The organism is Pseudomonas sp. GW822-FHT02G04 (genome assembly GCF_058802085.1).
Window position 1 is genome coordinate 54,611 of record NZ_JBXANU010000014.1, and the last position, 57,671, is coordinate 112,281.

Annotated in this window: 44 protein-coding genes (2 of these 44 running past the window's edge); 7 read left to right on the forward strand and 37 right to left on the reverse strand. The window is 53.9% G+C overall.

The window, feature by feature from the left end; genetic code table 11:
• Positions 1-233: the start of a polysaccharide biosynthesis protein gene (locus tag AC1RO5_RS18205; RefSeq protein WP_493176720.1), read on the reverse strand. It extends 1,762 nt beyond the left edge of the window; the window shows 233 of its 1,995 coding nt (coding positions 1-233); it begins with the start codon at positions 231-233; the stop codon falls past the left edge of the window.
• A gap of 497 nt (positions 234-730) precedes the next feature.
• On the opposite strand from AC1RO5_RS18205, the gene AC1RO5_RS18210 reads away from it, so the two are divergent.
• A complete protein-coding gene (locus tag AC1RO5_RS18210) occupies positions 731-1,921 on the forward strand; it encodes an acyltransferase family protein (protein WP_493176721.1) in 1,191 nt (396 codons plus the stop codon).
• Between the two features lie 362 nt (positions 1,922-2,283).
• Here AC1RO5_RS18210 and rffA read toward each other — a convergent pair whose 3' ends face one another.
• The 32 genes from rffA to mtnA form a co-directional block, all read right to left on the reverse strand.
• Positions 2,284-3,435, reverse strand: coding sequence for a dTDP-4-amino-4,6-dideoxygalactose transaminase (rffA, locus tag AC1RO5_RS18215; protein ID WP_493176722.1), 1,152 nt, complete (start codon positions 3,433-3,435; stop codon positions 2,284-2,286).
• 122 nt (positions 3,436-3,557) lie between these two features.
• Positions 3,558-4,118, reverse strand: a complete 561-nt coding sequence (locus AC1RO5_RS18220) for an acyltransferase (RefSeq protein ID WP_493176724.1) — start codon at positions 4,116-4,118, stop codon at positions 3,558-3,560.
• Between the two features lie 3 nt (positions 4,119-4,121).
• A complete protein-coding gene (locus tag AC1RO5_RS18225; protein ID WP_493176726.1) occupies positions 4,122-4,502 on the reverse strand; it encodes a GtrA family protein in 381 nt (126 codons plus the stop codon).
• 196 nt (positions 4,503-4,698) lie between these two features.
• On the reverse strand, positions 4,699-5,400 hold the full coding sequence (locus AC1RO5_RS18230; RefSeq protein ID WP_493176728.1) for a WbqC family protein: 702 nt from the start codon (positions 5,398-5,400) through the stop codon (positions 4,699-4,701).
• Positions 5,397-6,410 carry a hypothetical protein gene (locus AC1RO5_RS18235; RefSeq protein ID WP_493176729.1) on the reverse strand — a complete coding sequence of 338 codons (1,014 nt, stop codon included), beginning with the start codon at positions 6,408-6,410 and terminating at the stop codon, positions 5,397-5,399. Before AC1RO5_RS18235 ends, AC1RO5_RS18230 begins: the two co-directional genes overlap by 4 nt.
• Positions 6,400-7,167 carry a methionyl-tRNA formyltransferase gene (locus AC1RO5_RS18240; protein WP_493176730.1) on the reverse strand — a complete coding sequence of 256 codons (768 nt, stop codon included), beginning with the start codon at positions 7,165-7,167 and terminating at the stop codon, positions 6,400-6,402. The genes AC1RO5_RS18235 and AC1RO5_RS18240 overlap by 11 nt, the downstream gene beginning before the upstream one ends.
• Before the next feature lie 104 nt (positions 7,168-7,271).
• Positions 7,272-8,255, reverse strand: a complete 984-nt coding sequence (locus tag AC1RO5_RS18245) for a glycosyltransferase family 2 protein (RefSeq protein ID WP_493176732.1) — start codon at positions 8,253-8,255, stop codon at positions 7,272-7,274.
• Positions 8,256-9,017: 762 nt separating this feature from the next.
• Entirely contained in the window at positions 9,018-10,592 is a 1,575-nt protein-coding gene (locus AC1RO5_RS18250; RefSeq protein ID WP_493176734.1) for a hypothetical protein, read from the reverse strand.
• A 108-nt stretch (positions 10,593-10,700) separates the two neighbouring features.
• The gene (locus AC1RO5_RS18255) at positions 10,701-11,804 is read right to left on the reverse strand and encodes a glycosyltransferase family protein (protein ID WP_493176735.1); all 1,104 of its coding nucleotides are present in this window, start codon (positions 11,802-11,804) and stop codon (positions 10,701-10,703) included.
• Entirely contained in the window at positions 11,804-12,904 is a 1,101-nt protein-coding gene (wecB, locus tag AC1RO5_RS18260) for a non-hydrolyzing UDP-N-acetylglucosamine 2-epimerase (RefSeq protein ID WP_493176736.1), read from the reverse strand. Before wecB ends, AC1RO5_RS18255 begins: the two co-directional genes overlap by 1 nt.
• 23 nt (positions 12,905-12,927) lie before the next feature.
• Entirely contained in the window at positions 12,928-13,983 is a 1,056-nt protein-coding gene (locus tag AC1RO5_RS18265) for a glycosyltransferase family protein (protein ID WP_493176737.1), read from the reverse strand.
• A 207-nt stretch (positions 13,984-14,190) separates the two neighbouring features.
• A complete protein-coding gene (locus tag AC1RO5_RS18270) occupies positions 14,191-17,991 on the reverse strand; it encodes a glycosyltransferase (RefSeq protein WP_493176738.1) in 3,801 nt (1,266 codons plus the stop codon).
• Positions 17,984-20,353, reverse strand: a complete 2,370-nt coding sequence (locus AC1RO5_RS18275) for a methyltransferase domain-containing protein (RefSeq protein ID WP_493176740.1) — start codon at positions 20,351-20,353, stop codon at positions 17,984-17,986. The genes AC1RO5_RS18270 and AC1RO5_RS18275 overlap by 8 nt, the downstream gene beginning before the upstream one ends.
• A 2-nt stretch (positions 20,354-20,355) precedes the next feature.
• Positions 20,356-21,786, reverse strand: a complete 1,431-nt coding sequence (locus AC1RO5_RS18280) for an ABC transporter ATP-binding protein (protein WP_493176741.1) — start codon at positions 21,784-21,786, stop codon at positions 20,356-20,358.
• A complete protein-coding gene (locus tag AC1RO5_RS18285; RefSeq protein ID WP_493176743.1) occupies positions 21,776-22,603 on the reverse strand; it encodes an ABC transporter permease in 828 nt (275 codons plus the stop codon). Before AC1RO5_RS18285 ends, AC1RO5_RS18280 begins: the two co-directional genes overlap by 11 nt.
• A 319-nt stretch (positions 22,604-22,922) precedes the next feature.
• Entirely contained in the window at positions 22,923-23,936 is a 1,014-nt protein-coding gene (locus tag AC1RO5_RS18290; protein WP_493176744.1) for an MraY family glycosyltransferase, read from the reverse strand.
• Complete coding sequence (locus AC1RO5_RS18295; RefSeq protein ID WP_493176745.1) at positions 23,933-24,895, reverse strand: UDP-glucose 4-epimerase family protein; 963 nt, start codon at positions 24,893-24,895, stop codon at positions 23,933-23,935. Before AC1RO5_RS18295 ends, AC1RO5_RS18290 begins: the two co-directional genes overlap by 4 nt.
• On the reverse strand, positions 24,892-25,815 hold the full coding sequence (locus AC1RO5_RS18300; RefSeq protein ID WP_493176747.1) for a glycosyltransferase: 924 nt from the start codon (positions 25,813-25,815) through the stop codon (positions 24,892-24,894). The genes AC1RO5_RS18295 and AC1RO5_RS18300 overlap by 4 nt, the downstream gene beginning before the upstream one ends.
• Positions 25,816-25,868: 53 nt before the next feature.
• Complete coding sequence (gene rfbA, locus AC1RO5_RS18305) at positions 25,869-26,759, reverse strand: glucose-1-phosphate thymidylyltransferase RfbA (RefSeq protein WP_493176748.1); 891 nt, start codon at positions 26,757-26,759, stop codon at positions 25,869-25,871.
• Positions 26,756-27,649 carry a dTDP-4-dehydrorhamnose reductase gene (gene rfbD / locus AC1RO5_RS18310; protein ID WP_493176749.1) on the reverse strand — a complete coding sequence of 298 codons (894 nt, stop codon included), beginning with the start codon at positions 27,647-27,649 and terminating at the stop codon, positions 26,756-26,758. Before rfbD ends, rfbA begins: the two co-directional genes overlap by 4 nt.
• Positions 27,646-28,722: a dTDP-glucose 4,6-dehydratase gene (gene rfbB, locus AC1RO5_RS18315; RefSeq protein ID WP_493176751.1), complete on the reverse strand. Its 1,077-nt coding sequence runs from the start codon at positions 28,720-28,722 to the stop codon at positions 27,646-27,648. The genes rfbD and rfbB overlap by 4 nt, the downstream gene beginning before the upstream one ends.
• A gap of 227 nt (positions 28,723-28,949) precedes the next feature.
• Positions 28,950-29,189 carry a LapA family protein gene (locus AC1RO5_RS18320; protein WP_493176753.1) on the reverse strand — a complete coding sequence of 80 codons (240 nt, stop codon included), beginning with the start codon at positions 29,187-29,189 and terminating at the stop codon, positions 28,950-28,952.
• 27 nt (positions 29,190-29,216) lie between these two features.
• Positions 29,217-29,513, reverse strand: a complete 297-nt coding sequence (gene ihfB / locus AC1RO5_RS18325) for an integration host factor subunit beta (RefSeq protein ID WP_003369729.1) — start codon at positions 29,511-29,513, stop codon at positions 29,217-29,219.
• Positions 29,514-29,663: 150 nt separating this feature from the next.
• Positions 29,664-29,942, reverse strand: coding sequence for a hypothetical protein (locus tag AC1RO5_RS18330; RefSeq protein WP_493176755.1), 279 nt, complete (start codon positions 29,940-29,942; stop codon positions 29,664-29,666).
• Positions 29,943-30,161: 219 nt separating this feature from the next.
• On the reverse strand, positions 30,162-31,856 hold the full coding sequence (rpsA, locus tag AC1RO5_RS18335) for a 30S ribosomal protein S1 (protein ID WP_007939922.1): 1,695 nt from the start codon (positions 31,854-31,856) through the stop codon (positions 30,162-30,164).
• A 119-nt stretch (positions 31,857-31,975) separates the two neighbouring features.
• Positions 31,976-32,665, reverse strand: coding sequence for a (d)CMP kinase (gene cmk, locus AC1RO5_RS18340; protein ID WP_007939921.1), 690 nt, complete (start codon positions 32,663-32,665; stop codon positions 31,976-31,978).
• Complete coding sequence (locus AC1RO5_RS18345; RefSeq protein WP_493176830.1) at positions 32,662-34,869, reverse strand: bifunctional prephenate dehydrogenase/3-phosphoshikimate 1-carboxyvinyltransferase; 2,208 nt, start codon at positions 34,867-34,869, stop codon at positions 32,662-32,664. Before AC1RO5_RS18345 ends, cmk begins: the two co-directional genes overlap by 4 nt.
• Positions 34,870-34,897: 28 nt before the next feature.
• On the reverse strand, positions 34,898-36,010 hold the full coding sequence (hisC, locus tag AC1RO5_RS18350; protein ID WP_493176757.1) for a histidinol-phosphate transaminase: 1,113 nt from the start codon (positions 36,008-36,010) through the stop codon (positions 34,898-34,900).
• Positions 36,011-36,022: 12 nt separating this feature from the next.
• On the reverse strand, positions 36,023-37,117 hold the full coding sequence (pheA, locus tag AC1RO5_RS18355; protein WP_007939916.1) for a prephenate dehydratase: 1,095 nt from the start codon (positions 37,115-37,117) through the stop codon (positions 36,023-36,025).
• The gene (serC, locus tag AC1RO5_RS18360) at positions 37,117-38,202 is read right to left on the reverse strand and encodes a 3-phosphoserine/phosphohydroxythreonine transaminase (protein ID WP_019650495.1); all 1,086 of its coding nucleotides are present in this window, start codon (positions 38,200-38,202) and stop codon (positions 37,117-37,119) included. Before serC ends, pheA begins: the two co-directional genes overlap by 1 nt.
• A 219-nt stretch (positions 38,203-38,421) precedes the next feature.
• Positions 38,422-41,091: a DNA gyrase subunit A gene (gene gyrA, locus AC1RO5_RS18365; RefSeq protein WP_493176759.1), complete on the reverse strand. Its 2,670-nt coding sequence runs from the start codon at positions 41,089-41,091 to the stop codon at positions 38,422-38,424.
• 450 nt (positions 41,092-41,541) lie between these two features.
• Positions 41,542-42,618 (reverse strand): S-methyl-5-thioribose-1-phosphate isomerase, encoded by a 1,077-nt coding sequence (mtnA, locus tag AC1RO5_RS18370; protein ID WP_493176761.1) that lies wholly within the window; start codon positions 42,616-42,618, stop codon positions 41,542-41,544.
• 108 nt (positions 42,619-42,726) lie between these two features.
• Here mtnA and AC1RO5_RS18375 point away from each other — a divergent pair, with 108 nt between their 5' ends.
• The 5 genes from AC1RO5_RS18375 to AC1RO5_RS18395 all read left to right on the forward strand — a co-directional run bounded on the left by AC1RO5_RS18375 (position 42,727) and on the right by AC1RO5_RS18395 (position 47,731).
• Positions 42,727-44,061, forward strand: coding sequence for a TRZ/ATZ family hydrolase (locus AC1RO5_RS18375; protein WP_493176763.1), 1,335 nt, complete (start codon positions 42,727-42,729; stop codon positions 44,059-44,061).
• A gap of 71 nt (positions 44,062-44,132) precedes the next feature.
• Positions 44,133-44,831 carry a bifunctional 2-polyprenyl-6-hydroxyphenol methylase/3-demethylubiquinol 3-O-methyltransferase UbiG gene (ubiG, locus tag AC1RO5_RS18380; RefSeq protein WP_019650491.1) on the forward strand — a complete coding sequence of 233 codons (699 nt, stop codon included), beginning with the start codon at positions 44,133-44,135 and terminating at the stop codon, positions 44,829-44,831.
• 4 nt (positions 44,832-44,835) lie between these two features.
• On the forward strand, positions 44,836-45,507 hold the full coding sequence (mupP, locus tag AC1RO5_RS18385; protein WP_007939908.1) for an N-acetylmuramic acid 6-phosphate phosphatase MupP: 672 nt from the start codon (positions 44,836-44,838) through the stop codon (positions 45,505-45,507).
• A gap of 181 nt (positions 45,508-45,688) precedes the next feature.
• Positions 45,689-46,429, forward strand: a complete 741-nt coding sequence (locus AC1RO5_RS18390; protein ID WP_007939907.1) for a YciK family oxidoreductase — start codon at positions 45,689-45,691, stop codon at positions 46,427-46,429.
• A 375-nt stretch (positions 46,430-46,804) separates the two neighbouring features.
• Entirely contained in the window at positions 46,805-47,731 is a 927-nt protein-coding gene (locus AC1RO5_RS18395; RefSeq protein ID WP_493176765.1) for a GGDEF domain-containing protein, read from the forward strand.
• Between the two features lie 109 nt (positions 47,732-47,840).
• On the opposite strand, the gene AC1RO5_RS18400 is transcribed toward AC1RO5_RS18395, so the two are convergent.
• Together AC1RO5_RS18400 and AC1RO5_RS18405 are read right to left on the reverse strand one after the other, a co-directional pair.
• Complete coding sequence (locus AC1RO5_RS18400) at positions 47,841-48,602, reverse strand: iron-containing redox enzyme family protein (RefSeq protein ID WP_493176767.1); 762 nt, start codon at positions 48,600-48,602, stop codon at positions 47,841-47,843.
• Positions 48,603-48,679: 77 nt separating this feature from the next.
• Positions 48,680-51,139: an EAL domain-containing protein gene (locus AC1RO5_RS18405; RefSeq protein WP_493176768.1), complete on the reverse strand. Its 2,460-nt coding sequence runs from the start codon at positions 51,137-51,139 to the stop codon at positions 48,680-48,682.
• Between the two features lie 218 nt (positions 51,140-51,357).
• Between AC1RO5_RS18405 and AC1RO5_RS18410 the strand changes: the two genes are divergently transcribed.
• A complete protein-coding gene (locus AC1RO5_RS18410) occupies positions 51,358-55,533 on the forward strand; it encodes a hypothetical protein (RefSeq protein ID WP_493176770.1) in 4,176 nt (1,391 codons plus the stop codon).
• A 1-nt stretch (position 55,534) separates the two neighbouring features.
• Here the strand turns inward: AC1RO5_RS18410 and AC1RO5_RS18415 are convergent, their stop codons facing one another.
• Both AC1RO5_RS18415 and AC1RO5_RS18420 read right to left on the reverse strand, forming a co-directional pair.
• Positions 55,535-57,352 (reverse strand): ABC transporter ATP-binding protein, encoded by a 1,818-nt coding sequence (locus tag AC1RO5_RS18415; RefSeq protein ID WP_493176771.1) that lies wholly within the window; start codon positions 57,350-57,352, stop codon positions 55,535-55,537.
• A protein-coding gene (locus AC1RO5_RS18420) for a DsbA family protein (RefSeq protein WP_493176831.1) crosses the window boundary here: on the reverse strand, positions 57,345-57,671 show its 3' portion. 276 nt of this gene lie beyond the right edge of the window; 327 of the gene's 603 nt are visible here — the last part of the coding sequence; its start codon lies off the right edge, out of view; its stop codon occupies positions 57,345-57,347. The genes AC1RO5_RS18415 and AC1RO5_RS18420 overlap by 8 nt, the downstream gene beginning before the upstream one ends.

The window sequence follows — 57,671 nt, forward strand, 5'->3', positions numbered from 1 at the left end:
CGCATGACGGCACGGTACATGCCAAAGCGGATGAAGAGCGGGATGGCTACAACCGGCGCGCTGAGGAATAGCCAGAAATGGGCCCTCAAAGGGTTGTACATATCGTCCACGCCAAGGCGAACGATGAAGGCAAGCCATAGCGAGACCCATACCAAAAAGATATCCGTGGCGATTTGTATCAATCGCTTCTGCCGACGAGGCAGATTCAGCAAAATGGTGCGTAATTTATCCATAAGTCTCAACCGATGAGGTTTGATCCCGCTCAAAGACCTGTAGCTGCAATGAGAAACAAACGGGAATCGTTCCCAAAAACTATCGAAATATTAAATTAACGCTGGACATACCTGGTCTCCAACGTACTTTCTCTAAACCTACAGGCCTTAGCAGGGCGTAAATATAAGCTATCAACGCCACAACTGCACTGTCAGCGCTCTCCACCACTCATTCTATGGCGTCCCCCTTTATGTCCGGTGCTGTGCTCCTTTATCCCTGAAGCCAGCGACTCGGGATGCTTCTTAACGCCAAAGTCGGATGCACCACGGCTGTGGGCCTCTGAAAGAGATAGGGAGGTTGGCCGCATGCCAGGCTTACGTCAGAGAAGTGAATCGTTGATCGGCCTGATTAGGGCCACCCCTGATTCTGCAAGCCTGGCAGGTTCTCGCTCCTAAATAGTGCTTGCCGATGTGCTCAAGTGCTCTTCTGCTCTTCTGCTCTTGTGAGATAGGCTCCTATGGACTGGAACCATAGCCTATCATCGGGATCTATTGGTGTCGGTAGCGGCGACAAAACCATCAGATACCAAGTGAGAATAGCAGTGAAAGAAAGGAATTTGAGCGTTGACGTTTTACGCGGCATAGGGATACTTCTAGTTGTCTCTGGGCATGCAAGTAGCGGCTCTTCGCTATATGTTTTTGCACCGTATTCCTTTCATATGCCTTTGTTCTTTTTTATTTCCGGTCTTTTTTTCTCGGACAGCAAGATTGATGGTGCTCTCTCTACTGTAGTTAAAAACACCAAATCACTTCTTTTGTATTCTACGGCATTTTATATATTCTATGCCTGCATTTGCTGGATTATAACCAATCTTGGATTCATCGCTTTTGCTCAACCTTTCAGCCTGGAGTTAATATTCATCAATCAATTTACAACTAGTGGAGCGTATAGCTTCACAGCCGCCTACTGGTTTATACCTTGTTTGTTTTTTGTAAAACTCTATTTTTCATTGATTCATGCGCGATTGGCCTCTCTGATAAAGAGCAGAAGAGAAGGTTTGGTGTCAATTTCGTTTCTTGCGGCATACATGGCAACTGCATTTGCGGCTGTGGCTTACAGCGTAGATATGTACGAACAAAATGACGTCCAGCTGGACAAGATCATTTATTATCGCTTTGCATTCGCCTTGTTCTTTTTTTATCTTGGCTCCATTGTTGCAAAATATAATATCCAGCGATTCTTAAGCAATATTTTTGTTCTGGCTGCGCTTTATACAGCTCAACAGCAACTATGGGCATCTGCGGGGAATTTAGATTTCTGGATGCAGGTTTCCAAATACCAAGCCACGTATCTTCCGGTTATCAGCAGTGTTCTGGCGATAGCTTTTTTTTACGGATTATCTGATATCGCGGCCAGAAATAAATCATTTAGCGTGGTGCTCGGATACATTGGAAAAAATTCATTACCTATAGTGCTGCACCACATATTCGGTTTTTTCCTAATCAATGCGTCGCTCTGCGCCTTCGGCGTTATAAAGCCATCTGATGTAATCAGTCAGTTCTATCAGTTTGATACTGTTCACACTTGGCCGCTTTATATTATTAGTGGCGTTTTGTTTTCGCTGATTTTTGACAGGTATACAGTCCAACCATTGATGAACGCCTTCAAGAATATGGAATTGCTGAGCACACTCAAACGGCCGCAATAAAATGTGAGCCCTGACTCCTAACGTTGGCCAGGGCTCGCTCTACTGTAAGCGATCCACGAACCCCACATTTTAAGAATCGGGTTTGATGATTACCTTGGCAACTCTGGCGTGCAGCTCCATGGCAGCAGAAGGGCAGCGAGGCCATCGATGGATTTTCGGAAATCGAGGAGTTTGGGGTAGAGATAGATTTTTTCGACTTTTGCGTCGGGACGCATCATGAGGTGCTGGCTCCAGAACGGAATCGGGAGCACAGCATCGGGGATCAAGTCGTGACTTTGAATGTGGGGCTTATTATGGAGCACTTACGACGCGACGGATTAACCCGCAGTCACAATTCCAGGCATTGAGCACCGCGAACTCCTCTATACAGGTCGATCAATAACCGCGTCAGTCAGGACATCTATAATTCGGTCTTGCTGGCCCGGTGTAAGTCCGACCCAAAGAGGTAAGCGCAAAAGACACTCAGACAGAGTATCGGTAACATTCATAGAGCCATGAACTCTGCCGTAGCGTTGTCCGGCAGGTGACGAGTGAAGTGGAATATAATGAAATACGGCAAAAATTTCATTCTGTTTTAATACATTCAAAACAGCTTGCCTATCAATTTCAGGTGCCAATAATACATAATACATATGCGCATTATGCTGACAATCATCAGGCACTATGGGACGACGCAATAGCCCCTTCTCTTCGAGAGGAAGCAAGGCTGCATGGTAATAATCCCAAGCCGCCAAACGACGATTAGTAATGGCCTGTGCTTCTTCTAGCTGAGCCCAAAGAAATGCAGCGATCAATTCCCCTGGCAAAAAAGACGAACCAACTTCCTGCCATGTATACTTATCGACTTCACCTCGAAAGAAACGACTTCGATTAGTGCCTTTCTCACGAATAATTTCGGCTCTAAGCGAAAGCTGCGGATCATTCACCAGAAGTGCCCCCCCCTCCCCTGAAATCACATTTTTCGTCTCATGGAAACTAAATGCACCAAGGTCGCCTATACTTCCCAGCGCGCGGCCCTTATAGGTTGACATCACCCCCTGCGCAGCATCTTCCACAACTTTAAGGTTATGTTCTCTAGCGATATGCATAATCGTGTCCATATCACAGGCCACTCCAGCATAGTGAACTGGAATAATGGCTTTGGTTCGAGGAGTAATAGCCGCTTCGATCAGTTTTTCATCCAGATTTAAGGTATCCTTACGAATATCCACAAATACTGGGACCGCGCCTCGTAATACAAAAGCATTTGCTGTCGATACGAAGGTATAGGAAGGTAAAATTACTTCATCACCTGGCTGAATATCCAGTAACAGTGCGGCCATTTCGAGCGCCGCCGTACAAGAGTGAGTAAGAAGCGCGGTATCACAACCTGTACTTTCTTCAATCCAGTGATGGCAGCGTTTAGTGAAAGCCCCATCACCGGCTAACATGTTCTCAAATTTTGCTTCCGCAATATAATAAAGCTCTTTACCTGTCATAAATGGTCGATTGAAGAATATTTTCTCAGTACTCATTTTTACACTCCAATTTGGTAGGTATGACTTCGCGTCAACAGCCTTTTAATGTGACGATAAAACACACTCAACAGAGCTCAAAAAAACACACAAAAAGGATCAATCATTTAACATACTAAGCGTCAACTGAGAGGGTGGCGTCCTTCAATCAGCCTTTGTTTAATTACCTTTGCCGGATTGCCGACAGCGACACAATATGGAGGAATGCTTCGGGTTACCACAGAGCCTGCGCCAATAACAGCCCCCTCACCAATGATTACCCCAGGTAAAATGATGGTTTTCCCCCCAACCCATACATAGCGGCAAATCTTCACCGGCGCGGATATATCCGGAAGATCCAGCATCTTGTAATCGTGCGTGGATGAAAAAATGATCACCCCAGGCCCCAGGACCACATTATCTTCAAGCGTAATGACCCCGCCAGAGGTTTGCATCGAAGAGTAGAGTTCACAGCCCCGATTAATATCAACATTATTCCCAATCGATACGCGCCAAGGGTATCTGACAAAACAACGGTAATCGAGCAGACCACCTCTGCCAAAACGCTTGAACGCGACTTTAAAAAACAAATTCCTTATAAAATGAGGTAGAACATCAAGCAGCATCCAAAGCAGCGAGATACAATAACTAAACGTGGAGTATAAAAAAATCACAACTCGTCTACTACTAATAAGCGGCTTCATAAATTATGCCCCTACATGAACAAAGAATTTGTTCACCAAATAGAAAAATATCGAAACACATACAATCGAAACCAACTGAACCACACTCGCTGCACAATTTAAAAAATCAACGCCAATATAGAGCAGCAATATATTTAAAAAATACCCAGCAAGTAACATAAAAAAAAGCCTAAGAAAGCCAGACTGCAGCGAAACAGCACTTTCAAAAACAAGCCTTCTATTAAGAAGAAAACTTACAATACAACCAAAAAAATAGGTAATCGATGCCGATATCTTATACTCCAAACCTATTAGAAGAAAAATCAGGAAAAGGGCATATCCTGCCCCATTAACTAGCATACCAACGCCAACATATTTAAAAATCTGAAAAAAATTAATAGACACTGGCCGACACTCTTTAGTTCTCATGACAAAAACGGAGCTCTACACAATCCATCACTGCCGCTTACAACCTTAACGTCAGACTCACAGAGCGCGTCAAGCGGAATTGTATCACCCATTATTTCCCTGCGTAGTATATCTGACACTAAAAATATTCTCTTCATGAACGAAATCGTTTATCCATCCAAGCCGGTGCAAGTCAGCGGCCTGCGTCACGCCACCCCCATATATACCAAGCAGCATCGGGACCGACATTAAATAGCAAGTCCAATATTGACACCCCATGCTCAAATGGTTGAAACCGCTGGGGATATTCCGGATATCCCGTATAGTCCTTCCAGACGAGCTCAATATCTACAGCAGAAAAACATAGCGGATCAATATAATCTTTTGCTGCCGGTCCGGATATATACCTACTAGCCCCTACTTTAGTAACCAAATCCAAAAGTCTATCGAGCTTTTTTCCTGAGAGATCATAATCACGAGAATCTTTAAACTCAGTAGAAATATTGAGTATATCCTTAGAGATCATGCAAATCAGATATTGGTTTAGTTCGGACAGATTCGACCATTGTCGCCCGATATAAACATCTCTGAACAACTCCCTATACCGTGTAAAGTAAGGGGCTTTAGCATAGTTTTGCTCTATAGTTTTCCAGTGTTTTGCTTGCCAAATTGAACTTTTAATTTCCACATCACACATGAGCCGATCAGTACTTCCACCAACAGGAATGGTGAGCCATTCACTTCCCTGTAGCGTTTTTATTCTATTACGATTGCGCCAGTCGTTTTTTGTATATTGAAGGTCATCATAAAAAACAAACAGATCGGCCTCATGAATCAGATCAAAATAGCCTTTCCATGGAATATAATTTGATTGCAAGACAACGACCGTCTTCATTTAAAAAGACTTCCTGAACGCGATACTTTCAGACGACCCAACAAATCCGTCATTCTAATTGCCTTCCCAACATCAAAATAGCGATCATTAAATAAGTTTATAATATGCCGATGTATTTTTTCGGCATTTGGTGCGTGACCAGGACCAAATAGCCCCGCAAGAGACTCGTAATGACTACTGGCAAAAAGCCCCTCTCCCTTGATCGCTTCTAACACATCAATACTATTGTTAACTAGAATATTGAAACGCCAAGATTGAAATACCTCAGGGATCTGAGCTTCCTGTGCAACCCTCGCAGTATAAATAGAGTTCATGAGATACTTCATTCTCGACACGCGCCGACATTCCTGTTCGGCTAGTGATCGATAATGCTCCCAGGATATATCGGGAGTCGTCGTATCAAGCCAATCACTCTCCTTGTAGGAGAAACGCTTCCGTTCCAATAGAGACTGCTTATAGCTTATAACCAGCTCCTCCAGATCAATGGCGCAGAAAGGTAATTTAGAACTAATGTAGGGAAGATTTACATCGAGAACGCCAAATCCACCAAAGCCTAAATCGGCATATTTTGCATAACCTGTGCTATATAGCAGTGCATCGGTGTTGGGCGATAGTGAGCAACTGAAATCGGGAGGACACAAGCATCTATCATCGATAATAAGTGCACGAGGCGAAAGAGACTTTATTTTGGCAAAGATAGCAGTGGTATCAAAAATAGCGCCATAGGACCTGACATAGATGATACCTGCTGGTCGCTTGTCAGGTTTCAGCCAGCGCTGAATGATTGCATCATCATCCATGCAAAGTGTTTTCGGTGATATATCAATAAATTCAAATGAACGCTTTGCTTTATGCAACACCATAGGAACAATCGGGCAGATATTTGCAGGCAATAAAAAAGGTCCACTCTCAGGGCAAGCATTGAGAATATTGAATAACACAGTGGCTGCCCGCGGCTCGAAAATAAAGCGTGCACTCGCTGCTGTCATTGTGGACGGACTAGAGTTCAAGGTCGTGCTCCCGAGGAGAATCATCTGCTCGACGCATTGATATAAAAACCTTCTGTCCATCTACATAAAAAAAGGCAGGATAATTTTCATAGTCGCACGCACGTACTATATTGTAAAGATCACTCAATGATACGTTAGGATCAACCTCGGAGTCGGCGGGACTTCTTTTGGGAGCAACCACTTTGGTAAGAGAAGCGTCCTGTGGAATTTCTTGCACCCTCCCCGTGACGATAAGTGGAAGTAACTCACCAATGAACTCAGGCATCCGATCATAAGCTTGCGCTTTAATAGAGGCCGTAGTACTAAACCTCGAAATGGAGAACTTTAACTGATGCAAAATATCACCATCATCCAACCCTTGAGTAAGACGATGAGCAGTAATACCATGCTCCTTCTCCGCATTTATGATGACATAGGGCTCTGTGTGATAGCCCTTGTATTGCGGCAAAATGGCGGGATGAATATTGATAAGCAAACGATCCTGTAGTTGACTCAGCAGGGTCGCCCCGAAAATTCGTCGCCATCCCATTGAGATGACAACATCCGCATTGAGTCGCAAAAGAGTATTCGCGATTTCATCTTGATCATACGATACCTGGATCGCCCGTTCCCCAAGTACCTCTCTAATAGCTTCCTGAGCAGCCGCAGGAAAATGAGGTTCGTTGTCGGGCATGAGTACGTGTACTGAAGTTATATCCGCCGAATGCGCTCTTAGTATATTAATGTAATTTGTGCCCCACATATACACGATCTTCATATCACTCACCGCCCTACATTCATCCTGCAAGCTTAAACTCTGCTCAAATAAGGCAACCTGGTAGCTAACGAGCTATGCCTTCTTTAAAACAGACCGATACCCAACTAATCTTTTCTCACCTGATTAGAGCGCTCTCTCATCGGCTCTTCGGTTGCCTCTCTTACAAGATATAGTGGTTTTCTGGAAGATTTGAAGTTGATACGCCCCAAGTACTCGCCGAAAACACCTAACACCAAAAGCTGTACACCTCCAAATGCTAGAATACCAGCCATTATAGAGGCGTATCCTGAAACAGTGACCTTCCCCGTTAGAAAGCTTAGGAAGATAATAGCCAACCAACCAACTCCCATAAAGAATGCTGCAAACCCGATCCATGTTGCCATCCTAAGAGGCAAATCAGAAAAGGTCACGAATATATTTATAGTATGCGTCACAAGTTTTTTTAATGTGTAGTTACTGGTGCCGTGAGCACGCGAGTCATGGGGAATTGAAACTGCAGCATAATTATTAGTCAGCCAGGAAAGATAGCCGTCTACAAAAGGATATGGAGAATCGAACTGTGTTAACGCTCGCGCAATATCGCCCCGAATCACACGATAGCTGGTGTAGGCGTAATTCAATGAGGGGATGGCCTTACTAAACAACCATCGAGCCACGGCGGAAGTTATATTTCGCCACTTGCTATGGGTGCGCTCCAAGTACACTCCGTAGACCAAATCAGCACCCTTTAGTGCTCTTTCATATAGCGCCGGTATATGTTCAGGAGCTTGCTCCAAATCATCATCTAATGTAACAACCCACTCCCCTCTAGACTCAGCAAAACCACAAATAGTAGCAGCGTGCTGGCCAAAGTTTCGACTAAACTTAACCCCCCGAACCCTCCCATCCTCCATCGCGATCTCTTGTATCACTCGCCATGATTGGTCGCCCCCCGAGTCCTCGACCAAAATCAACTCGAAAGATAGCCCAATGGATTCCATCACAACAACTATACGACGATACAACTCTCGCAATGTATTCTCTGCACGGTATACAGGAACGACAACTGAAATAGTTGGACATGACAATTTTCTAGCTTCTGAGGTCATTCAGTTACTTCCTACTTAACAATAAACGGGGCGTGCATCTCCTACATCTTGCTCCATTTCCACTCTTTCACAGTATGTCAGATATGACTGAGATACTGAATACTCACCTCAAAAACGAATCTATCTGACAATTTCAATCCACTCAGAAAACCAAATTTCGTAGCTCAAGGCACGATTCCGCTGGTCATGGCGATGATGCCCATCATTTATTGCGATCATGATTTCAGTATTTAATGGATGAATGCGCCCCCCTCTTCTCAGCTGCGGTCGCAGCTTACCAAGCCCTGCAAAGGCATAACTCATGAGTCGCAGCATAGCGCATCGCTGCATAATCTAATCTAGGATGAGCTTAAAACCGCCTCTGCTCTGTGATTATGCGAAATATCGTCGATGGATTGCCCATCTGGCGAATGCCTCAAAAATCGGCACGATGAAAATGACTGTGCAATTCTATCCCCACTGAGGACACGAAAGGCTCCAAGCACCTATCGAGTGATCAGCCCCGCTCCCTACTGCGACGAGTCATAAAAATCTGATTGAGCGCTGAGCAGGCCAGACCTCGATAATGTGAAAGCGGGTAATCGGTCGAATCAGCCGACGCACTTCTCCTTTTAACTACGTAATGCTGCGTATTCACTGCACGCTATTTTGCAAGCACATGTAAATACGCTATTGCTGCAAGCTGTACAGAATGAGAAGAACAAAACTAAATACCAACAAACACAATACGATACGACAGAAACATGCGTGTATCATTAGATATTAATAGTGGAGCTCCGCCTGACATGAACTATTTTTATCACTCACTTTCTTATAAATTGTTCCCGAAAAATTCCCATAGGATCTATCCGGACTATTAGGAATAACTGTAACGGCTTGATATAAACCTGAGTCTTCCACCATTTTTTGAATGGCTTCTGACCCAGGCACATCGGCTCGCGTCGTAGTCATCAGCACGTCAGGTGGACAGGCACGCAATGCCACCTTGAACTTTACTTCATCCGAACCGAGATTAACGAATGCACCTGTCAGGTGGCTCATTTCATTTGACGGAGGTAACAGGCCCGTCAACGGATAGAGCGCAAACATATAGCCGCTAACACTTAACGTACTATTTGGAGAAGATATACTACGGATGGCTTCTGCCGCTAATAGATAGTTAGACCTACTCACCGCCTCATCAGACCACGTGTTACTTCCCACCCCGGCCAGATTATTTCCAGTAGCAAGCCAAAAGTTCTTTAAGCTTACAAACTTATAACTAAGAAGAACCACACAAACGCAAGCAGCACCTATCGCAAATGCCATTTTTTTTCTGCTGGGATTTTCCATAATGAATTGCTGCCAGGCTAGAGCAGAAACTCCCGCAAGTCCAGGAAGACAAACAGCGAAGTGATAGGGATATCCTATTTTCGAAAATGGCTCTAGCAATGGCACAAGCGCTACTGTTACCCAGAACAAAAATCGCCGAAATAGGTTTAGACGTTTACCTGATAAACAGATAAAGAAAAGGCTAAACATCGAAACCACACCAATACATAAAGAAACCATGGCTTCCTTTGCAGAGGCAGTTCCATTTGCAATAAATAAAGGGACTCGTTGATTGGCCACTGCTGCATACAGCCCGCCAGCCTCATGATAAGAGTCGATTAACCCCTGGACGCCGCCACGCGCGCACAATATCAAAATAACAATACCCAACCCATTGACTGCTGCGCCGATTGAGAAGTGCAGAAATACTTTCCAGCTTTGGGATAGGAATACTGTGATTGCCCCGACTAACATAAAGGGCAAGAATGTTTCGCGAAGTAAAACGGACAATGCAGTCAATGCACCGATAAAAAACCAAGTTTTTTCTTTCTCAGCGGTTACTCCCTGCGCCAACCGCATAGCAAGAAAAAGTGGTATATACGCAGCAAATATACTATTTTTAAAACCTGCCTGAATAAATAATGGCTGATTGATTGCAAACAAAAAAATTAACGAAATTAGCGCCCCACCCCACTTACTTCGACTCTCAGTTTCAACCACCCTGTATAAGAGCCAGCCAGCGACCATTGCTACAATCATGTCGACGAGACGTAAAAAAATCACATGATTGACGGACAGATCGAATACCCAAGACAACAGCATTGGGTACAACATCAACATACCCGTATCGGGAAGCCCTTCGCCAGACACAAGACTTGAATGGATTAGCTGTGCATAATAGGCGTAAACACCTTCGTCAGTACTTGGCAGGCTTCCAGCCACCATCAAATGGGGGAACCCGACCCCTGCAAGCACGACAAGCAATCTTAGAAAAAAACTACTAAGAACCCGATATCTAACTGCCATAAAAGCACCTAACTCACCTACTGTTACACAATCTAATAACGCTTATAAAGAAAACAAAAAACATCGCCAAACATGAAAAATCAAATTTCCATCCGCAATTATTTTTCATCAAGACAACGTGATATCAGCGGTTTCAAATCGAGCCGACCACGTATTTTCCTTCACAAAGCATCTGCTTTTTTCTGGCGAGTCGCAAAACTTAATTGCAGCAACAGTTAGATTGTAAACATCGCTTGGTACTTTGCAGATAAAGGTGCCTGGCGCGTTATCACGAAACTGCATTTCTCCAAAGTCAGTTGAGATAACGGGTAGACCAAGCGCTCGATATTCATAGTACTTAATTGGATCAACAGAAACAGTCAACTCACTCCTTTTAAAAGGAATAAGCCCTACATCAAATTCACACATGGCTTTTAATGCCTCTGCATGGGCGCATGGCGGTAGCAATTCGACGTTTGGTGGCAACTCAAATGGAGCAGGAGAAAAGACAGGACCAATCAGACGAATGACGTCTCCGGATCGTGATTTGGCAAGGGTCAGCACCCAGTCCCAATCAAACCAAGCGCCAATAGTTCCCACATAGCCAAAGATTTTTCTTTCGCTCTCAACTCTAGTCAGAGTTGCAGGAGGTATCAGGGCATCATCAAGTGCGTTAGGCACAAAAGACACACTAGCACCTGCTGATTCCCAGCGAGTCTTTAATGCAGTGCTCGATACCCATACCTTTTCCACCCGCCGAACCAAGCAACTCTCACGTCGTGCCATTGCCAAGCGTGACAGTCCAGAGTAAAACGCAGGAAAATCATCCATGGCATCATAGATAGAGTGTTTCGGATTAAATACGTCCAAAACCTGTAGCGCCAACACTGAAGGCTTACCCACAACGACCAGCGGTTCACGCTCGCCTACGAGTGCTTTCAATTCGCTGATCAACGACGACCACAATCCATTGTTCAACCATCCAGAGCCTGGCAACGGCTCAATCGGCAGCGCCTTTGGCGTCAATATTTTTAGCCATTCAGGAGGCGCCTTAGCTGCCTCCTGCTTCGCCGAGGCCGTCCGCTTGAAATCACTTAGGCGAGGAAAACGGGTTGGATAGGGTTCTACCCATAATACTTGTCGCCCGGTGCGTTTATGAAACCACTCGACAAATTTGTGCGGGCGCTGGGCAAAACTGGCCCACGATACGGGCGACAAATAAATTAAACACATTAGGCAAAATGCTCACGTAGCGTATTAACAATCCGCTCTGCCCCATGTCCATCACCGTAAGGTGAAACACCGCGGGCCATTTCACGGTACGCTACTTCGTCATCCAACAAGCGTTGAACTTCAAGTACGATCGCGTCGTAATTTGAGCCTACCAACTTGACTACTCCGTGCTCCAAAGCCTCTGGTCGCTCTGTTTCTTCACGCAAAACCAAAACCGGCTTTCCTAAAGCTGGAGCTTCTTCTTGCACACCACCGGAGTCAGTCAGAATCAGATAAGCGCGCTTCATCGCCGCTACAAACGGTGCATACTCAAGTGGTTCGCAAAGCACAAAATTAGAGATAGGGCCGAGCAACTCGTGCGCAACATCTTTAACATTTGGGTTCGGATGAACGGGATACAAAAACTGTACTTCAGGGTTATTCTCAGCGAGCGTACGCAATGCACGGCAAATATTGCGGAACGGTTCGCCGAAGTTTTCTCGTCGGTGCGAAGTGACCAAAACCAGACGTTTGCTCGTGTCCAATTCAATACCGAGTTCCAAATCCTTGGCGGCCGTCATCAGCAGCGCATCAATTACGGTATTGCCTGTGACGATGATCTCGGAATCGGGCACGCCTTCACGTAGCAGGTTCTGCCTGGAGCTTTCGGTTGGCGCGAAATGCCAGCGCGCCAGTTTACCGGCGATCACCCTATTTGCCTCTTCAGGAAACGGGTTCTGCATATCCCAGGTACGAAGCCCTGCCTCTACGTGCCCAATCGGTATCCGGTGGTAAAAGCAAGCGAGGGCCACTGTCATTACAGTGGTGGTGTCACCTTGAACCAATACGATGTCGGGCTTTTCCGATTGCAGTACGTCATCGAGATCCAGCAAAAGTCGTGCGGTCAGCGTAGTCAGGGCCTGGTTTGGACGCATGATGTCCAAATCGATGTCCGGCTCAATGCCGAAAAAGCTCAGAACCTGGTCAAGCATGTGACGATGCTGGGCTGTTGCCAGTACACGTACATCCGCCCATGGCTCATTTTTGAGCGCCAAGATGACGGGGGCCATTTTTATAGCTTCCGGACGTGTACCCACAACACAAAGTATTTTTCGTTTCACAAAAATATTCCCTACAAAATCAATTATTTGCTATCGAGATTTTCTAGCATTGCTACGTAGCTGGAAGCTCTGACATTCCAACTGTTCTGATCAGCCAACGCACGTAACCTTGCACGATACCCTTGGTCATCACAGGTTGCGAGAGCTTGATCAATGACCGCTATGAGTTCGGCGGCATTGCTGCCTGCAAAAACCTCAGGGTACGCAGTGCACTCATGCATATCTGTTGTCACGACAACCGGCTTCTCGAGCGCAAAATACTCGTATAACTTCAGCGGCGATGTAGATCGCGCCACATCACCTGGTTTGAAAGGTATGAAGCATGCGTCAAACAAGCGAGCATAGGCGGGCAAATCAACATAATTAACCGCACCGAGATAAAGCACATTCCCACGTCGCGGCAAGAGCGGTACACAACCGCTATAGTCTGGACCGATGAACACGAAGCCAACATCGACCATCTTTGCGGAGACTTGCTCAATCGCCTCGTACCACAACCATGGGGCGATGGCACCAAAGTAGCCCACAATATGCTTGTGTCGCGCTCTGAAGTCAGTAAACGACGCAGGAAGCGCGACCGATGGTTGTTGGGAATCACGATAATGCGCAACATCGACGCCGTTTGGGACACAAATACAACTCACATCGCCACGCTCTGCCACTGCCTCCTTATGAAGCGCCGCAGCTGAGGAAACGACGATATCGGCAACACCTTCAAACGCTGCCGTTTTCAGATCCTGCAGGCGTCGTATAGCGCCTTTGCCACCGGAAATAGACGCATCAATGTGGTCGATGTACTCGTACACCACTCGCCCTTGCTTGCTTGCAGCAAGCATTGCATCACTGGTAGCCAACAGCGAGGTACTGTAGAAACAACGCACAGCATTGGGAATGCTACTCACGGTCGAATCATTGGCAATCCACACATTCTCTGCTACCTGCCTAAAACCGAGAACGTCATCACCTGTCGTCTGAAAGATAACCAGGCAATTGAGACGGCCTAATGCCAGCGCCATGTGATGAGGACGCTGAAACAGCGTAATTCCCCAGTCGACATTCGCCTCAAATATGATGACCAACCGTCTCTCAGCCGCGTTTAGCACAACATCACGGAATTCGGGACCGGTTAGATCCCCTGGCCTCAGCGCAGCACGAACGTTACGACTTCGCAGCCAACGAACAATTGCGTGCCGTGCACCGTGCAAGCGGTTACGCAGGGGGGCAGGCAACAACCAGAAGCAGCGTCGAGCCAGAGAATGCAGTGATATCTGCGAACGGTTATTCATTTAATCAAGCTTCGAGACAAAGGGTGCTTGCCCGGTAAAGGGCTTACCTGTGATCAGATCTTGAACCAACGTCACGTAATGTTGATACGCATGATTTTTCTCAAGAGTAGCCAACTCAGAACTTGAAAATTCAGGGCGAACACGATTCTTCCAAATACGCACCATCGCCTCCCCCAATCGTCGCTCGAACTCTCGACTCGACTTCATTTCGGAAACACTACCTTTGTATTTCGTCATGTCATAAACGGGTTCAACAAGTTCGATACCAGCACGACCGGCAAAGTGAGAAGCACAACCAACCTTGGCCATGGCAACAGGCAGATTAGCTCGAATCGCCTCAAGCAATGTCAAAGGCCCGCCTTCGAAAAAGGTTGCTGTCGTAAAAGCATCAGCCATAGCAAGGTATTCATGGACACTTTCGGCTGATCCACAATAAGTAACCCGGTCTTGCAAACGATGCTTTTGGATATAAGCGAGCATCTCATTCAGCAGCTCGGTTTCGTAGACAGGCCCCAGAATAACAAGACGAAGCTTGTCGCTAGACTGTGCAGCAACCTCAAAAGCCTTAATGGTGCCCAAGTGGTTTTTCTGATGGTTAATCGCCCCAACATCAATAAATACAAACTCGCTATCACTGATACCGTGCTGAGCGCGGAGACGGCTACGACTTGCAACCGAGTCCAACTCCTCAAATGGTTTGAAGTCAATACCATTGGGAATTACAACACAGTCTCGCGGAGAGACGCCAAGACGAGAAACACTGTAGTCCCTCACTTGCTCTGACACTGCCACAAATGCCATTGTCACTTTTGCTATTTCTGCGAACTCCTGCTGCTGCAGATCATTAAACCACATATAAATATTGTGTATGACCTGCACAAAACCAATACCCTTCTCACGGCAGAGCTCCGCACCGTTAAAGGAATAATGTGCCAGCACGACTTTAGGTTGCAGCTTATTAAGTAAGGCATTATGCGTATCAGCAGCATACGTGCGGCAGACTACATCCTGGCCAAGCTCACGTGCACGTTGTACCGCTGCACCCTGAGTCCCCAAGACCAGCAATACGACTCGGAAACCAGCCTTTATGAGCGTTTCGTTCAGATCAAGAACTACGTTTTCAAGGCCACCGGCTTCGAAATTATCTACTTGAACTAAAATATCGCAGGCCGGTAACAACTCTTCCGTTACGTCGGCACGCATGATCGACTGAACGGGCTCAGTAAGCGGTCGCGATGCCGAAGCTGGGCGAACAGAACGCCATACCTTACGCGCCGCTCGACCTGCAAAGGAGTTCCCTGGAAGCAGGCGGCGTGCAGTCTCAACCAAAAATTGACGCACATTCACCCGGCGTACCCGAAGGGGCTCAGAGGTAAAGTACGCATAAATCTCATCGGCACCGGTCTGACGCACTTCCTTCAATCGCTCGTAAACGAGAATATTCGCTGCAGCCAACTCCAAACGCTGCGCCTCGTCAGGCACTCGCCCTGCCAGGAAATCATCCAGGCTGATGTAGCGCATACCAAGAGATTTGAAATCGCCTATGTCCTCACAATCCACGATTGGAACAATACCCATGGCAAGGTATTCCACGAGTTTTGTCGGGCATGCGGCACGATTCACTATGATGTCTTCCCGAAGGATGAAACCGTAATGACACTCCGGGTAATGAGTCATCAATTCCGCATGGGTTTTGGACTCTACCGTCACAGATCCCACCAACTCTGGTGGCAGCATGTCCTTTACAATCTGTGGTTCTGGACAGTAAAAACGATGATTACAACGGTCCGCAGTTCTGACGATTGCATCAATCATCTTCGGAACCTGTTGCCACTTATGCAAGCCTCCCGCGTAAACCACCACAGGAGCGCCATTAATCAATGGCCGCGTCGCGAGTGTCGGTGTAAAACGGGGGAAAATCGGAAAAGAAACTGTTCTCGCCTTCAGCGCACCACGAAACTTCTGTTGAAGGTATTGCTTCATTGCCTCAGTAACAACAATAACAATACCTGCCTTTTGCACAGCAAGCCTTTCCTCTTTTTCGTAAAGCACCGCACTGAAGAAATCATTGTGCATGCGGAACTCTTCAGGGACAACGCCATGAATATCCACCGCTTTACGAATGAATGGCAGATGTAGAAGTTTGCCAAAGCGATTGTCATACATCCGTAGCACGCTATGGAAGTAAACTTTACGGCAGCGCAAAACTGCCAGCAGAGCCAAAGCCCGGACAATCATTCTGCGCTTTTTGGTTCCGTTTATCCGTAGTACGAGCACTTTTGGCTCAGGGCGATCAAACCAAATATTACGGCCCTTCAGTTCGTCGCTCTCAACGTAAACGCGCCACCGCTCTGTAAACATGCGGTCCACGATTTGTATGCGCTGAAAGTAACCGTCACTTTGGCGTTCTGGGTAAAAATAGCCACCGAAAAAAACGATGCCATCGAACTTCAGTATGAAGTCCAGCCCTCGATACAGGAACCAAAAAAACCTGGCCAGCCTGGTTTCCGGACGCTTGGAAAATGCCGCAGAAGTGGCAGGTGGTGGGATATTGACCGCGCCACTACCATCTTCACCCGGAGAAGTGATGAAGGCGTGGATACTAAAATTGCACTCGACCCGCTCGTGCACGCCGGCCGCAATACGATCAAGATCAAGCCTGACAGCATTCGCCTCATCACCTTCCAGGGCACCCGAAGTGAGGGCGCGCTGTACGCGCGCGACCACTTTCTCCCAAAGAGATATCAGGTCACCGTAAGAGTGCGCAGCTGCAACCTGCTTCAATAGCGCATCGGGCACAACGCGATTTTGGGAAGTCAGTGTATCGCTTAGTTTGCAAAACTCCGACTCAAAATAGTGAATCTGCTTAGCAAGATTCTCCACATACAATTTAAAAAACGGCGCCTGCAATGAAAGACGATCTTGCTGACGCAAGGCAAATTCGACGTCCATAGCAAATGAAACGATAGGTTTTTCTGGCCGACGCTGCCAGGTAATCCCATGCTTGTTTTCCAAGTAAAGCTTGTTACGCTGCGCACGATCGCTGAAGTACTGGTACTGCAACTGCCCGAATGAAGCCGACCCCCAGTGATGAATAAAAACATCACGCGCTAGATGGATTTCATAACCAGCCTTTCTCGCACGCAAACAATAATCATCGTCTTCAAAACCGCCAGGAAAGAATGTTTCATCGAGTAGACCAATCTTTTCAAAGGCTTGTTTAGTCACCAAGACACAGAAAAAAGTTACATCCGTTTCGACTAGATTGCCCTGCCAGGCCTTATGCCAACGTTCCGCAAAATTGGAGATACGCTGGTATACCTTATCGTGAACACCTTCTGAGCGCTCATCCAGGCATTCTGCGAGCTCCACTTGGTAGTCAACCGGAACACATTGTTCCCCATCAGCTTTATTGGTGACGGCACTGATAACATCCGAACCGCTCGCCAACAGATTATCCAGCCAGTGGTCGGTTACGATGACATCACTATTAAGCAAGCATATATGGGTAATTTCATCATCAACGAGAAATTCGGAGATACCAACGTTGTTTCCACCCGAAAATCCGAGATTAGTATCCTGTTCGATATAACGCCACGAAGAGCCGGTTTCCGCTATATGGTGCGACATCGCATCGCGAATTTTACTTCTTTCGCCAGGCTCCGAAGCGTTGTCAACCAATATCAATTTAAAGCCGGCATCGTTATAGGCACGTCTGACACTTGCCAGCGTGATCCTAACTGCCTCCGAGGCGTTGTAGGAAACAATGACAACCCCGGTTTTTGTCGCTTTATTACTCATTACCAGCTCTCCGAAAGATCCTACGCAGGACCTTCTTCCACAAATCAGGCCGCAAACACTTAAAGATCGAGCTCTTAATGTGTAGGACACCCAGCAGGCGAGCGATTTCAGTGTCCCTTTTAGTTACTTCGCGCGCGAGGCCCTGAGCATGCGCATCTTGCCTCATCACTTCTGCTGCCAGCTCATGAGTACGATTGTCCAGCGCAGTCACTTGCGAAACCAAGTTCTGACACACAGTGTCCTTCTCAGCCAAAACAGCGATTAAACCGTCAATTGCCTTGCTCATGTCATTCAGTCGCTGGTCCCGATTAACCAGTTGCCGTTCGAAAAAACCGGCTGATTCTTGATACACAGTCCCAGGCCTTAGCGCAGCTCCGTCAAGCACCGACAGCATATAAGCGGCTCGAGAGGCCTTATCAAGCAACTGAGCAGCTTCGGCGAGACCAAAAGGCAACGGCGTTTCAGAGTGACCGCTAATGTTCAACCAGGATCCACTAAGAAGACGCTGAGCCTCGTTAACGGCACGCAACAGGTGTGCTCTGGCTGATGGCTCGTCGTGACGAGACAACGCGAGCACTGCCAGCCAATACAAAGAATCGACTACCTTGTTCCCAAGTAATGGGCTATAGGCCATAACATCACGGCTGGCACACGCTGTGAAGCAGTCGACGGCATCTTCAAACTTGCCTTGACGTCGAGAGAGCTCGCCGCCGGCGAAGAGTAACGAAACCTGCCAACGCAACTGATGTGGAGCAGGATTTGAAATAGCAGCGTATCGTCGTATTTCTGCCAGGAGCTCTTGATACTTCTCTGCGGCTACTTCAATGGCCTGCGAATAGACATACACTTGGCCACAAAGAGCCGCTCCATAATCAACCGATTCTGGCGCAGCCGATGCGAGTATTCGCTTTTGCATGGACTCCAACAGAGGAACAGATCGCGCGCGCTGGCCCTGTGCGATCATGCCCTTCACTAACCAAGGATTCTGGTAGTCCCGTGCGAACGCACTAACCGCAAACTCCGGAGAGTCCGGCAGTGCCCATTGAGTTTCTTCGTACGGTACTTCCGAGCCCGCAACAGGGTCTGCCATTCCTAACAGAAGTATCCACTCCGCGTCCTCTTCCGGGACACGGTCGGCAGGCACTGTTACCCACTTTCGGCTGGAATGATGGCACTTCATTGCACCACCTGCTGTCTGCAGCATGCCTTGCTCAAGCAAGAAGTGTGCACCACACTCGGCGACTAGCCGCTCCCACGTGTACACGTGCAAATGACGAGGATTCGGGCCCTTCCCGGTTTCATCCGCCCAGTCATTTGGAGCACACACCATCACACGACCGGCGGGCTTCAGCACACGTTTTAGTTGGAGCAAATACTCCATCGGCTCAGGAACGTGTTCAATCGTTTCAAACGCAGTGATGAAATCAATGCTGTTGTCTGGAACCGAGCTTAATGCCTCGGCATCTCCGATCTGAAACTCGACCGCGCCAATGCGCCCATAGTGGGCATTGGCGTAGCTGATACCGACATCACTCGGATCGACTCCCAGCACGGACTTTGCCTGCGAGGCGCAATAAAGAATGTGACTGCCGTAGCCGAGCCCGCAAGCCACATCCAGAACACGATCTCCAGGACGAATGAACTCCGCAGCCTTCTGGTAGCGAATACAATGCGCATCGCTTCGCCTGCCGACCTCACGCAACATGTCTGCTTGTAAAAAACGCTCGTCAAGAAGGACGGCCGGATCGTAATGCCGTAGCGCCTCGGCGGGCACTTTCTCCATCAGAATGAGTATCTGCTGCCGCTCTTCGTTCAGCGCCTCATAGGGATTGACTTGATAATACAGCGCATGCTTACGCAACCCCGCCTCGAAACAGCGAGTTTCCCACCAATCGCGCCCCTCAGCCGTCAATAACCAGCGACCGTCATCGTCAGACGAAGTGTCAATTTGGAGGAAAACATACCGAGCAGAAACACGGTACGCCTCGCTCAGGGCGGTGGGAACATCGGTGGATCGCAGGTACTCCATGGAGTTCGTGGAAACCACGATGTCAAAATGGTTATCTGCGAATGGTAATGAAAGCGCCGATCCTTGAAAGAAACGGTTGGGGACGCGCTTATTGGCGAGGTCCACGACAACGGTCGAGACATCGAGGCCTACAGCATCAACACCACACGCAAGAAGTGCAGCAACCATGCCCCCTTCGCCACAACCAATGTCGAGCGCAGTGCCAATACCGCAAGTTTCAACTACCCGCGAGGCAATCTCGCTGAAGTCCTTGTTAAACTTGCCAATATGATCCGAGACCTTCCAATAATCATCGTAGAGCGACCTGTAGTCGCTCTCTCTTTCTGCACTCATTGTTACCACCTCGCGGCCATTTGCAGATCGGATATTCCACCGAAGAAATATTCGTCCTGCCGCATCAGTGTCTGAAAAAATGCCGCCTCATCCTTCCAATGCAAAATTCTCTGGGCGGTATAGTCAGGCTTGGCTTCATAGGAAATCGAAGCTTGTATTTCATACAAATTTGGGCCCAAGGTACAATTGCATTCCAGCCAGACGTGAAACTGCTCACCCGCCTTGATTTGACGCTTCCAGAAGAGATCACCCTCGCGTAAACCAGCCAGTACCTGCATATCCTGGTTTAGTGTTCCCCACGAATAAATTTTTATACCTTCGCGACTGCGGATGCGCACCCCGACATTGATCTGATCCGTATCAATGCGAGAAGCGCAGTCAATTCGAATTCGTATGACGTCGCCTGGATAAAACACCGCGCAGGGCTCACCCTCGCTATCGAAGGTACCAACAGACATCACCTCTGCGCCGCCGTCACCAAACGACAATTGATCGACACGCCCAGCCACAGGCGCCTGAGTCTCATCTCCGCTGGCGGTCGCCTCAGATAACGGTGATGTCGGACTTTCTTCGGACGAGGCGGACACACCTTTTGGTGACGTTAGCGGTGCTGTGGTCTGAGCTGTCGTAACAGAAGGCTGCATAAGCGTCGCGAAGTACGCAGACTCCTCCTGATGCAATAACTTACGATAGTCCAGAAGAACCTGTGATGCGGATCCCATAGACACCTCACGCCCCCCCTTGAGCAGGATTGCGCGATTAGTCAGCGTCCGAACTGACTCCTGATCATGTGACACGAACAATAACGTGACGCCGTCAGACAACAACTTTTCAATCCGTCCAAAACAACGCTTCTGAAAGAGAGCGTCGCCAACAGCCAGAGCCTCATCGACGATCAAAATATCGGGCTCAATTTGCACCTGCACGGCGAACGCCAAGCGCACCAGCATACCGCTGGAATAAGTCTTGACTGGCTGATCGAGGTGGTCGCCGATATCGGCGAAGGCTGCAATCTTGTCGAAGCGTTCGTCCACTTCATCATGCGTCATGCCAAGCAGCATGGCATTGAGGTAAACGTTATCTCGCCCCGTGAATTCCGGGTTGAAACCGGAACCCAATTCCAGAAGCGCGGCTACCCGCCCCCGAGTTTCCACCGTGCCGACGGTAGGAGCGATAGTCCCCGTGATCAACTGCAGCAGCGTACTTTTCCCGCTACCGTTACGACCGACAATGCCAAAGGACTCACCCTTGCGGATTTCAAATGAAATATCCTGGAGTGCCCAGTACTCACGACAATAGGATGAAGGCTGGCAACCCGTCAGGCGTTGAAGTGGCGGGATTATGAACTGCTTCAGCCGGTCACGCGGCGTCTCATAGATTTCATAGCACTTCCCGAGACCGTTTACGCGGATAGAGTAATCATCAGAGGACATCTGCAAACCCCTTTCGTGTCTTCTGGAACCAAACAAAACCAAACCAGGCTATACAGCACGAAATCGCGAGATAGAGCCCCCACATCTGCCAATCGAATGCCTCTCCCCAGTACATAAGACCTCGAGCTTGCTCCACCGCGACAGTAATTGGACTAATTTGCACTACTGCCTGGAATCGTTCGGGCAGGCTTTTGAGCGGATAGAAAACGGGCGACAAAAACATTAGAACAGGGACAAATGTACCAACAACTTGGGCGACGTCACGAAGATAGACTCCAATGGATGCAATAAACCAACTAACTCCGAGAGTCAACAAAGCCAGCGGCAATATCACGAGAGGAAACAACAGGACGCCAGCATGAGGCACACCATAGAAAATGACATAAAATATCAGCCACACTATAAAGTTAACCAAAAGATGAAAAAACGCCGACCCTAAGTTTACGATAGGAAGAATTTCCAAAGGGAAGATAACTTTTTTAACATAGTTAACATTAGAGAGAATCAGTCCCGGAGCCCGATTTATACACTCCGAAAATAAGTTAAAGACCATCAACCCTGCAAAGAGAACAAGTGCGAATTCTGTTTTCGAGTCACTCCCCCCCACCCAGCGAGCCTTGAACACTACACTAAACACAAAGGTATAAACGATCAGCATCAGAACGGGATTGAAAAAAGACCACAGAAGCCCCAAGACAGATCCGCTGTAGCGCCCAGCTATATCCCTCCGGATCAAGCTATAAAGTAAGCTGCGATTTTTGGTGATAGAACGAAGCAGCGTGACGGGGGATGTTGAACGAACAGCGTGCGGGTTCATGCGTAGCCCTTTGGATTCTCTGTCAATTTCATTTTTTCACTAGACCTTTCTGGGCAATTGGCAACGCCCCTTCCAGACCAGCAGCTACCGCTCTATGGCAGGGTCGGAAATGCTGACACCCGAGAAGCCTCGCTCAGGCTGGACATTCGACAGAAAACCTGATCCAGATTTAGCTTTCTTAACCACATTCCGAAGACATTCGACAGCATTAGCTTAATCGTTAATCTTAACAGATTACGCCATCCTCAGACAATGCTTGAGCGCCCCACCGCAAGGCGCACCACCGTTCGCTGTAAACGTCAAGCAAGACCGCGCGAACTCACACTTCACGCCCACCCGCATTAAACTTTACTGCGAGCAAGACTAATGGAACATACGCTACGATTAATCCCGTAAGCCCACCAATGCAACCCGTCCCCACCAGAACCGCCAAAGGCAATACCCAGAAAAGATTTACGCACATCACCCCCAACGTAACAACTCTATGACTGGAATAGAATCGAGCGGCATATTGATAGGCGTGACTTCGATGCGCTTGATATACCTTTTCTTTTCTAATTAACCTCCTGAACAACGTCACCGTTGCATCTACCGTAAAAACACCAAGCAAAATCAACCAGCTCCACATCAACTCGGGAGCACTCCATGCAGCATTGAGCGACATTACTCCAAGGATAAGACCCAGAAAACCGCTACCCGCATCCCCCATAAATATACGTGCTGGCGGAAAGTTCCATAGCAGAAATCCAGCAACTGACGCCGACAACAACAAACTCCCCCAAATGAGCAAGTCATGCCCGCTCAACCACGAAATCAAGCAACTTGCCAAACATACAAAAATGGCTTGAGCACTGGCCAACCCATCGATGCCATCCATGAAGTTATACAGATTAAGCATCCACACAAGATAAATTGAAGCCAGTATGCAGCCCAACCATCCGAGATCAATCGTCATACCAAATAACGATATCGGCGCAAGGCCACCCAACCAAAACAAAGCCCAGATCGCAGCAACAAAATGCCCAAGCAATCGCCACCTAGCTGCAATATGCCCATGATCGTCAGCAAAGCCTATAACTGCCACCAGCAAACCTGAGCCTAGCAAGCCGTACAGCAAATCCATCCCAAGCAAGCCAAAACCATTAAGAAACGGAAGTGCCAAGACGAAGGAAACAACGATGGCTACTCCACCTCCACGCGGAGTAGGGATCGAGTGCGAGCTTCGCTCGTTGGGTATATCCATCAAGCTCTTGGCCAATGCATAACGCCGCAAAACGAGGGTCAACCCCCACGACACTAAAAACACAGCCAGCAACAGCCACCAAAAAGTCATTTAGTTAGGTTATCCAGATATTGTCTAGCAGTTTGACGCATAGCCGTTTCTAATTTAACAGGTGGAATCCAGCCCAACAGTTCGCGATTCTTGTCGATATCAACGTGCAGCGACCCGCAAATTCTTTGAGCTACGGTGCTCCGCCCCACCGCTGACGCTACCAGTTTCAGCAACCACTCAGGCAGGGGCAACAACCAGCCCCTTTTACCTAAGGCGCGCGCCAAACACCGCAGTAATTGAGGCGTGGATAAATCATCACCATCGCTGACCAGGAAGATCTGATTGGCCGCAGCCGGATGATCAATGCAGGTGACGATCAAATCCACCAAGTTCCCAATCGCAACCAGGCTTCGCCGATTGCCAATCGCACCCAATGGTAGCGGCACACCTTTATTGAGCCAGTCCAACATACTCAGGAAATTAGCCCTCACCCCTGGACCGTAGACCAGTGGCGGGCGAATGATGACAACTTCCATGCCGGCATCGAAACCGAGTTGCCTCAATGCCTCTTCAGCTTCGTACTTGGATACACCATAGGGATCGGCCGGAGCCGGAAAATCATTAGCCTTGAATGGTTTACCCAATACAGTGCTTTCGCCATTAACCTTGATCGAACTGATGAAAATGAAGCGCTTTACTCCAGACTCAGCTGCGCGCCGCGCCAGTCGAAGGGTCCCCTCCACATTGACTTTGCGAAACTCGGTCAACGCATCTATGGCAGTTTCATTCATCACATGCACGCGAGCCGCGGCATGGATAACGACTTGCACACCACTGAGGTCAGGTAATGCTTTTAAATCCGTCAATTCGAAAGGAACAACCGCGCACAGCCCATTCAGCCGCGTTGCGCCGCGTGCCGCTGCAATAGGAGTGAATTTCCTGTCCAGCAACAACCTGAAAACCACCGCTTCGCCGACAAATCCGCTTGCCCCTGTTACCAGTATCTTCGGGGCATTCATTTAGCTTTGTATCCTATCAACGCGGTAGCCCAACAGATCAGAAAGAAGAACACTTTGTCACGCGCCCGACGCCGACATTGCCAGGCACTGAAGGACAGTTTTATCAATTGCCGATGGCGCAAGTGCAGCCACGTTTTGACGAACGGGTCTGTATCCCGTCCAACCAGACAAGCAATCATCCGAACCTGATTAAACCACCAACCGTCGTGAATCGTTTTATAACGAGAAATCAATGGGCTCAAACCCTTGTTAGCACCTACCTGATTACGCTCATGCTGGCGATAGTCCATTGATGGCAACGGGTCGATGTACCAACGGTAGCCATGGCTGCGGGCAAAAGCGTAGCAATACCAGTCATGCAAGCTGACTTCCTGTAGATTCTGCCAACTTTCAAGCATCGCGGTTTTCAAGGACTCCGCCATCTTTTTGCTCAGCACATAGGTACAACCCGGGCCTGCCGCCTCGAACAGGTAGTCCCACTCGACTTGGGGCTGAGCCTTGTGCAACAAGTGAGTTCTGCCATCTGGCCAAAAGGCCGTGACGTTGCTGGAATAGGCATCGACCTGACGAGTTTGAATGGCGTCGACTGCACGCTTCAGCTTGTCCTTGTGCCAAATATCATCTTGATCGGCAAAGGAAATGAAATCGAAAGAGCCGAAATCGACATCACGAATCAAACGAAAGAAGTTACGCGAGGCCCCCCCGAATCTACCGGCGTCCGGCAGAACGACCACCTGGTGATGCTCTGCCGCATAAGCCGCGCACCAGGCTTCGGTACCGTCAGTGGAGGGGTCGATACTGATGTGAACAGTAACGTCCACGGCAGACTGACCAAGGATCGAGGCCAGTTGCTCCTCAATCCAATGCATGCCGTTGTAGGCAGCCAGTAAAACAGCAACCTTGGGAGATTTTACTGGCATGCCATTCCTGCTTGCATGGTTTGAACACTGGAGAGAAAAATAAAGCTCTCGTCTTAGCGAGAAGGGGAATCCAGCAGCTTCTGCAGGTACTGACCATAGCCAGTCTTCTTCAGAGCATCAGCCTGAGTGCCCAGCTGCTCCGCACTAATCCAGCCATTGTGGTAAGCAATCTCTTCCAGGCAAGCCACTTTCAGTCCCTGACGCTGCTCGATGGTGTGCACGAAGTGACTGGCTTCCAGCAACGAATCATGAGTACCGGTATCCAGCCAGGCAAAACCACGGCCAAGCATTTCGACATTGAGAGTTTTCTGCTCGAGGTACGCACGGTTAACGTCGGTAATTTCCAGCTCACCACGTGCGGATGGCTTGATGTTCTTGGCGATCTCGACGACCTGGTTGTCGTAGAAGTACAGACCTGTCACCGCGTAGCTGGATTTTGGTTTCAGCGGCTTCTCTTCGATGCTCAAGGCACGGCCGGCAGCGTCGAACTCAACCACACCAAAACGCTCCGGATCCGACACGTGATAGCCGAATACGGTCGCGCCGCGCTCTTGCGAGCTGGCAGAACGCAGGTTGTCCGAGAAGTGCTGACCGTAAAAGATGTTGTCGCCCAGGATCAGGCAGCAAGGATCCTTGCCGATGAATTCTTCGCCAATGATGAAGGCTTGCGCAAGACCGTCCGGGCTAGGTTGCTCGGCGTAAGTCAGCTTGATGCCGTACAGACTGCCGTCACCCAACAATTTCTGGAAACATGGCAGGTCTTCAGGTGTGGAAATAATCAGGATTTCACGCATACCGGCGAGCATAAGCACCGACAGCGGGTAAAAGATCATCGGCTTGTCGTAGATCGGCAGCATCTGCTTGGACACACCAAGGGTCAACGGGTGCAGACGTGTGCCCGAGCCGCCAGCGAGGATGATGCCTTTACGATTTGTCGTGGTCATTTATTCAGGACTTCCATCAGCATTCGGGTGACACCACTTTGCCAATCCGGCAAGTGCAGAGAAAAGTTGTCGCGCAGCTTCTGAGTGTTCAACCGGGAATTCAGAGGGCGGCGCGCCGGTGTTGGGTAGGCGGTTGTGTCTATCGGATTGATCGCTGTAACAGCGAGCTCTTCGCCATTGGCCTTGGCAAAACCGATCACATGACTGGCATAGCCATGCCAGGACACTTCGCCAGCCGCCGCCAGGTGATACAGGCCCGCCAATTCAGGACGCTGCAGCACTTGCTGAATGGCCAACGCCGTCACGTCGGCGATCAAGTCGGCGCCGGTAGGGGCGCCGATTTGGTCGGCGATAACGCTCAAGGTCTCGCGATCCTTGGCCAGGCGCAGCATGGTCTTGGCAAAGTTGTTGCCGCGTGCGCCATAGACCCAACTGGTGCGGAAGATCAGATGCTTGCAGCCCGAGGCAACAATCGCTTGCTCGCCGGCCAGTTTGCTGGCGCCGTAGTGATTCACCGGCGCGACGGCATCTGTCTCTTGCCACGGCGTCAGGCCTTCACCGCTGAACACGTAATCGGTCGAGTAGTGAATCAGCCAAGCCCCCAGGGATGCAGCTTCTTCAGCCATGACCTGACTCGCCTGACCGTTCACACGGTCGGCCAGCTCAGCCTCGGATTCAGCTTTATCGACTGCGGTGTAGGCTGCTGCGTTGACGATGACGTCGGGTTTAACCTGACGGATCGTCGCGCGCAATGATTTGAGGTCAGACAGGTCGCCGCTCAAACCATCGACCAGATGACGGTCCAGGGCGATCAGTTCGCCAAGTGGCGCAAGGGAGCGTTGCAGCTCCCAGCCGACCTGGCCGTTTTTTCCCAACAGGAGAATTTTCATACTTTGTCCGAACGGTCCGTGTAGTTTTGGTCGATCCATTGCTGGTAGCTGCCGCTCTTCACGTGAGCCACCCACTCAGTGTTGTTCAGGTACCACTCGACAGTCTTGCGGATACCGGTTTCAAAGGTTTCTTCCGGCGTCCAGCCCAGCTCGCGCTGGATTTTGCTGGCGTCGATCGCGTAGCGCTGGTCGTGGCCCGGGCGATCCTGGACGTAGGTGATCAAGCTGGCGTGTGGACGATGAACGGAGTCCGGACGCAGCTCGTCGAGCAACGCACAAAGGGTATGCACCACTTCGATGTTTTGCTTCTCGTTATGGCCACCGATGTTGTAGGTCTCGCCGATCACGCCTTCGGTCACGACTTTGTAGAGTGCGCGGGCGTGGTCTTCGACGTAGAGCCAGTCACGAACCTGGTTGCCTTTGCCGTAGACCGGCAGCGGCTTGCCTTCCAGTGCATTGAGGATGATCAGCGGGATCAGTTTCTCAGGGAAGTGGCACGGACCGTAGTTGTTCGAGCAGTTGGTGACCAGGGTCGGCAGGCCGTAGGTACGGCTCCAGGCGCGAACCAGGTGATCGGAACTGGCCTTGCTGGCCGAGTACGGCGAACTTGGCTGATACGGCGTGGTTTCGGTGAAGAGGTCTTCCGGACCTTCAAGGTCTCCGTAGACTTCGTCGGTGGAAATATGGTGGAAGCGGAAGTTGGCTTTACGCGCATCGTCCAGTGCCGCCCAATAGTGGCGTGCAGCTTCCAGCAAGGTGTAAGTGCCGATGATGTTGGTCTGGATGAATTCAGACGGACCGGAGATTGAGCGGTCAACGTGGGACTCTGCGGCCAGGTGCATGATGGCATCCGGTTGGTGTTCACGCAGAACACGGTCCACTTGATCACGGTCGCAGATGTCGACGCGCTCGAACACATAGCGCGAGTTTTGGCTGACTTCGGCCAGCGACTCAAGGTTACCGGCATAAGTCAGTTTATCGACGTTAACGACAGAGTCGGCAGTGTTGGAGATGATATGACGAATGACTGCCGAGCCGATAAACCCGGCGCCGCCGGTTACTAGAATTTTCACGCGAAACCATACCCTTAAGTTGCTGACAGGGCCGCCAACTGCGCACTGTCTAATCCATGAATGCAAAAGCCATCAAGCTCGCCAAGGCTTCTGACAGAGTCAGTCTGAACCGATGTGGGAACACCCCTATCGGCCAAGCGCAGCATTTTACAGCTTAATGAAGGTTTTACTAATGGATATGGACAAGCTGCGACGCATATTCCACGCCCGCAACGGGTTTGTCGCAATCAGACAAGGCGCTTGCGTGAGGCTCTGGACGTACGCCCCAGAAACCAGCCGAGAACCGGCCCGATCACCATGCCGATCAGCAGCGCAATTACCATGATCAACGACACTGGCAACTGCGGGCTCGCCCAGCCCAGGAACAGCAGTGACATGGCCTGCTGATTCTCAAGAACGAACGCCAGGATTGCCAGAACAAGCAACAGGACAAATACAGCGAGGAGTACGCGCTTGAAGTTACGCATCAGCGGCTCCCTGGAGTGCAACAGCCGTCAAAGCCCTTCCTCCTCATCCTCGTTCACACGATCGCGCAGTTCTTTGCCTGGCTTGAAATGTGGAACGAACTTGCCGTCAAGGCTAACGGACTGACCGGTTTTTGGATTACGCCCCACGCGCGGAGCGCGATAGTGCAGTGAAAAGCTGCCAAAACCACGGATCTCGATTCGATCGCCAGTGGCCAGACATTGGGACATTTGCTCAAGCATGGTCTTGATGGCCAGCTCCACATCTTTGGATGAGAGTAGCCCTTGATGGGTGACAATTCGTTCGATCAACTCCGACTTCGTCATATTTTTCCCTTCTTTTTCAAGCAGCTAGATCAGCGCTTCAAAGGTTTTAGCATGCCCCGAGCAATTTGAACAGCCCGAGCATTGACATATCTTCCTCTGCAGCGAGATGCCCGATTTCAAGGCACCGGAACACTGATCGAACCCACACACTCACCTGCAGATAACCAGCATGGTGCGCGTCAGATAGCCCGCGGGATTGAAGCCGAAAGGGAATACATCTTCCTCCTTGGCGTCATCAGACCTCACGACAACTTTATAACCTGCCCCCTTACACTCCTTGGCCGCTCGCTTGTGACACCTCTCCCACCCCGAGCCCAATCCCGAACAATCGACCTCTATACCACTGACGCCGCGTATCGCATGAGTCTTGGCGCTGGTGGTACAACCTGCCAATGTCATTACTGCCATTACTACAATGAGCTTGTTCATTCACTTCCTTATGCCAGGCGCGCAGCGCTCGACAGTCGCTTGCTTCAGACTAAGCCTAGCCTTGAATAGACGATTGACCCACCTGAAGAAACAGACAGCCCATTCAAATCATTGGTTTCATGAATGAAACATTGCCGCACCCACACACCCTGGATTTGCCAAATTGCAGACACAAAAAAGGGCGACCGAAGTCGCCCTTTTTCTATGGTCTGACAGAACTCAGTTCTGTTTTTCCATTTGTGCACGCAACAGGTCGCCCAGAGTGGTAGGACCAGGAGCAGCGGTATCCGAAGCTGGCTTGTCGCGCAGGCTCTGGATTGCTTCTTTCTCTTCTTCAACGTCTTTCGACTTGATGGAGAGCTGGATTACACGGCTCTTGCGGTCAACGCTGATGATCTTGGCTTCTACTTCTTCGCCTTCTTTCAGAACGTTACGCGCGTCTTCAACGCGGTCACGGCTGATTTCGGAGGCTTTCAGAGTCGCTTCGATATCGTCGGCCAGAGTGATGATGGCGCCTTTGGCGTCAACTTCTTTCACGATGCCTTTAACGATGGCGCCTTTGTCGTTCTCTTGAACGTACTCGGAGAACGGATCGCTTTCCAGTTGCTTGATACCCAGGGAGATGCGCTCGCGCTCTGGGTCAACCGACAGGATAACGGTGTCCAGCTCGTCGCCTTTCTTGAAGCGGCGTACGGCTTCTTCGCCCACTTCGTTCCAGGAGATGTCGGACAGGTGAACCAGACCGTCGATGCCGCCGTCCAGACCAATGAAGATACCGAAATCGGTGATCGACTTGATGGTGCCGGAGATTTTATCGCCCTTGTTGAACTGGCCAGAGAAATCTTCCCATGGGTTCGATTTGCACTGTTTGATGCCGAGGGAGATACGACGACGCTCTTCGTCGATGTCCAGAACCATAACTTCCACTTCGTCGCCGACTTGTACGACTTTCGAAGGGTGGATGTTCTTGTTGGTCCAGTCCATTTCGGAAACGTGTACCAGACCTTCAACGCCTTCTTCCAGCTCAGCGAAGCAGCCGTAGTCGGTCAGGTTGGTTACACGAGCGGTAACGCGAGTGCTTTCTGGGTAACGGGCTTTGATAGCAACCCATGGATCTTCGCCCAGCTGCTTGAGGCCCAGGGAAACACGATTGCGCTCGCGATCGTACTTCAGAACCTTGACATCGATCTCGTCGCCAACGTTGACGATTTCGGAAGGATGCTTGATACGTTTCCAAGCCATGTCGGTAATGTGCAGCAGGCCATCGACGCCACCCAGATCGACGAATGCGCCGTAATCGGTGAGGTTCTTGACGATACCTTTGACTTGTTGGCCTTCCTGCAGGGATTCCAGCAGAGCTTCACGCTCGGCGGAGTTCTCGGCTTCGAGGACGCTGCGACGGGAAACGACAACGTTGTTGCGTTTCTGGTCGAGTTTGATGACCTTGAATTCCAGCTCTTTGCCTTCCAGGTGCGTGGTGTCGCGCACTGGACGGACGTCAACCAGAGAACCTGGCAGGAACGCACGGATGCCGTTAACGTCGACAGTGAAGCCGCCTTTAACCTTACCGTTGATAACGCCCTTGACCACTTCTTCGGCTGCGAAGGCTGCTTCCAGAACAATCCAGCATTCAGCGCGCTTGGCTTTTTCACGGGACAGCTTGGTTTCACCAAAGCCGTCTTCAACCGAGTCCAGAGCAACGTGAACTTCGTCACCGACGTTGATGTTCAGTTCGCCAGCGTCGTTGTAGAACTGCTCAAGCGGGATGAGTGCTTCAGACTTCAGGCCAGCGTGAACGGTTACCCAGCGAGCCTGGTAATCGATATCAACGATAACACCGGTGATGATGGAGCCTGCCTGAAGGTTCAGGGTTTTTAGGCTTTCTTCAAAGAGTTCCGCAAAGCTTTCGCTCATTTTAATTCCTGTTGATGAGGGCGAAGAATACGCCCATCTCCACATCCCAGACGATGTGGGTTAGTTTCATTTAAAAGAAGCACCGCAGGACTATGACTGGTCCCCCGCGGCCCTCTTGGTCACCCGGCGATATCGCGGATGGCGATCTCGCTCATGATGCGTTCCAGCACCTGATCGATGGATAATTCCGTGGAATCCAGCTGTATGGCGTCAGCCGCCGGTTTGAGCGGGGCTACCGCTCGCTGGGTGTCACGCTCATCGCGCGCACGTATCTCATCTAGCAGACTCGACAGACTAACACCATCGACTTTGCCCTTCAACTGCAAGTAACGTCGGCGCGCACGCTCTTCGGCACTGGCAGTGAGGAAAATCTTCAAGGGCGCGTCGGGAAATACCACCGTACCCATGTCGCGACCATCGGCCACCAGACCCGGCGCCTCCTGAAAAGCCCGCTGACGCTGCAGCAACGCCTCGCGAACCGCGGGCAACGCGGCGACCTGCGAGGCACCCGAGCCGACACTTTCGGTACGGATCACATCGCTGACTTCATCGCCTTCCAGAATAATGCGCTGCAACTGACCGTCGGTCGCCGCGATGAACTGCACATCCAGATGAGCGGCGAGCTTCTTGAGCAATTCTTCATTGGTCAGGTCGACGCCATGGTTATGCGCCGCGAAAGCCAGCAATCGATAAAGTGCACCGGAATCCAGCAGGTTCCAGCCCAGGCGCTTGGCCAGAATCCCGGCGACAGTACCTTTGCCAGAGCCGCTTGGCCCATCAATAGTGATGACCGGTGCGATGCTGATCACGACTGAGCCTCTTGTGCAACACGGATACCGACCTGCGCGCACAGCGCGAGGAAGTTCGGGAACGAGGTCGCGACGTTGGCGCAATCATGGATGCGGATCGGCGCAGTGGCGCGCAGTGAAGCCACGCTGAAGGCCATGGCAATCCGGTGATCGCCGTGACCGTGCACTTCGCCGCCGCCGATCTGGCCGCCGTCGATGATGAGGCCGTCCGGAGTGGGCTCGCACTTGACGCCCAGCGCCAGCAGACCGTCCGCCATAACCTGGATCCGGTCCGATTCCTTCACGCGCAGCTCTTCGGCACCGCGCAGCACTGTGCGACCTTCGGCACAGGCAGCCGCCACGAACAGTACCGGGAACTCGTCGATGGCCAATGGAACCAGCGCTTCAGGAATCTCGATACCTTTGAGTTTAGCTGCCCGTACGCGCAGGTCGGCTACCGGCTCGCCACCGACTTCACGCTGGTTTTCCAGAGTGATGTCAGCGCCCATCAGGCGCAGGATGTCGATTACGCCGGTACGAGTCGGGTTGATGCCGACGTGCTCGAGCACCAGCTCCGAACCTTCGGCAATCGACGCCGCCACCAGGAAGAACGCCGACGACGAGATATCGCCCGGCACTTCAATGTGGGTCGCGGTCAACTTGTGGCCGGACTCGACCGAGGCGGTCGCGCCGCTGACGGTCACTGGGTAGCCGAAGCCACGCAGCATGCGCTCGGTGTGGTCGCGAGTCGGTGCCGGCTCGGTGACCGTGGTCTTGCCTTCGGCATACAGACCCGCCAGCAGCAGGCAGGATTTAACCTGGGCGCTGGCCATCGGCATGGTGTAAGTCAGACCCTTGAGCTTGTTGCCGCCACGAATGGTCATCGGTGGACGACCGTCAGCGGCGGTCTCGATCACGGCGCCCATTTCACGCAGCGGATTGGCCACGCGATTCATCGGACGCTTGGACAACGAAGCGTCGCCGGTCAGGGTGCTGTCGAAGCTCTGCGCAGCCAACAGGCCAGACAGCAGACGCATCGAAGTGCCGGAGTTACCCAGATAGATCGGGCCCGGCGCAGGCTTCAGGCCATGCAGGCCGACGCCGTGAATGGTCACACGACCATGGTGCGGACCTTCGATGACGACGCCCATGTCGCGGAAAGCTTGCAGGGTCGCCAGGGCGTCTTCGCCCTCGAGGAAACCTTCCACTTCGGTGACGCCTTCAGCCAGGGAACCGAGCATGATCGAGCGGTGGGAAATCGATTTGTCGCCCGGTACACGAATCCGCCCAGTCAGGCGGCCACCAGGTTGTGCCAGGAAAATCAGATCGTTGGAATTCATAGCGTCCACATAGGCCCGGCGGGCCAGGATTTTACTGAAATGCTCGCGGGCAACCCGGGCGCGAGTGAACACGCCCAACAATTGGTGCCCATCCCCTGCATCGACCGCGTCGCGCAAGGCGTCGAGGTCGCTGCGAAATGTATCGAGTGTGCGCAGGACAGCTTCGCGGTTGGCGAGGAAGATGTCGTGCCACATGACCGGGTCGCTACCGGCGATTCTTGTGAAATCGCGGAAACCGCCCGCAGCGTAACGGAAGATCTCAAGATTTTCATTGCGTTTGGCCAACGAATCGACCAAACCGAACGCCAGCAAGTGCGGCAAATGGCTGGTCGCCGCCAACACTTCGTCATGACGCTCGACTTGCATGTGCTCGACGTCGGCACCCAATTCGCGCCACAACCGGTCGACCACCGCCAGCGCAGCCGGATCGGTCTGATCCAGCGGAGTCAGAATCACTTTATGGCGACGGAACAGGTCGGCATTGGAGGCTTCCACCCCGCTCTGCTCGGAACCGGCAATCGGATGCCCCGGCACGAAACGCGCCGGCATGCCGCCAAACGCCTCGGTCGCCGCACGCACCACATTGCCTTTGGCACTGCCGACGTCGGTCAGAATCGCCTGCCCCAGGTCCATACCCGCTAATAGCGCGAGCAGTTTCTCCATGGCCAGGATCGGTACCGCCAACTGAATCACGTCAGCGCCCTGGCAAGCCGCCATCAGGTCTTCTTCGCAGCGATCCACCACACCCAACTCGACCGCCAGCTTGCGCGACTGCGGATCGAGATCGACCCCGACCACTTCGCGACACAGACCGCTTTCACGCAGGCCTTTGGCAAACGAACCGCCGATCAACCCCAGACCGACCACCACCAGGCGACCGATCATAGGTTCAGCAGATTGCAGTGCAGTGACATCAACCACGAGCCATAACCTTGGTCAGCGCCTCGAGGAAGCGGCTGTTTTCCGCTGGCAAACCTATGGTGATGCGCAGGTGGTTTGGCATGCCGTAGTTGGCCACCGGACGCACGATCACGCCTTCACGCAGCAACCCCTGGAACACCGGGGCAGCAACGCGACCCAGATCGACACAGATGAAGTTGCCTTTGGATGGAATCCAGCTCAGCCCCAACTCACGGAAACCTGCCTCAAGCTGCTGCATGCCGGACTGGTTCAGGCGACGGCTTTCAGCCAGGTACTCGACGTCTTGCAGCGCAGCACAAGCGGCGGCCAGTGCGAGGCTGTTGACGTTGAACGGCTGACGCACGCGATTGAGCACATCGGCAACGATGGCCGAGGACAAACCGTAGCCGACCCGCAGCGACGCCAGACCATAGGCCTTGGAGAAGGTGCGCGAGACCAGCAGGTTCGGATAGGCCGCCAGATAGTCCAGGCCATCCGGCAAGTCGCTGCCTTCGGCGTACTCGATGTAGGCCTCGTCCAGCACCACCAGCACATGAGCCGGCACGTCCTGCAGGAACTCATCCAGCGCCTCGGCGCTGAACCAGGTCCCGGTCGGGTTATTCGGGTTGGCGATAAACACCACACGGGTATCGGCATCGATCGCGGCCAGCATGGCCGACAGATCATGACCCCAATCTTTGGCCGGGATCACTTTTGCCTGGGCGCCAACGGCCTGGGTCACGATCGGATAGACCGCAAACGCATGCTCGCTGAACACCGCGTTCAGGCCCGGTGCCAGATAGGCACGCGCCACCAGCTCCAGAATGTCGTTGGAGCCGTTGCCCAGCGTCACCTGGCTCAGCTCGACGCGGCACTGATCGGCCAGCAGGGTCTTGAGCGCGAAACCGTTGCCGTCCGGATAGCGGGTCAGCTCGGCCAGCGCTTCGCGAATCGCCGCCAGCGCCTTGGGACTGGCGCCCAGCGGGTTTTCGTTGCTCGCCAGTTTGACGATGCTGGCCGGATCGAGGTTCAGCTCACGAGCCAGTTCGTCCACGGGCTTGCCCGGAACGTAAGGCGAAAGTTGTTGCACGCCCGGCTGTGCCAGAGCGAGGAAGTTGCCACTCATTTGCTACCGCCCTTAGAGAACTGCTTTCGGGTAGGAACCCAGCACTTTGAGTGCCACTGCTTCCTGACTGATCTTTTCCAGCACACCTTTGACCAGCGGGTCGCGGTGATGGCCGACGAAGTCGATGAAGAACACGTAGGTCCATTTACCGCTGCGCGACGGACGGGTCTCGATCCGCGTCAGGTCGATGCCATTGTCGTGGAACGGCACCAGCAATTCGTGGAGAGCGCCGGGTTTGTTGCTCATGGAAACAATGATCGAGGTCTTGTCGTCGCCGGTCGGCGGCACTTCCTGGTTGCCGATCATCAGGAATCGCGTGGAGTTGTCCGGGCGATCCTCGATTTTCTCGGCCAGACGGGTCAACCCGTAGAGGCCGGCAGCCATGTCGCCGGCAATCGCCGCCGAGTTCCACTCACCCTTGACCCGCTTGGCCGCTTCAGCGTTGCTGGACACCGCCACGCGCTCGACATTCGGGTAATGGGCATCCAGCCACTTGCGGCACTGGGCCAGGGACTGGGCGTGGGAATAGATGCGACTGATGCTGTCGGTCTTGGTGTTTTCGCCAACCAACAGGTGGTGGTGAATGCGCAGCTCGACTTCGCCACAGATCACCATGTCGTGTTCGAGGAAGCTGTCGAGGGTGTGGTTGACCGCGCCTTCGGTGGAGTTCTCCACCGGGACCACGCCAAAGTTCACCGCACCGGCCGCCACTTCACGGAACACTTCGTCGATCGCCGCCATTGGCTTGCTGATCACCGCGTGACCGAAGTGTTTCATGGCCGCAGCCTGAGTGAAGGTACCTTCAGGGCCGAGGTAAGCCACTTTCAGCGGCTGTTCAAGGGCCAGGCACGAGGACATGATTTCGCGGAACAGCCGCGCCATCTCTTCGTTGCCCAGCGGCCCCTGGTTGCGCTCCATGACACGCTTGAGCACCTGAGCTTCGCGCTCAGGACGATAGAACACCGGCACTTCACCTTCGGCCAGCGAGGCCATCTTTACTCGCGCAACTTCCTGGGCGCAGCGTGCGCGCTCACTGATCAGCTCCAGGACCTTTTCGTCCAGGGCGTCAATGCGCAGGCGCAGTGCCTTGAGTTCTTGCTCAGACATTAGCCGTGTTCCTTCTCGAACTCTGCCATGTACGAAACCAGTGCGTTGACCGCAACGATATCGACGGCGTTATAGATGGAGGCACGCATGCCGCCCACGGAACGGTGACCCTTGAGGTTCAGCAGGCCGCGTTCGTCGGCACCCGCCAGGAACGGCTTGTCGAGACGATCGTCGGCCAGACGGAACGGCACGTTCATCCACGAGCGGTCAGGCTTGTTGATCGGGTTGCTATACAAGCCGCTGGCGTCGATGAAGTCGTACAGCGTGCGCTGCTTCACTTCATTGAGTTTGCCGATGGCTTCGACGCCGCCCTGCTCTTTCAGCCACTCGAACACCAGACCGGACAAGTACCAGGCCAGGGTCGGCGGCGTGTTGTACATCGAGCCGTTGTCGGCCGCGACCTTGTAGTTAAGCATGGTCGGGCAGATGGAACGGGCGTTACCCAGCAGGTCTTCGCGAACGATGTTCACGACGATGCCGCTCGGGCCGATGTTTTTCTGGGCGCCGGCGTAGATCATGCCGAAACGCGAGACGTCCACCGGGCGCGAAAGAATGTCCGAGGACATGTCGGCGACCAGCGGCACATCACCGGTTTCCGGGATCCACTGGAATTCCAGGCCGCCAATGGTTTCGTTCGGCGCGTAGTGAACGTAGGCCGCATCTTTCGACAGGTTCCATTCGTTCTGACCAGGCACAGCGAAATAGTCGTAAGGCTTGGCGGTCGCGGCAACGTTGACGTGGCCGTAGCGCGAAGCTTCTTCGATCGCTTTCTGCGACCAGATACCGGTGTCGATATAGTCGGCGGTGCCGTTTTCCGGCAACAGGTTCAGCGGAATCTGAGCAAATTGCTGGCTCGCGCCACCTTGCAGAAACAGCACTTTATAGTTCGAGGGGATATTCAGCAGATCACGCAGATCCTGCTCGGCCTTGGTGGCAATGGACACGAACTCATCGCTGCGATGACTCATTTCCATAACCGACAGGCCCTTGCCGTGCCAATCAAGGAGTTCAGCCTGGGCGCGCTTCAGGACAGCTTCGGGAAGCGCCGCAGGACCGGCACAGAAGTTATAGGCTCTCTTGCTCACATCCAATCTCGCTCTGATTTGGTGGTATCACGCAATAAATCTGTAGGAGCTGTCGAGCAGAGCGAGGCTGCGATCTTTTAGTGCTGAGCGAAAGCAAGAGCCAGATCAAGAGATCGCAGCCTCGCTTCGCTCGACAGCTCCTACATTAAAAACAATTCCATAGCTTCTGGAGGACAAACAACAAGGGGGCGAATCTTCATCCGCCCCCTGCTTGCCCGCTTACTCCTGCGGCTCTTCGTCGGCGGCGGCGTCGAGTTGCTGGTCTTCGGCAACATCGTCGATCACGACTTCACCTTCGAACACTGCACCCTCTTCACCTTCAAGCCCTTCGCCTTCCAGCTCTTCGCCTTCGACTTCCGACGGCTCCTGAACCCGCTCCAGGCCCACCAGCGTTTCATCGTTGGCCAGCTTGATCAGGGTCACGCCCTGGGTGTTACGACCCAGGCTGGACACTTCGTCGACGCGGGTACGAACCAACGTACCCTGGTCGGAAATCAGCATGATTTCCTCGCCGTCGAGCACCTGGACCGCGCCGACCAGACGGCCGTTACGCTCGTTGCTGACCATGGCGATAACGCCCTGACCGCCACGCTTGTACTCAGGGAACTCGGTGATCGCGGTGCGCTTGCCGAAACCACGCGCCGAAGCGGTGAGGATCTGGCTGCCTTCTTCCGGGATCAGCATGGAAATCAGCTTCTGGCCTTCCGGCAGACGCATGCCGCGGACACCGCGAGCAGTACGGCCCATGGCGCGAACGTCGGTTTCCTTGAAGCGAGTCACCTTGCCACCGTCGGAGAACAGCATGACTTCGCGCTCGCCATCGGTAATGGCGGCAGAGATCAGCACGTCGCCTTCATCCAGCTCCAGCGCGATCAGACCGACGCTGCGTTGACGGCTGAAGGATTCCAGCGGGGTCTTCTTCACGGTGCCTTTAGCGGTGGCCATGAAGATGAAGTGACCTTCGGTGTACTCCTCGACCGGCAGCATGGTGGTGATGTATTCATCACTGTCCAGCGGCAGCAGGTTGACCAGCGGACGACCACGGGCAGCGCGGGACGCTTCCGGAATTTCATAGGTTTTCAGCCAGTACACTTTGCCTTTGCTGGAGAACAGCAGCAGCGTGGTGTGGCTGTTGGCGACCAGCAGGTGAGCGATGTAGTCCTCATCCTTCACGCCGGTAGCCGATTTACCTTTACCGCCACGACGCTGAGCCTGGTACGCCGCCAGCGGCTGAGTCTTGGCGTAGCCACCGTGGGAAATGGTCACGACGCGCTCTTCTTCCGGGATCATGTCACCCAGGGTCAGGTCGAGACGGGCATCGAGAATCTCGGTGCGACGCACATCGCCGTATTCGGCACGGATCACTTCCAGCTCTTCGCGGATCACTTCCATCAGGCGCGTGGCGCTGTTGAGGATGCGGATCAGCTCGCCGATCTGGTTGAGGATCTCTTGATACTCGGCCAGCAGCTTTTCGTGTTCCAGACCGGTCAGACGGTGCAGACGCAGTTCCAGAATGGCTTGCGCCTGCTCTGGCGACAGGAAGTACTTGCCGTCGCGCAGACCGTATTGCGGATCGAGGTTTTCCGGACGGCACGAATCGGCACCGGCACGTTCGACCATCGCGACCACCGCGGAGGATTCCCACGGCGTGCTGATCAGCGCTTCCTTGGCTTCCGACGGGGTCGGCGAAGCCTTGATCAGGGCGATGACCGGGTCGATGTTCGACAGGGCAACCGCTTGACCTTCCAGGATGTGGCCACGTTCGCGCGCTTTACGCAGTTCGAACACGGTACGGCGGGTCACGACTTCACGACGGTGACGAACGAAGGCTTCCAGCAGATCCTTGAGGTTGAGGATCCGCGGACGACCGTCGATCAACGCAACGATGTTGATACCGAACACGCTTTGCAGCTGAGTCTGGGCGTAGAGGTTGTTGAGGATCACCTCAGGCACTTCGCCGCGACGCAGCTCGATCACGACGCGCATACCGTCCTTGTCGGACTCGTCGCGCAGCTCGGTGATGCCTTCGAGCTTCTTCTCTTTGACCAGCTCGGCGATCTTCTCGATCAGACGCGCCTTGTTCAGCTGGTAAGGGAGTTCGGTGATGACGATCTGCTGACGACCACCGACCTTGTCGATGTCTTCGATCATCGAGCGGGCACGCATGTAAATGCGCCCGCGACCGGTGCGGTAGGCTTCGATGATGCCGGCGCGACCGTTGATGATCGCGGCGGTCGGGAAGTCCGGACCGGGGATGTACTGCATCAGTTCATCGACGGTCAATTCAGGGTTGTCGATGAGTGCCAGGCAACCGTCGATGACTTCACCGAGGTTGTGCGGCGGAATGTTGGTCGCCATGCCCACGGCGATACCGCTGGAGCCGTTGACCAGCAGGTTGGGGATCTTGGTCGGCATGACCGCAGGGATCATTTCGGTGCCGTCGTAGTTCGGCACCCAGTCCACGGTTTCTTTATGCAGGTCAGCCAGCAGCTCGTGCGCCAGTTTGGTCATGCGCACTTCGGTGTATCGCATGGCCGCGGCGTTGTCGCCGTCCACCGAACCGAAGTTGCCCTGGCCGTCCACCAGCAGGTAACGCAGCGAGAATGGCTGCGCCATCCGAACGATGGTGTCGTACACCGCGGTATCACCATGAGGGTGATACTTACCGATCACGTCACCGACAACACGGGCAGATTTCTTGTACGGCTTGTTGAAGTCGTTGCCCAGCTCGCTCATCGCGAACAGCACACGCCGGTGCACGGGCTTCAAGCCGTCGCGCGCATCCGGCAGTGCCCGCCCGACAATTACGCTCATCGCGTAGTCGAGGTAGGACTGCTTCAGCTCGTCTTCGATATTGACCGGGAGGATTTCTTTGGCCAGTTCGCCCATGAGAAGCCTGATTCCTTTTTCTGGTGAAACTTCGTCACATCCATATGGGACGAACGAAGCTCGCCGATGCAGACTGAGTGCCATGCACCGACTTACGACAAATCAACGAGTTATGCCATGGATCTGCGCAGTAAAGGCAGCCACATCAGGCTACCCTGGAAACCGCCGGATGTTATCACAAGAGCCGCCACGCACCTATCCCCCTGATGCGCATGGAGCATAGTTAGTTGACCGGTGACAGGCTTGAAAGGGACGAGAGGGGCTTAGAGGGATCATCAAGCTCGATTCGCACGCCAAATGTAGCTATCAGGCAAGGTAGATCGCGTCATCGTTCTTCGCGGGCAAGCCTCGCTCCTACAGGTGCTGTGCCGGTCGCGAAAATGGCGAACAACACGGATCCGTAGGAGCGAGGCTTGCCCGCGAAGGCGATTTATCAGGCAAAACAGATCATCAATGCAGGCGTTTGCGGCACATCAACTGGGCCATTTTTGCGGTGTCCGGACGCTCGACGATGCCTTTTTCGGTGACGATCGCGTCGATCAGGTCGGCCGGAGTCACGTCGAACACCGGGTTGAACGCTTCCACATCCGCCCCCACCCGCTTGCCGCCAACTTCCAGCAACTCGCGGCCATCGCGCTCTTCGATAGGAATCTCGTCGCCACTGGCCAGGTTCATGTCGATGGTAGAACTCGGCGCTACCACCATGAAGCGCACGCCGTGGTGCATGGCATTGACCGCCAGTTGGTAGGTACCGATCTTGTTCGCCACATCACCATTGGCGGTGATCCGGTCGGCACCGACGATCACCCAGGTCACACCCTTGGTTTTCATGATGTGCGCGGCGGCGGAGTCGACATTGAGGGTCACCGGAATGCCTTCATTGGCCAATTCCCATGCGGTCAATCGCGAACCTTGCAGCCATGGCCGGGTTTCGTCGGCGTAGACGCGCTCGACCATACCTTCAATGAACGCCCCGCGAATCACCCCCAGCGCCGTGCCGAAACCACCGGTGGCCAGTGCACCGGTGTTGCAATGCGTGAGGATCGCCTGGGCGTTGCCCTGATGCTTGCGAATCAGGTCGACACCCAGCTGGGCCATGGTCAGGTTGGCTTCGCGATCACTTTCGTGGATGGCGATGGCTTCGGCTTCCAGCACCGACAGCGGATCGGTGTGCTCCTTCAGGCGCTCAAGCCGCTCACGCATCCGGCCCAACGCCCAGAACAGGTTGACCGCGGTCGGACGGGAGTCGGCCAGCAGCGCGAAATCCTCTTCCAGCGCGGCCTGCCAGTCGCCACCCTCGGCAAATCGGGCGCGAGCCGCCAGCACCACGCCATAGGCAGCGCTGATGCCAATGGCCGGCGCACCGCGCACCACCATCGAGCGAATGGCTTCGGCCACACCCGCGGCGCTGGTGTAGGCGATCCAGGTTTCCTCGAACGGCAAAATACGCTGATCCAGCAGGTACAGTGCGCCATCACGCCAATCGATGGCCTTCACCTTCTCCGCAGCCAACAGTCGATCGCGCATCCCACACCCCGCACTCATGAACAAAAGCCGCCGATTATAGCGATCCCCCCGCGAAGACGCTCGGGTATACTTCGCCATCCTTTATAAAAGCACTGGAACCGACTCTCGATGCCGACCCCCACCGCTGCGCTCGACCTATTATTGCTGCCGACCTGGCTGGTACCCGTCGAACCGGCTGGCGTGGTCCTTAAAGAGCATGCCTTGGGCATCCGCGACGGTCGTATCGTGTTTATCGGCCCACGCGCAGCAGCCTTGAAGCTTAACGCAAGCGAAGTGCGCGAATTGCCGGGCATGCTGCTCAGCCCCGGCCTGATCAATGCCCACGGCCACGCGGCAATGACGCTGTTCCGCGGCCTGGCCGACGATCTGCCGCTGATGACCTGGCTGGAAAAGCACATCTGGCCGGCCGAAGCCAAATGGGTCGACGAGGCTTTCGTACGCGACGGCACGGACCTGGCCATCGCCGAGCAGATCAAAGGTGGCATCACCTGCTTCTCTGACATGTATTTCTTCCCGAAGGTCGCCAGCGAACGCGTACATAACAGCGGCATTCGCGCCCAGATCGCCATTCCGATCCTCGATTTCCCGATTCCAGGCGCCAGCACCGCGGATGAAGCCATTCGTCAGGGCGTCGAATTATTCGGCGATCTCAAGCATCACGAACGGATCAAAGTCACCTTCGGCCCCCATGCCCCGTACACCGTGGGCGACGAAAACCTGGAAAAAATCCGGGTGATCGCCGAAGAGCTGGACGCCTCGATTCACATGCACGTCCACGAAACCGCCTTCGAAGTGCAGCAGTCGGTGGAGCAGCGCGGCGAACGTCCACTGGCCCGCCTCGGCCGCCTGGGCCTGCTCGGGCCGCGCTTCCAAGCCGTTCACATGACCCAGATCAGCGATGAAGACCTGGCGCTGCTGGTAGAAAGTAACACCAATGTGATTCATTGCCCCGAGTCGAACCTGAAGCTGGCCAGCGGTTTCTGCCCGGTCGAGCGCTTGTGGCAGGCCGGGGTGAATGTGGCGGTCGGCACCGATGGCGCGGCCAGCAATAATGACCTGGACCTGCTTGGTGAAACCCGCACCGCCGCTTTGCTGGCCAAGGCTGTCGCCGGCTCGGCCACCGCGCTGGACGCCCATCGCGCCCTGCGCATGGCCACGCTCAATGGCGCCCGTGCGCTGGGAATCGAAGCGCAAACCGGCTCGCTGGAAGTCGGCAAGGCGGCAGACATCGTCGCATTCGACCTGTCGGGCCTGGCGCAGCAACCGGTCTACGACCCGGTTTCGCAACTGATCTATGCCACTGGCCGCGACTGCGTGAAACACCTTTGGGTCGCCGGCAAGCAACTGCTCGACGACCGCCGCCTGACCCGCCTGGATGAAGCGCAACTGTGCGCCACCGCCAAGGCCTGGGGCAGGCGCATCAGCGGCCACACCGAATCGTAAGCACCGAATTGCAAGCACCTTGGACCAAAACCGGGGCAACAGAATTTTTCAAGTTTTAGAGGACTGACACCATGAGCAACGTCGACCACGCCGAAATCGCCAAATTCGAAGCCCTGGCCCATCGCTGGTGGGACCGCGAAAGCGAGTTCAAACCGCTGCACGACATCAACCCGCTGCGGGTCAACTGGATCGACGAACGCGTCAATCTGGCCGGCAAGAAAGTCCTCGACGTCGGTTGCGGCGGCGGCATCCTCAGCGAAGCCATGGCCCAGCGCGGGGCCACCGTTATGGGCATCGACATGGGCGAAGCGCCGCTGGCGGTCGCGCAATTGCATCAGCTGGAATCCGGCGTAAACGTCGAGTACCGGCAGATCACCGCCGAAGCCCTAGCCGAAGAAATGCCTGAGCAATTCGACGTGGTCACCTGCCTGGAAATGCTCGAACACGTGCCGGATCCGTCCTCGGTGATTCGCGCCTGCTTCCGCATGGTCAAACCCGGCGGCCAGGTGTTCTTCTCCACCATCAACCGCAACCCGAAGGCCTATCTGTTCGCCATCGTCGGCGCCGAATACATCATGAAGTTGCTGCCGCGCGGCACTCACGACTTCAAGAAGTTCATCCGCCCTTCCGAACTCGGTGCCTGGAGCCGCATGGCCGGCCTGACCGTCAAGGACATCATCGGCCTGACGTACAACCCGCTGACCAAGCACTACAAACTGGCAGCCGATGTCGACGTCAACTACATGATCCAGACCCTGCGCGAGGAGTAAGCCGATGCGTATCAGAGCAGTTCTTTTCGACATGGACGGCACTCTGCTCGACACCGCGCCGGACTTCATCGCCATCTGCCAGGCGATGCGTGCTGACCGTGGTTTGCCGCCGATGAACGACAAACACATCCGTGACGAGATCTCCGGCGGCGCCAGGGCGATGGTCGCTGTGACGTTCTCCATGGACCCGGAATCGCCAGGCTTCGAGGAGCTGCGCCTGGAGTTTCTGGAGCGCTACGTCAAAGGTTGCGCGGTGCACAGCAAGCTCTTCGATGGCATGGGCGAATTGCTGGCCGACATCGAGAAAGCCAACCTGATCTGGGGCGTGGTCACCAACAAGCCGCTGCGCTTCGCCGAGCCGATCATGCAGCAACTGGGGCTGGCCGAGCGTTCGGCGCTGCTGATCTGCCCGGATCATGTGAAGAACAGCAAACCGGACCCGGAGCCGTTGATCCTGGCGTGCAAGATGCTCGACCTCGACCCGGCCAGTGTGCTGTTTGTCGGCGATGACCTGCGCGATATCGAATCCGGGCGTGATGCCGGCACCAAGACAGCCGCCGTGACCTATGGCTATATTCACCCGGACGATAACCCGCGGCATTGGGGCGCGGATGTGGTGGTCGATCATCCGCTGGAGTTGCGCCAGGTGCTGGATAGCGCTTTGTGCAGTTGCTGATTACAGAGGCTTTTGTGGCGAGGGAGCTTGCTCCCGCTGGGCTGCGAAGCGGCCCCTTTTATTATCGCGCAGTGTCAGGTGTGTCGCATTTGCAGGTTTACGACTGCTTCGCAGCCGAGCGGGAGCAAGCTCCCTCGCCACAAATACGATGCCTGCCTGTTGAATTGTGTTGAGGTTTTTTATGTTTGATTATTCCGCCCGTCCTGAATTGCTCAAGGACCGGGTCATCCTGGTCACCGGCGCTGGCCGAGGCATCGGTGCTGCCGCTGCGAAAACCTACGCCGCGCATGGCGCCACCGTATTGCTGCTGGGCAAGACCGAAGCCAATCTGACTCAGGTCTACGACGAAATCGAAGCAGCCGGGCATCCACAGCCGGTGGTGATCCCGTTCAATCTGGAAACCGCCCTGCCCCATCAATACGATGAACTGGCGGCCATGATCGAAACCGAATTCGGCCACCTCGACGGTTTGCTGCACAACGCGTCAATCATTGGTCCACGCACACCGATCGAGCAGTTGTCCGGCGAGAACTTCATGCGTGTGATGCAGGTCAACGTCAACGCCATGTTCATGCTCACCAGCACCCTGCTGCCGCTGCTCAAGTTGTCGCAGGACGCCTCGGTGGTGTTCACCTCCAGCAGCGTCGGTCGCAAGGGTCGTGCGTATTGGGGCGCTTACGGCGTGTCCAAGTTCGCCACCGAAGGCCTGATGCAAACCCTGGCCGACGAAGTAGACACCGTGGCACCCGTGCGCTCCAACAGCATCAACCCAGGCGCCACCCGCACCAGCATGCGTGCTCAGGCCTACCCTGGGGAAAATCCGCTGAACAACCCGACACCCGAGGAGATCATGCCGGTCTACCTTTACCTGATGGGGCCGGACAGTACCGGCATCAATGGCCAGGCGTTCGACGCTCAGTAATGCCCGTGCGTCGCTTTTGTGCCGCGACGGCTTCCCGTCGCGGCACGCAAAGCCAGTGATAACTGCCACTGTTTCAAGTCAAATAAATGTCAACGCCCCCGGCACCATCCTTCGTAAAACCCTCAACTCTATTGATTTAGAACGCTTTTTAGCCGACTGAACTGAATGGCACGACTTTCGCTCTAATTTTGCTCAGACAACGCCGTGTGAAAGCAGACGGGGCGGAGCGTGAGCCGAGAGGTTACTAATCTTCGGCAAAGCGGACTAAACTCGTGCCAAATGTCCTACGGGACTGATGGACCAGTATGACGCGCAGCCCAAAGCCGCTCTCACCCAGCCTGTAAGACAGTCTTACTGTTTAGGGGCTCACGCCATATGAAATCGCCTTCCCAGACCAACGCAATTGACTTCGACAGCGCCAAATTGCAACGCCTGGGCTTTGGTCAGCAGCCTCCCCTTCTGGAGCGGCCCGTCAGTCTTGCGCAGTTGCGTCAGGAGCTGGGCCTGCAACTGCAAACCAGTCTTGAGCCGCAACGCATTCTCGGACTTTTCTTCCGTGAAATTCAGCGCCTTGTACCGCTGGATGCCTTGAATTATGAGCATCAGCCCAGCGACTTGCGCCTGCAGTTCGGCCAGCGAGGTCATCATTCGATCAGCTACAGCCTCAGTCATGAAGGCGAGCAATTGGGTGAACTGGTGTTCCGTCGCAATCAGCGTTTCAGCGATGAAGAGCAAGGCCATCTGGAATCGCTGTTATCAGCGCTTCTCTACCCGATGCGCAATGCCCTGCTCTACCGTGCCGCCACCCAAAGCGCCTTGCGCGACCCGCTGACCGACACGGGCAATCGCATCGCGATGGATCAGACGCTGCAACGGGAAGTCGAGATGTCGCGCCGACACTCGCAGCCCCTGTCGCTGCTGATGCTGGACATCGATCACTTCAAACAGATCAACGACACCTACGGGCACAGCGCCGGCGATGAAGTGCTCAAGGCCGTCGCAGCCTCGATCAAAAGCCAGTTGCGTAACGTGGACATGGTGTTCCGGTTTGGAGGCGAAGAATTCATGATCCTGCTGTCCAACACCAGCCGGGAAGCCGCGGCCATGGTCGGCGAACGACTGCGGTTTGCTGCGCAAGCTCAGGACTATGTGGCCGAAGGCAAGACTATCGAACTGACGGTCAGCCTGGGTTGCTCGACCCTGCTGCCCGGCGAGTCTGCCGACAGCCTGTTACGACGGGCCGACAGTGCGCTGTATGTGGCCAAGCGCGAGGGGCGTAACCGGTTGACGATGGCAGGGTAATTCGAAACTCAAGTGTTCCTGGAGAGATCGCAGCCTTCGGCAGCTCCTACGGATAGCGGTCTGTCATGACACTCCGCCGACCGTAGGAGCTGCCGTAGGCTGCGATTTTTTAGCTTTCGGCCAACGCCATCCGCTCACGGGCTACCGGAGCTTTCGCTGCCAACTCCAACTGCATGCAACGTTCCAGGAACAGGTACATGTAGTCGTAACTTTTGCAGACCGCCTGGCGCAATTCCACCTGCAGGGATCTGCTCGGGTTCAGCCCTGCCAGGGTGCAAATGATTTCCAGCGCTTCCCAAGGATGGGCATCGTCGTACTGGGCGTGCATCTTCAACCACTTCATGGCCCGCTTGCGATCTTCCTCGGGGAACGATGCCGCGTAGACGCCACTGGAGCAGACCAGTGCCGACCATTCCCCGGTCGCACCCTCGATGGCGTAGTTGGTGGCGGCGATGGCCACGATCAGCGAGTCCGACGAACTGGTGTGCCAGCACCAGTGGCTCAAGGCGTGAAGTTCAGGGGCAACCTGTTGCGCCTGCAGATCTTCCAGGCTGATACCGTGAGCACGGCTCCAGTGCACCCAGTAATCGGCATGGTTCAGTTCGACGCGAATATTGCGCATCAGCCAGCGACGCGCCATGTCTTCGCCAGGGTGGCGTGCAAAACGGGTCTTGGCCAGGTTCTGTGCCATGTATAAGGCGAACTGTTCGACCACCGGCCAGCCACCAATGAGGTACTGACGCATGGTTTTTGCGCTGAGCTTGTTATCGCGCATACGCTGATACAGTTCGTGTTGGACAACCCGGCGCTTGCTCTCACTGCAATCCTGAATCAATTGCTGAGCCCAGGCGGGGTAACTTGCAGCTTCCATGAGGGGGCCGGTTCTGTTGAATGTGTCGATCACTGTCGCGCTCCTTTTGATTGTGATTTCAAGATCGACAGGAGCTTTCAACGGAATGTGCCGGGCGCCTTGAATAACAAAGGCCGGGGTCTGGCAGGACGACTTTGTAAACTGTCGCAGGTAAACAGATGCGGGCGTTCAATCAGATACCCTTGAGCGTAATCCACCCCGATCTCCAGCAATGCCTGCTCGATCTGAGGTGTTTCAACGAACTCGGCAATCGTGCGCTTACCCATGACATGCCCGATGTGATTGATCACTTCGACCATGGCGCGGTTAATCGGGTCGTCCAGCATATCCTTTACGAAACTCCCGTCGATCTTCAGGAAGTCTACAGGTAAATGTTTCAGGTAAGCGAATGAGGACATACCGGCACAGAAGTCATCTAATGAGAAGTGGCAACCTAAGCCTTTGAGTTCATTAATAAATCTAATTGCGCTAGGCAAATTGGAAATCGCGCTGGTTTCTGTAATTTCAAAACAAATCATTTCAGGTGAAATTGAATATGCAACAAACTGTTCACGAAGGAAGTCCAGAAACGCCTCATCTCCGATAGTAATACCTGACAGATTTATCGCACACATGGCCAGCGGCCCTTCGCCCTCCTGGGCGATGGCCCGGGCAATGACCTTGAAAACGTTCTCCACCACCCAGCGGTCAAGCGACGTCATCAAACCATAACGCTCGGCGGCCGGAATGAAACTGTCCGGCAGAATCATGCGCCCGGCTTCGTCATGCAGGCGCAGCAGGATTTCGATATGTCCGCCGTCCCGCTCGCCAGGGCCCAGAGGCGCGATTTCCTGGGAGTACAGGCAAAAGCGGTCCTCCTCCAACGCCATGTGCAGGCGCTGCACCCAGGCCATCTCGCCATAGCGCAGGGACAGCTCCGAATCGTCGGCGTGATAGACCTGAACCCGGTTGCGGCCCTTTTCCTTGGCCATGTAACAGGCCATATCCGCGGCTCGCAGCGAGGCCTCGAGGGTGGCCGGACTCTGAGTGACGTGCACCAGACCAATGCTCACCGTGGTCACGAACGGCCGGCCTTTCCAGACAAAATGCAGGTTCTGCACAGTCTGGCGCAGGACTTCGGCGATTTTCTCGGCGGCTTCCGGCGCACAGTTTTCCAACAGAATGCCGAACTCATCGCCACCCAATCGGGCCAAGGTGTCGCCTTCTCGCAAACCTGATTGCAGCAACGCACAAATATGCCGCAACAACTCATCGCCGGCAGCGTGACCGCAGGTGTCGTTGACCAGTTTGAATTGATCCAGATCGAGGAACATCAAGGCGTGGCGCCCCGCTTGTCGCGTCAGGCCGTGCAGGGCCTGTTCCAGGCGATATTCAAACTCGCGGCGGTTGGCCAGCCCGGTCAAGGCGTCATGGGTCGCCTGCCAGGACAGATTGGCGATGTACTGCCGCTCCTGGGTCATGTCATGCAGCACCAGCACGGTGCCACTGACCTTGCCCGCGTTGCGGATCGGCGCACCGACCAGGGTCACCGAAACCGTGCTGCCATCCAGTCGCTGGATCAGTTTGGAATGTTCGCTGCCGCCGCTGAGCTGGCCGCTCAAAATGTGCTCGATCAAGGTAAAACCGTCGGCCTGGGCGTTCTCGTCCAGCAGATTGAACAGCGCCGCCAATGGCAACCCCGTTGCCTGCTCGGCTTTCCAGTGAGTCAAGGCCTCGGCGGCCGGGTTCATGTAGGCAATCGCTCCCTCGACGTCGGTGGTGATCACCCCGTCGCCAATCGATTGCAGGGTGATCTGCGCCCGGTCTTTCTCCAACTGCAAGGCATCGGCGAAGGCATGGCGCTGCTCGAGCAGCTTTTGGGTACGCAGCAAGGCCAGCACGATCAGGCCCAGCGCGGTCGCGAGGTTCGTCGCCAGCAGCAACCGGAGAATCATGCGCGAGCCCTCGCCCAAGGCATCGCTGAACGCTTTGGCAGGGGGCGTCACGCCATCGTTGATGGCCAAAATCTGCGCCTTCCAGCGCTTGATGTCGGCATCGGAGGCCTGGCTATCGACGATACCCTGATGCATTTCCCGCGCGACGTCATCGAGCCGCACCAGGTACGCGTCACCGACTGTCCAGAGTTCGATGGCTTTTTCCAGGTAACTGATGTGCCGGAAATTGAGGTACAGCCAAATCAGGCTGGGGACGTCGTCCGGGTGATTGCCGCCCTTGAGGATCGCGAGCCGCGCGGCCTCGATATTCGGTGGCTGATGATCCAGCGCCATACGCAACTCATGGCCGCCCTGAGGCACGGCAATCGCGGTCTGGTATTTGAGAAAAATCGTCTCGTCGCGACTGTCGGCGTAGAGATTAAGGTAATAGATGGCGTCTTTCTGGCCCTTGGACCACAGGCTCTCACCGCCGACGTAGCCACGAACCGCCGAAAGAACGTAAAGACTGACGCCGCCCAACAGTGCCTGAAACAACACAACGGCGATAAATGGCCAGACGATGCCCAACAGCCGTGGCGTTCCGAGAGTCCGCGCTTGATTCATGAGGTCCCTTGTTTTAGCACTGCCAGATCATCATCCAACGTGATCGCTACAGCTAGACTAGGGTGCGATCTCGAAACCGGCAAGCAGAGGATCGACCTCTATGCCGTACACGTGCGCCCCAAATAGATATATACCGCCAAGGCCAGTCTGGAGATCTGTTTACTGGGCACTTCGGGCTCCCCCTATCCGTTACGGGAACCCTTTCAAAGGAGTGCAACATGACAGAGACGTCTTCACCTTCACCTGGTCAACCCGCCCTGTCACCGGCAGACGAAGAATTTCGCGCCAGACAGGCTCTGGGACTCGACGACGGCCCGGATGTCGAGAACTTCAGCCTTCGCACCACCGCCCAGGATCGACGAGGGTTCAAGGCTATTCAACGTGCGGCCCCCAACCTCGCGCAACACATGACCATCGACACTTACAAGGCAAAACGCATCGATGCTCAAATCACCGACATCGTGAAAGCTTTCCTGAACGGCAAGCGTTCGTTAATCGGTCATCTCGGCGCCTCGGTACTGGCTTCCGCCTCCATGGATCAACTGCGAGCGACGCCGTCTGTATTCCTCCAGCGAATACTGAACACAGTCGAAGCAAAAGAGCTGGGGGACAGACTGCTCAGGATCCTCAGGTGGTATGGCGCAGGCCCTGGTGAACAAACTTCGGCGTCCGTGCGCCATCAGCTGGTATGCAAAGCCATATGCCTTTACTTGCAAGCCCCGTCAGCGGATGAGCCGCAGGAAGTCGCCGGATTCCGCTGGCAAGACACGGCTCACTGGGGCAAAAGCTACCAGGCCCTGCGCAGCGATTTTGAACTGCACTTGCTACGCACCAACCGGGTGACTGATGCAAAAGAGGCGGCCTTTCTCGCACGGGTGTTCGAGACCCACCTCTCAAAGGACTTCGCTGTGCGCGATACTCCGCCCGACCTTCCTTACAAAAGTTCGGTGGTGTGGGTGAACTTCATGCACGGCGTGCTGCTGGCAGATGAACTTGGCCTTGATCGATTGCAACCGCTGTCCTTTCAACAACTCGTCGACTTGCCCCTGACCCGGAGCGCCGACGCCTCGCCCGAACAACTTGAGCAGATGACTCGACTGAGGATGGGGCCGGCACTGGAATGGGCGGTCTGCTGCGGCATCGTTCAATCGCGAAGAAAATCCGATTACGACGAGGACGATATGAAGCGGGCGATGGCGGCTCTGGAAAGCCACAGCGAGAGCCTGAACAACGCCGTTATGACACTGGATTTGCCGCCCCCTGAAAGACTGAAGATGGCCAAACGGGTAAAGGATGATCTGTTTGGCCAGGCAATGTTCGAATCGGACGGGCACAAGTTGCTGCGCGATGATCCACCGAGCGGCGGCCCCAGAGACACGCCCTCATTGAAGCTGCCAGGCTATGCCTTCCTGGATGTCTATGCCGACGGCCAATTCGATGACAAGAGAAAATGGTTTGTAACCCGGCCCGACGGGAAAACACGAACCAGTCAGTGGATCAAGATCGACGACAAGCGAATCCTGCGTCATGGGGAATTCTTTCGCAAAGATCATGAGGGGATCGAAAGGCGTGTTATTACCAGATATGGAGGCGAGACGTTGCCTGATATCAACACGCAGTTTGAAACAGACTTTACAAACTACCTCTCGAAAATCAGGACGGCCTATCAAACCCTGATTACCAGTCTGCTGACCTCACTGCCACTGGCCGACCGCCAGGCCTTTGAATGGGGTGACGTCCGCTTGCTGAGCCTGCACCTGGACGAAAAACACATCAAGGCAAGGGGAGACATCCGGCCAAGAAAAGGTTTCGTTCTACAGGTGACCCACAATCATGAAATTACCTATTACGAACTGATCCCGAGTGCTGGCGTCATTCGTTGTCGACCCCACCTGAGAGTTTCAACAATCAACGGAGTTCGCACCACGTTTGCGTTGCACGCCTCGATCCCCGGACAAACATATACCGCTGAAATCAGCACTTCGCTGCTTCTCGATTGGGCCGCTCACCTGGATGGCACACCGCCTGCCGACCGGGCGTACTGCATAGCGACCCTCGGCGTGGTAGGTAACGTGCCCGCAGCTGTATCGCCAATCACAGCCGTTAGCGATAGCGAAGTCAGTGCGCTGGCATCCTCCCGGTTGAATGCAGTGGCTCACTACATCGCATCAAACTTTCTGTATGTCGATGAACAGCGGTTGCGTACCCAGGCCCGCGGCATGACGGCATTCGACACCCTCAGGGCCAGAAGCGAACAACGGATCAATACGACCCTGGAAATAGCCAAAGGGTTTGTGCCCTTCTGGGGCAGCATCGAGGACATTTTGTCGGGAAAAGTTGGCCAGATACTCATAGGCGTGGCCGGACTCGTGCTGGACCTGGCTTCATTCCTCACCCCTGTCGGGAAATTCATGTCGGGTTCGGTGCGGTTGATCAGGGCCGGGGCAACTGCCTCGCGAATGACCGTCAAAGCAAGTCTGCCTTCCTTTTCAACGTTGACCCGAAAACTCCTGACCGCTGCCCTGAGCAACCTCAATCCGCTGGACGGAGTCCCGACACTGCTCAAGTCAATGGGAAGCGGTGCCTGGAAAGGACTGCACATGGCGGGACGCGTTGGCGTTAGCGGGTTCAGGAAACTGACAGGACACGCCGACAGCTACCGACTGGTGCACAACCTGCCCCAGACAACCGATCCGGGGCGCTGGAAGCCGCTGGCAAGCAGTGATCGACTGGCTACGGTCAATGGCGTCGATGACGTACTCGTGCGCAATACCAGCCCATCGGACCTGACCCGATTCCACCCCGTCGACCCGGTAACGTCCTTGCCCTATGGCCCCCGCCTGCACAATCACAGCAACAACCTCATACAGGGCCGGTCAACCTTCAAAACGTTATCTCCTACCGAATCCCACGTCCTGGTAGAACTCCCGAAAGACGTCCATGTCCGTGAAATACTTGAGGTCGATGGTCGAACCACACTGTTCGTTGATGACGTTCCCTATCGTCTGGACGGCAACCAACTGCGCCGTGCCGATTTGATTGATGATCAGGCGATGCTCAGATCCTTGCCTTGCCGGGTACGACGTAGCCCGGGTGCCGATGTATGCACGACCACATTCGTCACCCGTGATCCGGCACCGACGCCGCCCGTCGGCAGTTTCGACGAAAACAAAGGCTGGGCGCCATGGTTCGGAGACAGTATCTATACGCCGGCCACGGCGGACAGGGCGATGCTGCTTAAAACCCTGAAGAGTAAAAACCGGCTCCCGGCTACGATGGAGTTCCAAAAAGGGATTTGTGGGAGGATCAAGGTGAGCATTCCCTACGGGCCCCAGAATCAATTTGATACCTTCGAGGCGGGTGCCACCCTCATCCCGGCCATGGACGGTTCGAAGCACTATGTGTTCACCCGGCTGGATGCTGGAGTTTTTTACATCGCCGAACTGGCACAAGGTCAAAGCATAAGAGACACGCTCAATTTCAAGAAAGCTTCCACATTGCCGGAAGATCTCAAAGCAGAATTGCTGAAGGTCTACACCGGATCGTTGAATGCCAACAACATGGCAAGGATTTACGGCACAGAAGCGGTGGAGCGTGCGTTGAAAACCATGGAGGAAATTGCCATTCCGATTGGCGGCCACGTGAACCCGCCCGATACGCTCAAATTGCTCAAGGTTGATACCAGTCCAGGCGAAGCGGTGCTGTTCGATCACTCGACCCGAATGATTGTCACCCAGCTGCCAAAAGGTGCGACAGGCTGGTCGCGCAGCAAGGTCGCATCAGAAGCTTTCCGTCAAAGAACAGTGGAAATATTCGATACATTGTTCCTTGAGTCGAGCATCGTGCTGAAGCATCCCGACAGCGCATTGAGGATCGACAGCACGATGAAAAAGCTTCACAACCTTATCCCTCGTCACCAGCGCCCGTACAATGTGAGAAACATCGGTTATGCCGAAGTAGCCACAGCCGCCGGGATGCGGGAGGTGTATGTGAGTGTTTCGGGAGCGCAGGGGGCGACCGGACATTTGCCTTTGTTCAGACATAATCTTGGCGCAGATCAGGTCAAGGTAGGCGAAACGACCTACTTCAACGTTGATATGAAGGAAGCTTTTCCCAGCACATCACTCCTTGTGTCTGATGAAGGCAAAGTACTCGCTGTGCCGGCGACAATAAAAAATATTGAAAGCTATAGCCCGACATTGACTCGCAAGCCCACGTCACTGGACAGCGAAAGCAAGTTGATCAGCGTGATTCGTGAGAAATACCCCGATCCCAAATCGATAGAGTCGGTAAACATCGCCACCACCATGCCGCCCTGCGACTCCTGCTCGGTTGTCATGAAGCAATTCGGCTACGACGGCGGGGAAAATGCCCTGAACGTTCTGTGGCACTAATTTAGTGCTGCTGCAAATGCCCATACAGCTTGGCGTACAAACCACCATCGGCAATCAATTGCTGATGGTCGCCATCCTCGGCAACCTGCCCGCCATCAAACACCAGCACCCGATCGGCCTGCTTCACGGCCGACAATCGGTGCGCAATGATCAACGTGGTACGGTGGCTCAAGAAGCGCGCCAGCGCCTGGTGCAGGTTGTATTCGGTGGCTGCGTCCAGGGCGGACGTGGCTTCGTCGAGGATCACCACTTTGGGCTCGGCCAACACCATTCGGGCAATCGCCAGGCGTTGACGCTGCCCGCCGGATAAACGCACGCCGGATCGCCCGACGATACTGTCCAGGCCATTGGGCAGTTCACGCACCGTGTGTTGCAGCTGAGCAATTTCCAGTGCCTGCCAGCAGGCCTCGTCACTGCGTTCGCGACCCATGGTCAGGTTGGCCCGCACGGTGTCGTTGAACAGGGCAGGATGTTGCAAGACCACGGCGACATTTTCGCGCACGGTGTCCAGGCCGATCTCTTGCTGAGTCGAACCACCGAAACGGATGGTCCCGGCCAGCGGCGTGTACAAACCCAGCAGCAGCTGCACCAGGGTACTTTTGCCACCCCCGCTGGCGCCGACAATCGCGACTTTTTCACCGGGGGCAATCGACAGGTTCATTTGGTTCAGCACCAACTCGTCGCCGTAGCCGAAACTCAGCCCCTGTACTTCGATGCCCACCGTGTCGCGCCCTTGGAACGGATCAACACTGCCGGTGTATTGCGGCTCGTCGGCACGGGCCAGCAACTCGTTGATCCGCGACAGCGCACCGCCGGCGGCGTAAAAGGCGTACTGCAAATTAAGCAGCTGTTCCACCGGACCGATCATGAACCACAGGTAGCTGAATACCGCCAGCATCTGGCCGATGGACAGGTCGGAAAACAGCACGGTGAGCATGGCCGCGGCGCGGAAAATATCGATGCCGAACTGGAACAGCAAACCGCTGGCCCGGTTCGATGCATCGGTTTTCCACTGCGAGCTCACGGCATAATCGCGCACTTCCCGCGCTCGCTGCCCCAACCGTCCGAGGAAAAAACCCTGACGATTACCGGCACGCACTTCCTGGATGGCGTCCAGTGTTTCGGTCAAGGCCTGGGTGAAGCGTGAGGTGCTGTCGTTCTCGAGTTTCTTCAGATGTTTGACCCGCTTGCCCAACTGCACCGTGGCGTAGATCACCAGCGGGTTGAACAGCAGAATCAGCAGCGCGAGTTTCCAGTGCATCCACATCAGGATCGAGGCAGTGCCCACCAGTGTCAGCATCGCCACGAGGAAACGACTGAGGGTTTCGCCGACGAATTTGTCCAGCGTGTCCAGGTCGGTGACCAGGTGCGTGGTCACCGTGCCGCTGCCCAGGCTTTCGTATTCGCCCAGCGAGATGCGCTTGAGCCGGTCGATCAACCGCACCCGAATCCGATACACGATGTCCTTGGCCAGCGCCGCAAACAATTTCGCCTGCACCACGTTGAACAACAACGCGGCGCAACGTAGCGCCAGGGTCACCAGCAGCATCAGACCGATATAACCCGCAGCTTTCTGCCAGACGTCGGGCAGCGCGTGGTTCATGACTTTCAGCGCAACGTCACCATGACCCAGCAGGACTTCATCCACCAGCAACGGCAACAGCAACGGGATCGGCACGCTGCACAGCGTTGCCAATACCGCTACGCCGTTGGCGATCCACAGGGATTTTTTATGGTGAAGGGCCAGGCGACGGATTTCCGCCCAGCTCAGCCGATCGACACGTTGGGGAGCCGCTACATCATCGGGCAGATCATGCACAGGCAGCGCGCTCCAGCCAGCGGCCGAGCAACGGTGACAACTTGCTCAGGGGCTGATAACCATTGGTCAGCAGCGCCAATTGACCATCACGCTCTGCCAGCAAAGTCGGGAAACCGGCAATGCCCAGGTCCTGGACCCAAGTGAAATCGGCGGCGGTCGCTGCGTGCTGATCGGCACGGTCGAACGCTGCGGCAAACTCGATGCGCGGCAAACCGGCCTTCTCCGCCAGCTCCACCAACACGCTGGCACGGGTGACGTCGCGACCTTCGACATAGAACGCATGCTGGATCAGCCCGAGCAATGTCCAGGCGCAATCCGG

Coding starts and splice junctions, on each gene's coding strand:
- gyrA (WP_493176759.1), bottom strand. CDS start 41,091: ATGGGCGAACTGGCCAAAGAAATCCTCCCGGTCAATATCGAAGACGAG.
- AC1RO5_RS18410 (WP_493176770.1), top strand. CDS start 51,358: ATGACAGAGACGTCTTCACCTTCACCTGGTCAACCCGCCCTGTCACCG.
- AC1RO5_RS18230 (WP_493176728.1), bottom strand. CDS start 5,400: ATGAAGACGGTCGTTGTCTTGCAATCAAATTATATTCCATGGAAAGGC.
- rffA (WP_493176722.1), bottom strand. CDS start 3,435: ATGAGTACTGAGAAAATATTCTTCAATCGACCATTTATGACAGGTAAA.
- AC1RO5_RS18245 (WP_493176732.1), bottom strand. CDS start 8,255: ATGACCTCAGAAGCTAGAAAATTGTCATGTCCAACTATTTCAGTTGTC.
- AC1RO5_RS18320 (WP_493176753.1), bottom strand. CDS start 29,189: ATGCGTAACTTCAAGCGCGTACTCCTCGCTGTATTTGTCCTGTTGCTT.
- AC1RO5_RS18280 (WP_493176741.1), bottom strand. CDS start 21,786: ATGTCCTCTGATGATTACTCTATCCGCGTAAACGGTCTCGGGAAGTGC.
- rfbD (WP_493176749.1), bottom strand. CDS start 27,649: ATGAAAATTCTCCTGTTGGGAAAAAACGGCCAGGTCGGCTGGGAGCTG.
- AC1RO5_RS18395 (WP_493176765.1), top strand. CDS start 46,805: ATGAAATCGCCTTCCCAGACCAACGCAATTGACTTCGACAGCGCCAAA.
- AC1RO5_RS18210 (WP_493176721.1), top strand. CDS start 731: ATGGACTGGAACCATAGCCTATCATCGGGATCTATTGGTGTCGGTAGC.
- AC1RO5_RS18240 (WP_493176730.1), bottom strand. CDS start 7,167: ATGAAGATCGTGTATATGTGGGGCACAAATTACATTAATATACTAAGA.
- AC1RO5_RS18270 (WP_493176738.1), bottom strand. CDS start 17,991: ATGAGTAATAAAGCGACAAAAACCGGGGTTGTCATTGTTTCCTACAAC.
- pheA (WP_007939916.1), bottom strand. CDS start 37,117: ATGTCTGAGCAAGAACTCAAGGCACTGCGCCTGCGCATTGACGCCCTG.
- ihfB (WP_003369729.1), bottom strand. CDS start 29,513: ATGACGAAGTCGGAGTTGATCGAACGAATTGTCACCCATCAAGGGCTA.
- AC1RO5_RS18285 (WP_493176743.1), bottom strand. CDS start 22,603: ATGAACCCGCACGCTGTTCGTTCAACATCCCCCGTCACGCTGCTTCGT.
- ubiG (WP_019650491.1), top strand. CDS start 44,133: ATGAGCAACGTCGACCACGCCGAAATCGCCAAATTCGAAGCCCTGGCC.
- AC1RO5_RS18330 (WP_493176755.1), bottom strand. CDS start 29,942: ATGAACAAGCTCATTGTAGTAATGGCAGTAATGACATTGGCAGGTTGT.
- mtnA (WP_493176761.1), bottom strand. CDS start 42,618: ATGCGCGATCGACTGTTGGCTGCGGAGAAGGTGAAGGCCATCGATTGG.
- rfbA (WP_493176748.1), bottom strand. CDS start 26,759: ATGACCACGACAAATCGTAAAGGCATCATCCTCGCTGGCGGCTCGGGC.
- AC1RO5_RS18345 (WP_493176830.1), bottom strand. CDS start 34,869: ATGATCGGTCGCCTGGTGGTGGTCGGTCTGGGGTTGATCGGCGGTTCG.
- AC1RO5_RS18405 (WP_493176768.1), bottom strand. CDS start 51,139: ATGAATCAAGCGCGGACTCTCGGAACGCCACGGCTGTTGGGCATCGTC.
- AC1RO5_RS18250 (WP_493176734.1), bottom strand. CDS start 10,592: ATGGCAGTTAGATATCGGGTTCTTAGTAGTTTTTTTCTAAGATTGCTT.
- AC1RO5_RS18255 (WP_493176735.1), bottom strand. CDS start 11,804: ATGTGTTTAATTTATTTGTCGCCCGTATCGTGGGCCAGTTTTGCCCAG.
- AC1RO5_RS18290 (WP_493176744.1), bottom strand. CDS start 23,936: ATGACTTTTTGGTGGCTGTTGCTGGCTGTGTTTTTAGTGTCGTGGGGG.
- AC1RO5_RS18390 (WP_007939907.1), top strand. CDS start 45,689: ATGTTTGATTATTCCGCCCGTCCTGAATTGCTCAAGGACCGGGTCATC.
- AC1RO5_RS18295 (WP_493176745.1), bottom strand. CDS start 24,895: ATGAATGCCCCGAAGATACTGGTAACAGGGGCAAGCGGATTTGTCGGC.
- AC1RO5_RS18300 (WP_493176747.1), bottom strand. CDS start 25,815: ATGCCAGTAAAATCTCCCAAGGTTGCTGTTTTACTGGCTGCCTACAAC.
- rpsA (WP_007939922.1), bottom strand. CDS start 31,856: ATGAGCGAAAGCTTTGCGGAACTCTTTGAAGAAAGCCTAAAAACCCTG.
- AC1RO5_RS18220 (WP_493176724.1), bottom strand. CDS start 4,118: ATGAAGCCGCTTATTAGTAGTAGACGAGTTGTGATTTTTTTATACTCC.
- mupP (WP_007939908.1), top strand. CDS start 44,836: ATGCGTATCAGAGCAGTTCTTTTCGACATGGACGGCACTCTGCTCGAC.
- AC1RO5_RS18375 (WP_493176763.1), top strand. CDS start 42,727: ATGCCGACCCCCACCGCTGCGCTCGACCTATTATTGCTGCCGACCTGG.
- AC1RO5_RS18400 (WP_493176767.1), bottom strand. CDS start 48,602: ATGGAAGCTGCAAGTTACCCCGCCTGGGCTCAGCAATTGATTCAGGAT.
- AC1RO5_RS18275 (WP_493176740.1), bottom strand. CDS start 20,353: ATGAGTGCAGAAAGAGAGAGCGACTACAGGTCGCTCTACGATGATTAT.
- hisC (WP_493176757.1), bottom strand. CDS start 36,010: ATGAGTGGCAACTTCCTCGCTCTGGCACAGCCGGGCGTGCAACAACTT.